Genomic DNA, 57,671 nt, shown 5'->3' with positions numbered 1-57,671 from the left:
ACGCGGCGAACCGGCTGGTCGAGGAGGTGCCGGAGGACGCCACGGCCGCCGACGTGCTCAGGCACTGGCTGGACACGGCCCGGCGCACCGACGCCGAGCGCGGGGTGAGCTGGCCGACCGTGGAACCCGCGCACGTCGCGAAGAGCGGCACCGCCTGGCAGATCTTCCCGAACTTCCAGATCGGGCACGCGCTGAACAACATGCTCTGCTACAGCGCCCGGCCCCATGGCCACGACCCCGACAAGTGCGTCTTCGAGGTCGCCGTGTACGAGCTGTACCCGCCCGGCGAGGAGCCGGAGACCGAGTGGGTGTACACCCCGGAGGACGACCCGGACTGGCGCACGGTCCTGCCGCAGGACTTCACCAACATGGCGGCCGTCCAGAAGGGCATGAAGGCCCGCGGCTTCTCGGGCCCGAAGCCCAACCCGTACCGCGAACGCAGCATCGTGAACCTGCACCACAACCTGGCGACCTACATGGGTACCGGCGAACCCCGCGACCTCGCCTGAATCCCGCCCTCCCCGTACGCCCTGAGGACGAACGACCCGAGTGACCGCCCGAGCCGAGGACTTCGCATGCCGAAATGCGCACCGACACAGACGCCCGAGACAGACCACGCGGCCCTCAGGGCGAAGTACCTGCTGGAGCGCGACAAGCGGCTGCGCGGCGAGGGGCAGAAGCAGTACCTGGAGGCCGAGGGCGAGTTCGAGGAGTACTACGAGGCCGATCCGTACACGCCCGTCGTGCCCCGGCCCCCGATCTCCCAGGACATCGACGTGGCGATCCTCGGCGGCGGCCTCTCGGGCCTGATCACCGCGGCGCGGGTCAAACAGGCCGGCGTCACCGGCTTCCGGGTCATCGAACTCGGCGGCGACTTCGGCGGCGCCTGGTACTGGAACCGCTACCCGGGCATCCAGTGCGACACGGACTGCTACTGCTATCTGCCGATGCTCGAAGAGGTCGGCTACATCCCGAAGCAGAAGTACTCCTTCGGGGACGAGGTCTTCGAGCACTGTCAGCGCATCGGGAAGCACTTCGGGCTCTACGAACACGCCATCTTCAGCACCCTGATCCGCTCGATGGAGTGGGACGAGTCGATCCGACGCTGGCGGATCGGCACCAACCGGGGCGACGACATCCGCGCCCGGTTCGTCGTCATGTGCCAAGGCCCGTTCAACCGGCCGAAGCTTCCCGGGATCCCCGGCATCAGAGACTTCCGGGGGCACACCTTCCACACGGCGCGCTGGGACTACGCGTACACCGGCGGCGACATGAGCGGCGGGCTCGACAAGCTCGCCGACAAGCGGGTCGCCGTCATCGGCACGGGAGCCAGCGGCGTCCAGGTGGTCCCGCACCTCGCCCGCTCCGCCCGGCACCTCTACGTGTTCCAGCGCACGCCCTCGTACATCGACGAGCGCGGCGACGTACCGACCGACCCGGAATGGGTGAAGACGCTGGAGCCGGGCTGGCAGAAGGAGCGGCAACGCAACTTCCACACCGCGGCGTTCGAGGCCTTCGCGCCGGGCCAGCCGGACCTCGTCTGCGACGGCTGGACCGAGGTCAGCCGCAATCTGGCCGCTCACCTGGACGCCACCGACGGCTGGGCCGCGCTGGCGGATCCGGAGAAGTTCATGGAACTCAGGGAGATCCAGGACTACCGGGCGATGCAACGCCTGCGCGACCGCGTCGACACCGTCGTCGAGGACGAGAGGACGGCCCGGGCGCTGAAGCCCTACTACCGCTTCCTGTGCAAGCGGCCCTGCTTCAACGACGCGTACCTGCCCACCTTCAACCGCCCGAACGTCACCCTCGTCGACGTGTCGGACACCAAGGGCGTCGAACGCATCACCGAGAACGGCATCATCGCCCACGGCGTCGAGCACGAGGTGGACTGCGTCATCTTCGCCAGCGGCTTCGAGATCACCACCGACCTCGACCGCCGCCTCGGCATCCGGCCGTTCGCCGGGCGGGACGGGCTGTCGCTCTACGACCACTGGGCCAAGGGCTACCGAACCCTGCACGGCGTCATGAGCCACGGCTTCCCCAACCAGTTCTTCACCGGCTTCCTCCAGGGCGGCGTGACCGCGAGCACGACGGCGATGTTCGAACAACAGGCCCAGCACATCGCCTACATCATCAAGGAGACCCTGGCGCGCGGCGCCTCGACCGTGGAGCCCACCGAGGAAGCGCAGGACCAGTGGTGCGCGACCGTGAGGGAGACCGCGGTCGACAACACCAACTTCCAGAGGGAATGCACGCCCGGCTACTACAACAACGAGGGCGAGCAGCAGATCCGCTCGCACCTGGGCGAGCCCTACTGGCCCGGCTTCTACGCCCTGGAGGACCTGCTCCAGGCATGGCGCGACACGGGCGAGATGCGGGGCCTCGTCCTGAACGACTGACTCGCCCCGTCCCGCACCGCGCGCCCCGCGAGAGGAACACCTCATGCCCGAACTCAGATTCGACGATCGCGTAGCCGTGATCACCGGCGCCGGCCGGGGGCTGGGGCGCGCCTACGCCCTGCTGCTCGCCGCGAAGGGAGCGAAGGTCGTCGTCAACGACCCGGGCGGGAGCCTGACCGGGGACGGCGGCGACACCGGTCCCGCGGACGAGGTGGTCCGGGAGATCACGGCGGCCGGTGGTGAGGCCGTCGCGTGCACCGAGTCGGTGGCGACGGCCGAGGGCGGCCGGGCCGTCGTCGAGTCGGCGCTCGACCACTACGGCCGGATCGACGTCCTCGTCCACAACGCCGGCATCGTCCGTTCGGCGCCGCTGACCGAGATGACGTACGAGGACTTCGACGCCGTCCTCGACGTCCATCTGCGGGGCGCCTTCCATGTCGTACGGCCCGCGTTCCCGCTGATGCGCGAGGCGGGCTACGGCCGTGTCGTGCTGACCTCGTCGATCGGGGGCCTGTACGGCAACCACCGCGTCGCCAACTACGGCACGGCCAAGGCGGGGATGATCGGGCTGTCCAACGTGGTCGCCCTGGAGGGCGCCGCCGCGGGCGTGAAGTGCAACGTCATCGTCCCCGGCGCCGTGACGAGGATGGCCGAGGGCATCGACACCTCTGCCTATCCGCCGATGGGACCGGAGTTGACGGCTCCGGTCGTGGGCTGGCTGGCGCATGAGTCCTGCTCGATCACCGGGGAGATGCTGGTGTCGATCGCCGGCCGGGTGGCGCGGGCCTTCGTCGCCGAGACCCCAGGCGTGTACCGGCCCGCGTGGTCGATCGAGGGAGTCGGCGAGGAACTCGCCGCCATCCGCGACACGAAGGAGCCCTGGATCCTCCCCGTCGTCCCCTCGGCCCACGTCGACCACATCCGCAACAGCTTCGCGATGGCCAGGCACAGTGAAGGGGTAACACGTTGACGAAAGTCTTCGCACGCATCCTCGAGCTCTTCGAGGCCGAGGGCATCAACACCATCTTCGGCATACCCGACCCGAACTTCGTCCACATGTTCCACCTTGCCGAGGAGCGCGGCTGGAACGTGGTCGCCCCGCACCACGAGGAGTCCGCCGGCTTCATGGCGGAGGCGGTCTCGCGCATGACCGGCAAGGCCGCGGTGTGCATCGGCACGCTGGGCCCGGGGGTCGCCAACCTGGCCGGCGCCATGATGTGCGCCAAGGTCGAGAACTCACCGGTCGTCTTCCTGGGCGGCCAGCGCGCCCGGATCACGGAACAACGGGTGCGCCGCGGTCGCATCCAGTTCGTCAAGCAGGCCGCCCTGTTCGAACCCTCGGTCAAGTACTCCGCGAGCATCGAGTACGCCGACCAGACCGACGAGGTGATCCGCGAGGGCCTGCGCAAGGCACTGTCGGGGACACCGGGCCCCGTCTACATCGAGTACCCCTCCCATGTGATCCAGGAAGACCTCGACGTACCCCCGGCGTTGCCGCCCGAGGCCTATCGCCTGGTGGGCCAGACGGCCGGCCCGGACAAGGTCGCCGAGGCCGTCGCGTTCATCCGCGCGGCCAAGCAGCCGATTCTGCTCGTGGGGCACGGAGTTCACACCGCCCGTGCGGGGGAATCGGTCAGGGCCCTCGCCGAGGCGATGGCCTGCCCCGTCATCCAGACGTCGGGCGGCACCTCGTACATCGCGGGACTCGAGGACCGTACGTTCCCCTACGGCTTCTCGGCGGCGGCGATCGACGCGGTGGTCAAGTCCGACCTGTGTCTGGCCATCGGCACCGAACTCGGCGAGCCGGTCCACTACGGACGCGGGCGCCACTGGGTCGCGAACGAGGCGAACCGCAGGTGGATCCTCGTCGAGCAGGATCCCCAGGCCATCGGCGTGAACCGCGCGGTCGACGTCCCGCTGGTGGGTGACCTGCGGGCGGTCGTCCCGCAGCTCGTCGACGCGCTCGAGGCCACACCGCGTACCGCGTCCCCGGAGCTCGCGGGCTGGATCACACAGGACGCGGCCCGGTTGGCGGAGCTCGCGGAGACGGCACCTTCCGGCATGTCCCCCGTGCATCCCGCACGACTGATCGTCGAGGCGACCAAGGTCTTCCCGAAGGACGGCATCATGGTCCGCGACGGCGGCGCCACGACCATTTTCGGCTGGACGTACTCGCAGGCCAAGCCCCATGACGTGATGTGGAACCAGAATTTCGGCCATCTGGGCACGGGACTTCCCTACGCGATCGGCGCCTCGGTGGCGGAGGGCGGCAAGCGGCCCCTGATGCTGATCACCGGGGACTCGTCGTTCCAGTTCCACATCGCCGAACTGGAGACGGCCGCACGTCTGAACCTGCCGCTCGTGTGCGTCGTCGGCGTCGACTACGCCTGGGGCCTCGAAGTGGGCGTCTACAAGCGCACCTTCGGCCAGGGGTCGCTGGAGACGGGCGTGCACTGGAGCAAGAACACGCGCCTGGACAAGGTCGCCGAAGGCTTCGGCTGCCACGGCGAGTACGTCGAGCGCGACGAGGACATCGCCCCCGCCGTCAAGCGCGCCTACGCCAGTGGCAGGCCGGGAGTCGTGCACGTCGCGGTCGACCCCAAGGCGAATTCGGAAGAGATGCCGAGCTACGACGAGTTCCGGACCTGGTACGCGGAAGGGACGCAGTGACCATGCGGGAGTATGTGAAGTTCTACATCGGCGGCCAGTGGACCGATCCGGCCGGGGCAGGGACCTTCGAGGTCGTGAATCCCGCGACCGAGGAGGTCTGCGGCAAGGTGGCCCTCGGTTCGGCGGCCGACGTCGACCGGGCGGTCGCGGCGGCCCGGCGGGCCTTCCCCGGCTGGTCGACGACCACGCGCGCGGAGCGGGTCGAGGTACTCCAGAACATCCTCGACGAGTACCAGAAGCGGGCCGGTGACCTCGCCGCGGCGCTGACCGAGGAGATGGGAGCGCCGGCCGCACTCGCGGGAGGCTTCCAAGTGGGCCTCGGATCCGGGCACTTGAGCACGGCGATCGCGGTACTGAAGGACTTCGTGTTCGAGGAGCAACGCGGCGCCACACTGGTCGTCAAGGAGCCGATCGGCGTCTGCGGTCTGATCACCCCGTGGAACTGGCCCATGAACCAGATGGCGGTGAAGGTGTTCCCGGCGCTGGCGACCGGCTGCACCATGGTGCTCAAGCCGTCGGAGAAGTCGCCCTTCACCGGGCAGGTCTTCGCCGAGATCCTGGATGCCGCGGGTGTTCCGGCCGGTGTGTTCAACCTCGTCCAGGGCGACGGCCCCGGCGTGGGGGTGCCGCTCGCCGGTCACGCGGACGTCGACATGATCTCCTTCACCGGTTCGACGCGCGCGGGCATCGACATCGCGAGGAACGCCGCGCCCACGGTGAAGAGGGTGACCCAGGAACTCGGCGGCAAGAGCCCGAACATCGTGCTCGACGACGAGGCCTTCGCCGAGAACGTCGGCAAGGGCGTGGCCACCATGATGGGCAACTCCGGGCAGACGTGCAGCGCGCCCTCACGGATGCTCGTCCCCGCCGCCCGGATGGACGAAGCCATCGCCATCGCCCGGCGGACTGCGTCCGGGATCACCGTGGGCGACCCCCAGGGCGACTTCGTGATGGGACCGGTGGTCTCGGGGGCCCAGTTCGAGAGGATCCAGGCGCTGATCCGGAAGGGCATCGACGAGGGCGCCACCCTGGTGGCCGGCGGCCCGGGACGCCCGGACGGGCTGGAGAGGGGCTACTACGTGAAGCCCACCGTCTTCGCCCGGGTCACCAACGACATGACCGTCGCCCGCGAGGAGATCTTCGGGCCGGTGGTGACGATCCTCGGCTACGACAGCGTCGACCACGCCGTCGAGATCGCGAACGACACCGAGTACGGTCTCGCCGGCTATGTGGCGGGCGCGGACCTGGAGAAGGCGCGTGCCGTGGCGCGTCGCATCCGGGCGGGATGGGTCGCGATCAACGACGCGTTCGACTTCGGCTGCCCGTTCGGCGGATACAAGAAGAGCGGCAACGGGCGGGAGTGGGGCGAGTTCGGCTTCCACGAGTACCTGGAGACCAAGGGCATTCTCGGCTAGGGGGTGATCCGAACGACACCCCGACACGCCTGAGGCGGCCTCGTCGGGCTGACGAGGCCGCCTCACGGAGCGGACATCCGGGTGCCGGCGGATGCGGGCGGGGATGCCGGACGGGTCAGGCGCCGCAGGAGCGCAGGAACTTGCGGGTGCGTACGGCGATCGGGAGCGGCTTGTCCGGCTCGCAGGGGTACATGTCCTGCTCGACGATGGCGAACAGGTCCACGCCCAGACGCTGGGCGGCCACCAGCACGGGCTCCAACTCCGGTACGCCGGAGGGGGGTTCGCACATCACGCCGCGCTGCACGGCGGGACCGAACGGCACCTCGTTCTTGACGACGTCGGCGAGGATCGCCGGGTCGACCTGCTTGAGGTGCAGATAGCCGATGCGCTCGCCGTACGTCTCGATGAGCTTGACGCTGTCGCCGCCGCAGTAGGCGTAGTGCCCGGTGTCCAGGCACAGGTTGACCAGGTCGGAGTCGGTGGAGTCGAGGAAGCGCTCGACGTGGTCCTCGGTGTCGATGTGCGTGTCCGCGTGCGGGTGGACGACGATGTCGAGGCCGTAGGTCTCCTTGACCTCGTGGCCCAGCCGTTCCATGCCCTTGGTCAGGTGGGCCCACTGCTCGGCGGTCAGCTCGGGCGGCTCGATGATCTCGGCGGTCTTGTCGTCCCGCCAGAAGGACGGGATGACCACCAGATGCTTCGCGCCCATGGCCTGGGTGAGCGCGGCGACCTCGCTGACGTGTTCCCAGGTGGCGTCCCAGACGGACGGTCCGCGGTGCAGCCCGGTGAAGACCGTACCGGCCGACACCTTCAGGTCGCGCTTGTCGATCTCGGCGGTGAGCCGGGCCGGGTCGCTCGGCAGATAGCCGTAAGGGCCGAGTTCGATCCAGGAGTAGCCCGCCTCGGACACCTCGTCCAGGAAGCGTTCCCAGGGCACCTGCTGGGGGTCGTCGGGGAACCAGACGCCCCAGGAGTCCGGCGCGGAGCCGACCCGGATGCGGTCCAGGGGAGCGGTCATGTCAGGAGGTCCCTTCGGGAGTGGCCGCCACGGGCGCTTTGAGGTCCTCCGCCTCGGGGAGTTCCTCGACGTCGACGCCTCGGACCTGGGCCAGTTCGTGCTTGAGCGCGGCGAGTTCGGCGCCGCCGGCCATGTGGTTGGTCAGCTCTTCCAGGCTGACCTCGCTGCGGGCGGCGCTGAGTTCCATGGTGCCGAGGCGCAGCACGCTGAAGTGGTCGCCGACCATGTACGCGTGGTGCGGGTTGTGGGTGATGAAGATGACGCCCAGGCCGCGGTCGCGGGCGGCGGCGATGTACTTCAGGACCACGCCGGACTGCTTGACGCCGAGGGCGGCGGTCGGCTCGTCCAGGATCAGCACGCGGGCGCCGAAGTAGACGGCGCGGGCGATGGCCACCGACTGGCGCTGGCCGCCGGAGAGGGTGCCGATGGGCTGGTCGAGGTCGTCGAGGACGATGCCCATGTTGCGCAGTTCCTCGTCCGCGGTCTTCTTCATGCGGTCGATGTCGAGGCGCTGGATCGGCCAGGGGCCCTTGGTCATCTCGGAGCCGAGGAAGAAGTTGCGCCAGACCGGCATGAGGGGGACGGTGGCGAGGTCCTGGTAGACGGTGGCGATGCCCTTGTCGAGGGCCTCGCGCGGGGTGGAGAAGCGTACCGGGACGCCGTCGACGAGGAACTCGCCCTCGGTGTGCTGGTGCAGGCCGGAGATGATTTTGATGAGGGTGGACTTGCCGGCGCCGTTGTCGCCGAGGACGCAGGTCACCTGGCCGGGGTGGACGGCGAGGGAGACTCCGTGCAGGGCACGGATGTTGCCGTAGGCCTTCCCGGCGCCGCGCAGTTCGACGATCGGGGCGGTGCCGTCCTCGGGCGGGGCGTCCGGGAGGATGGCGCCGGCGGGTCCGGATCCGTTGGTTGTCATGGGTCGGTTCACCTCCGGGTCGCCGCGCGGCGGACCCACAGATTGATGAGCGTGGCGCCGAGCAGCATCACGCCGAGGAAGGCCTTGAACCAGTCGGGGTTCCAACCGGCGTACACGATGCCCTGGTTGACCATGCCGAACATGAAGGCACCGAAGACCGGTCCGATCGCGGAGCCGTAGCCGCCGGTCAGCAGACAGCCGCCGATCACCGCCGCGGCGATGTAGATGAGTTCCTGGCCGACGCCCTCGCCGGACTGCACGGTGTTGAAGGAGAACAGCTGGTGCATGCCGATGAACCACGCGCCGAAGCCGACCATCATGAAGAGCGTGATCTTGGTGAAGGTGACCGGTACGCCGACCGCCCGGGCGCTGTCCTGGTTGCCGCCGACGGCGAAGATCCAGTTGCCGTACTTGGTGCGGAGCAGGACCCAGGTGGCGATGGCGGCGAAGACCAGCCACCACACGACGGTGATCTTCACCTGGACGCCGCCGACGTCGAAGGAGGAGGCGAAGACCTTCTTCGCCTGGTCGAACCCGTCCATGGTGCTGATGTCGTCGGTCGCCACGTTCCCGGTGATCAGCTTGGTCACCGCGAGGTTGACGCCTTGCAGGATCAGGAACGTGCCGAGAGTGACCAGGAAGCTCGGTAGCCCGGTGCGGACCATCATCCAGCCGTTGAACGCGCCGACCGCCAGCGAGACGATGAGCGCGACGATCACGCCCACCCAGACGTTCATGGTCAGTTGGTAGCTGATCATGCTCGCGGTGAGAGCCGAGGTGATCACGGCGACACCGGCCGACAGGTCGAACTCGCCGCCGATCATCAGCAGGGCCACGGGCAGTGCCATGATCCCGATCGTCGACGACTGGTAGAGGACGGTCGCCATCGAGCTGCCCGAGCGCACCGACGGCGCCGCGATCAGGAAGAAGACGAACACCGCGACGGCGCCGAGGAAGACGCCGACCTCGGGCCGGGCGAGCAGCCGCAGCGTCAGGGAGCGCTGCGCGGTCCGCCCGTCGGTCTCCTTGGGGCCGGGGGCCGGCGGTGTGGTCACCGCCGGCTCAGCCTGCTGGGCCATGCGCATCACCGGGTGCCCTTCGCGGCGAACTGGGCGACGGCGTCGACGTTGGACTTGTCGACGAAGGCCGGGCCGGTCAGGATCGGCTGCTCGCCGCCGCCGCTGTAGTTGCCGTTCGTCTTGTAGAGCCACAGCGAGTCGACCGCCAGGTAGCCCTGGAGGTAGGGCTGCTGGTCGACCGCGAACTGGATCGTGCCCTTGCTGATGGCGCCGGTCAGGTCCTTGTTGAGGTCGAACGTGGCGATCTTCGCCTTGCTGCCGGCGTCGCCCGCCGACTGCACCGCGGTCAGGGCGTACGGGGCGCCGAGGGTGACGACGTAGTCGATGGCGCTGTCCTGCTTGAGCTTGGCGGTGATCGTCGACTTCACGGACGGCATGTCGGTGCCGTTGACGTACAGGGTCTCCGTCTTGCCGCTGAAGGTCTTCTTCACTCCGTCGCAGCGCTGGGTGAGTCCGATGTTGCCCTGCTCCTGGATCACACAGACGGCGTTCTTCGCGCCTTCCGAGTTCAGCCTCTTGCCCAGCGCCTCACCCGCCACCGTCTCGTCCTGGCCGAAGAACTCCATCAGACCCAGCTTCTGCCAGTCGCTGACGCCCGAGTTGAGGCCGACCACGGGGATCTTGGCCGACGTCGCCTTGCTCACGACGTCCTTCATGGCGTCCGGCTTGGCCAGGGTGATCGCGATGCCGTCGACCTTCTGGTCGATGGCGTTCTGGACCAGGTTGGCCTGGTTGCCCGCGTTCGGGTCGGCGGAGTAGATCAGCTTGACGTTGTCCTTGGCCGCGGCTGCCTCGGCGCCCTTGCGGACGATGTCCCAGAACGTGTCGCCGGGTGCCTGGTGGGTGACCAGCGCGACTGTCATGCGGGGCGTGCTGGCCTTGCCGGCCGACACCGCCGCCCCGCTCTCCTCCGCCTTCTTTCCGCCGGAGCTGCTGGAACAGCCGGCTATCAGCAGCATGGATGCTGCCGCGGTCGCGACGAAGGGGGCGATTCTGCGGGTACGGGGGTGAAACGTGCGGTCCATCTTTCCAGCACCTCACTGTGCGACAGGGGAAAGGGAACGGGACGGCGCCGGGGCGCTGGGCCCGTGCGGAGCTCGGACAGGACGTCCGGGTCGATGCGGGTGACTCGGCTGCTTCGTTGGGACGGGATACAAGTCCCTGACGCACCCCCCTGTCAATACTTTGTTAAGACATCATTTCCTGAGCAGGTCCGAATGTCAGTACAAAGTCTTGACAGGGAAGGGCCGTGGGTCCTACACCTAAGAGGCACCGGGCGCCCCGTTGCCCGCATCCCACGCATCAGGAGCGTCACGCATGCCTGAGTCCGCTGAATCCTTCGACGCCGAGTCCCTGGACGTCATCACCATGGGACGCATCGGCGTCGATCTGTATCCCCTGCAGACGGGTGTGCCGCTCGCGCAGGTCGAGTCCTTCGGGAAGTTCCTCGGCGGCTCGGCGGCCAACGTCGCGGTGGCCGCCGCACGCCTGGGCCGGTCCACCGCGGTGATCACCCGCACCGGACAGGACCCCTTCGGCACCTATCTCCACCAGGCGCTCAAGGAGTTCGGCGTCGACGACCGCTGGGTCACACCCGTCGACGCCTATCCCACGCCGATCACGTTCTGCGAGATCTTCCCGCCGGACGACTTCCCGCTCTACTTCTACCGGCTGCCCAAGGCGCCCGACCTGGAGATCCGGACCGACGAGCTGGACTTCTTCGCGATCCGCGCGGCCCGCATCTTCTGGATCACCGGCACCGGCCTGAGCGAGGAGCCCAGCCGCTCCGCCACGCTCGCCGCACTGAAGGCGCGCGCCAAGTCCGGCACCACCGTCTTCGACCTCGACTGGCGGCCCATGTTCTGGTCCGACCCGGACGAGGCACGCCCGTACTACGCCGAGGCGCTGCGGCACTCCACCGTCGCCGTCGGCAACCTCGACGAGTGCGAGATCGCCACCGGCGTACGCGAACCCCGCGCCTGCGCCGAAGCCCTGCTGGCGGCCGGTGTGGAACTCGCCGTCGTCAAACAGGGCCCCAAGGGAGTCCTGGCCGTCCACCGCGACGGCACCGTCGCCGAGGTCCCGCCGGTCCCGGTGGAGGTCGTCAACGGCCTCGGCGCCGGAGACGCGTTCGGCGGCTCGCTCTGCCACGGTCTGCTGTCCGGCTGGGAGCTGGAGAAGAGCATCAGGTACGCCAACGCGGCCGGCGCGCTCGTCGCCTCCCGTCTCGCCTGCTCCTCCGCGATGCCCACCGAGTCCGAGGTCGAGGGCCTCCTCGCGCGCGGCTGACCGCCGCCACCCCCTGAACGGAGCCTGTCTTGAGCATCAGCATCCCCGACCTCGCCACGGTACGCGCCCGGCATCCGGAGGCCATCGCCGAAGCGGCCGCCCGCCGGGTCCGCCGCCCGCTGATCGGCGACAGCGGCCGCCTGATGATCGTGGCCGCGGACCACCCCGCGCGCGGCGCGCTCGGCGTCGGCGAGCACCGCCTGGCCATGGCCAACCGCGCCGACCTCCTCGAACGACTCTGCGTCGCGCTGGCCCGGCCCGGGGTGGACGGGGTGCTCGCCACCGCCGACATCCTGGAGGACCTGCTGCTCCTGGGCGTTCTGGAGAACAAGGTCGTGATGGGCTCCATGAACCGCGGCGGCCTGTCCGGCGCGTCCTTCGAGATGGACGACCGCTTCACCGGCCACCGCGCCCAGGACATCGAGCGGCTGCGCTTCGACGCCGGAAAGCTGCTGGTGCGCATCGACTACGACGACCCGGGCTCCCTGGAGACCCTGCAGACCACCGCGCGCGCCATCGACGACATGGCCGCCCGCCGACTGCCGCTGTTCGTCGAGCCGTTCATATCCCGCCGGGTGGACGGCAAGGTCCGCAACGACCTGAGCGCCGAGGCCGTCACCCGGTCCATCGCCATCGCCTCCGGCCTCGGTGGCACCTCGGCCTACACCTGGCTCAAGCTCCCGGTCACCGACGACCCCGACGACATGGCCGGGGTGCTGGAGGCCTCCACCCTGCCCGCCGTGCTGCTCGGCGGCGAGGTCGGCGGCGACCAGGAGGGCGCGTACGAGAGATGGCGCAAGGCCCTGCGGCTGCCCACCGTCCAGGGCATGGTCGTGGGCCGCTCGCTGCTCTACCCCGCCGAGGGCAGCGTGGAGACCGCGGTGGACACCGCGGTCGGCCTGCTCTGACTCCCACCCGCCCGCGCCGACTCGCCGCCTCCCGAAGGCCCGCTCTGATTCCCGTAGAGGAGCCCCTCCCGATGACCACCACGCACCATCTGCCCGCGGGCAAGGCCGCCGCCGACGTCTACGCGGTGGACGTCACTCCCGAGTCGGCCGGCTGGGGCCACTCCAGCCTGCGGGTGCTCGAACTGCCCGCCGGCGGCTGGCACGCCTTCGACACCGGCGACAGCGAGTGGATCGTGCTCCCGCTCTCGGGTGGCTGCACCGTCGCGGTCGGCGGCGACACGTTCCGGCTCGCCGGGCGCGAGAGCGTCTTCAGCGGGGTGAGCGACTTCGCGTACGTGCCCCGCGACGCCCAGGTCTCGATCGCCTCGCGCGACGGCGGCCGGTTCGCGCTCACCGGCGCCCGTTGCACCCGCCGGCTGCCCGCCCGCTACGGGCCCGCCTCCGCCGTCCCCGTCGAACTGCGCGGCACCGGCTCCTGCTCCCGCCAGGTCAACAACTTCGGCGCCGCAGGGGTCTTCGAGTGCGACAAGCTGATCGCCGTCGAGGTGATCACCCCAGGTGGCAACTGGTCTTCCTTCCCGCCGCACAAGCACGATGAGCACCGGCCCGGCGAGGAGTCCGAACTCGAGGAGATCTACTACTTCGAGTTCGCCCCCCACGAGGGCACACCCGGCCTCGGCTACCAGCGCGTCTCGCCCTCGGGCAACGGCGCCCACACCGATGTGCTGGCCGAGGTGCGCGACGGCGACGTCGTCCTCATCCCCGACGGCTGGCACGGGCCGTCCATGGCCGTGCCCGGCCACGACATGTACTACCTCAACGTCATGGCGGGCCCCGGCACCGACCGCGCCTGGCTGATCTGCGACCACCCCGACCACGCCTGGATCCGTGACACCTGGCCGGAGCGGCCGGTCGACCCCCGCCTGCCCCTCTACACCGCCCCCGAGAGGTCCTGATGAGCACCACCACCCGTCGCCTGACGGCAGCCCAGGCGCTGGTGCGCTTCCTGTCCGCGCAGTACAGCGAGCGCGACGGCGTACGCCACCGGCTGATCGCCGGCACCTGGGGCATCTTCGGCCACGGCAATGTGGCGGGCATCGGCCAGGCACTCCTGGAGGCCGGCGAGGACACCATGCCCTTCCACCAGGGCCGCAACGAGCAGTCCATGGTGCACGCGGCGGTCGGCTACGCCCGCCAGCTCAACCGCCTCTCCGCGCAGGCCGTGACCACGTCCATCGGTCCCGGCGCCACCAACCTCGTCACCGGCGCCGCCCTCGCGACGATCAACCGCCTGCCGGTGCTGCTGCTGCCCGGCGACTACTTCGCGACGCGCTCCGCCGACCCGCTGCTCCAGCAGCTGGAACACCCCGTCGAGGCCGATGTCTCCGTCAACGACACACTGCGCCCCGTCTCCCGCTACTTCGACCGGATCACCCGCCCGGAGATGCTGATCCCGGCCGCGCTGAACGCGATGCGGGTGCTGGCGGACCCGGCCGACACCGGTGCCGTCACCCTCGCCCTGCCGCAGGACGTGCAGGCGGAGGCGTACGACTGGCCGGAGGAGTTCTTCGCCGAGCGCGTCTGGCACGTACGCCGTCCCGTCGCCGATCCATGCGAACTCGCCGAAGCCGTACAGGCGATCCGCGCCGCCGGGCGCCCCCTGATCGTCGCCGGCGGGGGAGTGCACCACAGCGAGGCCGAGGCAGCGCTCAAGGCCCTGGTCGACGCCACCGGCATCCCGGTCGCCTCCACCCAGGCGGGCAAGGGCTCCCTGCGTCACGACCACCCCGCCGACCTCGGCGGCATCGGCCACACCGGCACCGCGGTCAGCGACGACATCGCCCGCACCGCCGACCTGATCATCGGGGTCGGCACCCGCTACACCGATTTCACCACCGCCTCGAACACGCTGTTCCAGCAGCCGGGCGTGCGGTTCGTCAACCTCAACATCACCGCCTTCGACGCCCACAAGCTCGCCGCCCGGCCGCTGGTCGCGGACGCGCGGACGGGGCTCGAGGCGCTGACGGAGGGGCTGTCCGGCCACCGGGTCGACGCGGCGTACGAGGCCGAGTACCGCGCGGGCAAGGCGCGTTGGGAGGAGGTCGTCCAGGCCGCCTACCGGGCGGAGGACTCCGCCGTTCCCACCCAGACACAGGTCCTCGGCGCCCTGGACGCCGTCGTCGGCGACGACGACGTGGTCATCAACGCGGCCGGCTCGCTCCCCGGTGACCTGCACAAGCTGTGGCGGGCGCGCGGCCCGCGCCAGTACCACCTGGAGTACGGCTACTCCTGCATGGGCTACGAGATCCCGGCCGGCATCGGCGTCCAGCAGGCGGCCCCCGGCACACCCGTCTGGTCGCTGGTCGGCGACGGCACCTATCTGATGATGCCCACCGAGATCGTCACCGCCGTCCAGGAGGGCCTGCCCGTCAACCTGGTCCTGATCCAGAACCACGGCTACGCCTCCATCGGCGGTCTCTCCGAGGAGGTCGGAGGCGAACGCTTCGGCACCGCCTACCGCTACCGCGCCGCCGACGGCACGTTCTCCGGAGCCCCGCTCCCGGTGGACCTCGCCGCCAACGCCGCGAGCCTCGGCATGGACGTCATCCGCGCCAAGACCGTACGGGAACTGCGCGACGCCCTGGCCGCGGCACGCGCCTCGGACCGGCCGACCTGCGTGTACGTCGAGACCGACCCGACGCCCACCGCTCCACCCGCCGAGGCCTGGTGGGACGTACCCGTCGCCGAAGTCGCCTCCCGCGACGCCGCGTCGAGTGCCCGTGAACGGTACGACGGCCACGTCGCCGACCGCCGCCGCCACCTCTGATCCCGACCTCTTCGCCTGCCCCGCCACCGAAAGGCCCCCGCACCATGAAGACCATCACCCACTGGATCGGCGGCAAGCCCGTCGAGTCCGCCTCCGGACGCTTCGGCCCCGTCTACAACCCGGCCACCGGCGCCCAGGAGAAGCAGGTCGGCTTCGCCTCGGTCGACGAGGTGGACGCCGCCGTCGCCAACGCCAAGGCGGCGTACGAGAGCTGGGGCAGCGCCTCGCTCGCCAAGCGCACGGCGATCCTCTTCAAGTACCGCGAACTGCTCGACGCGCACCGCGACGAGATCGCCGAGCTGATCACCGCCGAGCACGGCAAGGTGCACTCGGACGCGCTCGGCGAGGTCGCCCGCGGCATGGAGATCGTCGAGCTGGCCTGCGGCATCGCGGACAAGCTCAAGGGCGAGCTGTCCACCCAGGTCTCGACCCGGGTCGACGTCGCCTCGATCCGCCAGCCGCTGGGTGTCGTCGCCGGCATCACGCCGTTCAACTTCCCGGCCATGGTGCCGATGTGGATGTTCCCGCTCGCCATCGCCTGCGGCAACGCCTTCGTGCTCAAGCCGAGCGAGAAGGACCCGTCGGCCTCCTTCCGGCTCGCCGAGCTGGCCTCCGAGGCAGGGCTGCCGGACGGTGTGCTGAACATCGTGCAGGGCGACAAGGTCGCGGTGGACCGTCTCCTGGAGCACCCGGACGTCGTCGCGGTCTCCTTCGTCGGCTCCACGCCCATCGCCAAGTACATCCAGCTCAAGGGCGTCGAGCACGACAAGCGCGTACAGGCGCTGGGCGGCGCCAAGAACCACATGCTCGTCCTGCCCGACGCCGACCTGGACTTCGCCGCCGACCAGGCGATCAACGCCGCCTACGGCTCGGCCGGCGAGCGCTGCATGGCGGTCTCGGTCGTGGTCGCGGTCGGCGACACCGGCGACGAGCTGGTCGGCAAGATCGCCGAGCGGGCGAAGAACCTGCGCATCGGCCCCGGCGACGACCCCGCCTCCGAGATGGGCCCGCTGATCACGCGCGAGCACCGCGACAAGGTGGCGTCGTACGTCGCTGGCGCGGCGGCCCAGGGCGCCGAGGTCGTCGTCGACGGCACCGGCTACTCCGTCGACGGACACCCCGAGTGCGCGGACGGCTTCTTCCTCGGTGTCTCGCTGCTCGACAAGGTCCCGGTGACGGCGGACGCGTACAAGGACGAGATCTTCGGCCCGGTGCTGTGCGTGGTGCGCGCCGACACCTACGACGACGCCATCAAGCTCATCAACGCCTCCCGCTGGGGCAACGGCACCGCGATCTTCACCCGGGACGGCGGCGCCGCCCGCCGCTTCCAGCTGGAGGTCCAGGCGGGCATGGTCGGCATCAACGTGCCGATCCCGGTGCCGGTCGGCTACCACTCCTTCGGCGGCTGGAAGGACTCCCTCTTCGGCGACCTGCACATCTACGGCAACGACGGCATCGCCTTCTACACCCAGGGCAAGGTGATCACCACGCGGTGGCCCGACCCGGCCGACGCGGGCATCAACCTCGGCTTCCCCAGCCACTCCTGACTCGCAGTGGCGGCCGGTGCGGGGACGGATCTCCTCGACTCCCGCACCGGCCGCCCTCAGGACCGACCGTCAGGACGATGCGATGGCAAGGGTTCCTGTCCGCCGGACCGCCCGGACCCCACGAGCAGCGGCCGTGATGCCCGTGGGCCTGGACTTCGCGCTGGACCGCAACAGCCCCGTACCGCTCTACTACCAGCTCGCGCAACAGCTGGAGGCCGCGATCGAGCGCGGTGTGCTGAGCCCGGGCAGCCTGCTGGGCAACGAGGTCGAGCTCGCGGGCCGCCTCGGCCTGTCCCGCCCCACCGTCCGTCAGGGCATCCAGACCCTGGTCGACAAGGGCTTCCTGGTCCGCCGCCGGGGCGTGGGCACCCAGGTGGTGCACAGCCAGGTCAAACGCCCGCTGGAACTCAGCAGCCTCTACGACGACCTGGAGAACGCCGGACAGCGTCCCACGACCCAGGTGCTGCACAACGCGGTCGAGCCCGCGTCCGCCGAGGTCGCGGCGGCCCTGGGCATCGCGGAGGGCGGCGCGGTGCACCGTGTGGAGCGGCTGCGCCTCACCCACGACCGGCCCGTGGCGGCCCTGTGCAACTACATCCCGGAAGGGCTGCTGGACGTCGACACCGCCCGGCTGGAGTCGACCGGCCTGTACCGCATGATGCGTGCCGTCGGGATCACCCTGCACAGCGCCCGCCAGTCCGTGGGCGCCCGCTCCGCCTCGCCGGAGGAGGCCGAGCGGCTGGACGAACCGGCGGGCGCCGCCCTGCTCACCATGCAGCGCACGGCCTACGACGACACCGGCCGCGCGGTCGAGTACGGCACCCACATCTACCGCTCCTCGCGGTACGCCTTCGAGTTCCAGCTGCTGCTCCGTACCTGAGCGCGCCGCGACCGACGGGCGCCCGCCCGCCCGTCACTCACCCGCCCGTCACTTCCCTGTCCGTCACTCCCCGGTGTCGCGGCGGGCCCGGTCGCGGCGGCGCAGCAGGAGGAAGCCCCCCGCGAGGGCGGCGACGCCGGTGGCGGCGGTCCAGGCCGGCAGGTCGGAGGAACCGGTGGCGGCCAGGTCGCCGCCCTTCCCGCCGAGGGGGCTCGCGGAGGAGGAGGGCGTGGCGGACGCGCCGCCGGAGGGTGACGCGCCGGACGCGGCGCCGGAGGGCGACGTGCCGGACCCACCGGCAGTGGGCGTCGGCGACGCCGTCGCCTCTGCGGCGGTGGCCCGGGGCCGGGTGAACGCCAGGGTGCCGAAGCCGAGTTGGTCGTAGCCGCCGCTGTTGGGGCCGTAGTCCCCGCCGCCGCCCTCGGGCGCGAACCGGGCCGCGATCTTCGTGAGGTGCGGCGCGTCCAGCCCCCGGCGCTTGGTGTAGTGGTTGGCGATCATGGCCCAGATCGGCCGGGCCATGGCCGGGTCGACGGCCGCCGCCGTGGACGCCGTCTCCGAACCCGACCAGATGCCGGGCGCGCCCTTCTTCCGGGTGTTCGAGGTGTAGGGCACGTCTCCGCCGAGGCTCCACTTGGCGACGTACTGGGCGCCCTTGAGGAAGCGGCTGTCGTCGTAGCCGTACAGGTCGATGCCCTGGTTCCAGGCCATCTCGCAGATGGTGCCCATCAGGCCGACGCCCAGCAGGGCGTGACCCTGGTCGCGGCCGGCCTCGACCCATTCGGCGAGGCCGTCGGCGTACACGACCGGGATGGCGTTCTTGACGGAGCCCATCCCCGCGCCGTGCTTGAAGTACTCGACGGCGCGGTCGACCTTCGCGTGGTCGTCGCACAGGATGCCGATGGCGAGGACGGAGGCGATGTTCGTCAGGTCCCAGTTGGCCCAGTAGTTGGTGATGTAGGAGCCGTTGTGGTGCGCGAGGAAGTCCTCGCTCAACGGGTGGAAGACGTCGAGCATCATCTTCTGGAACCGGGCCAGTTCGAAGCCGTCGTGACCGCGGACGAGCTCGGCGGCGTTGGCGAACTGGTAGCCGTAGAGCCCCGAGGCGAGGAACCGGTCGGCGCTGCCGTCGAGCCTCGTCAGCCTGGCCGACCAGGCGTTGAGGATGTCGCGGGCGGTGTCGGCGTGCGCGGTGATGCCCGTGACGTGCCAGCGCAGGGCGTTCTGGTAGGCGGCGTGGATGTCGTTGTAGAGCGTGACGTAGTTCTCGGGCGTGCCCGAGCCGCGGTAGACGGTCGCCTGGGGGTTGGCCGTCCAGGTGCTCTGGGCGTGCCGGTTGGCCGTCAGCCTGGCGAAGCCGGCCGTGTAGGGCTCCGCGCCGGCCTTCACCCGGGTCGCCATGCGCTGCAGATCGGCCCGGGTGTGCAGCATCCCGGGGTGCGCGAAGGCACCGTCCGCCGCCATGGCCGGGGGCGCCGCGAGGGCGGTGCCGGCCACGGTGGCGCCCGCGGCGGCACCGGCGATCTTCAGCATGTTCCGGCGACTGATCTGTGCTGTCACTGACGTGGTTCCTTAACGCTCGGTGCCCGGGGATGCCTACGCACAGGAGACGCCGTGGAACGCGGCCGATAACAGAAAGTCGCCCAGAGGCCTTCCCGCATGGTCGCGATGACCGATCCGGCCGTCGCGACCGCCCCGTCATGCCAGCGGCACCCACGTGCCCTGCTCGGCGGAGCGGGACATCGCGTCCAGCGCGGCCGCGCTGTGCACCGCGTCGGCCAGCGTCGCGCCGTACGGGGTGTTCTCGGCGATCGACCGCAGGAAGTGGTGGGCCTCGATGACCTTGAGGTCGTCGTAGCCCATGCTGTTCGCGGAACCCGGCTGGAAGGCCGCGTACTCGCCGTCCCCGGGGCCTACGTACACCGTGCTGACGGGCTGGTCCTGGTACGACGTACCCCTGCTGACGCCCAGTTCGCCCATGCGCCGGAAGTCCCAGAAGACCGCGCCCTTGGTGCCGTGCACCTCGAAGCCGTAGTTGTTCTGCTCGCCGACCGAGACCCGGCAGGCCTCCAGCACGCCCCGCGCACCGGAGGCGAAGCGCAGCAGACAGTTGACGTAGTCCTCGTTCTCCACCGGGCCCAGTTCGCCGCCCGTCGCGCGGGTGTGACCGGCGGTGGCGCCGGTCGGGCGGGCCCGGCGAGGCAGGAAGATCGCGGTGTCGGCGGTCAGCGCCTCGATCTCGCCGAGCAGGAAGCGCGCCAGGTCGACGCCGTGCGAGGCCAGGTCGCCGAGGACGCCGCTGCCGCCGCGCTCCCGCTCGTAGCGCCAGGTCAGAGCGCCCTCGGGATGGGCCGCGTAGTCGCTGAACAGCCGGATGCGGACATGGGTGACGGTGCCGATCTCGCCGGAGGCGATCAGTTCGCGGGCGGCGGCGACGGCGGGCGCGCCCCGGTAGTTGAAGCCGACCGTGCCCTGGACCCCGGCCTTGGTGACCGCGTCCGACACGGCTCGGGCGTCCTCGGCGGTCAGTCCCACCGGCTTCTCGATCCAGATGTGCTTGCCCGCCTCGGCCATGGCGAGGCCGATCTCGCGGTGCAGGAAGTTCGGCGCGGCGATGCTCACCGCCCGGACCCGGGGATCGGCGGCCACCTCGCGCCAGTCGCGGTGGGCGGCGGCGAAGCCGTACTGGGCCGCGGCCTCCTCCGCCCGGCCCGGTACCTCGTCGGCGACGGCGACCAGTTCGGGTCGCAGGGACAGCCCGGGGAAGTGGTGGGGCACGCGGGCGTACGCCTGGGTGTGCACCCGTCCCATCCAGCCGAACCCCACGACGGCAACGCCGAGCGTCTGCACCATGACTGCCCCTCTTTGGACCGGTCCAACAATTTCCCGGCTCACATTGAAGGCCCCTGCAGTGCGTGTCAAGCCCTTTGACAAGCTCGCCCGTCGTATGGAACGGTCCAGGAATGGAGCCACGCAGACCATGAGAGCACCGACGATTCGCGATGTCGCCGAGCGGGCCGGAGTGTCGAAGTCGCTGGTCTCCCTCGTGCTGCGCGGCTCCGACCAGGTCCGTGACGAGAAGCGGCAGGCCGTGCTGGCCGCCGTCGAGGAGCTCGGCTACCGGCCCAACGCGGCGGCGCGCAGTCTCAGCGAGCGGCGCACCCGTACGGTCGGGGTGCTCCTCAACGACATGCGCAACCCCTGGTTCGTGGAGCTGCTGGACGGTCTGAACTCCCGGCTGCACGACTCGGGCCTGCACATGCTGCTCGCCGACGGCCATCTCAACCGGCGCCTGGGCGAGGACCTCACCCGTACCTTCGTGGACCTGCGTGTCGACGGTCTGATCGCCGTCGGCACCCTGCCGGCCGCCGAGGCGCTGCGGACGGCGGCCGGGCAGATTCCCACCGTGGTCGCGGGCGCCCGGGAGCCCGAGCTGCCCGGTGTCGACGTCGTCGCCAACGACGACGAGCGCGGCGCCCGCCTGGCCACCGAGCATCTCATCGGCCTCGGCCACCGCCGGATCGCGCACATCGCTGGGCGGGGGACGGTCGGTGAGCTGCGCCGCCGCAGCTTCGAGGCGGTCATGCGCGAGCACGGACTGGCCGCGGAGGCGGTCGTGGAACAGGGCGACCTGACCGAGGAGGGCGGCTACCGTGCCACGGTCCGGCTGCTCAGCGCCCGCGAACGGCCCACCGCCGTCTTCGCGTTCAACGACATCGCCTGCGTCGGCGCCCTCTCGGCCGCCGAGGAACTCGGTCTCCAGGTGCCGCGCGACCTCTCCCTCGTCGGCTACGACAACACCTACCTCTCCCGGCTGCGGCACCTGTGGCTCACCACCGTGGACAGCGCCGGCCATGACGTCGGCCGCCGTGCCGCGCAGTGTCTGCTCGACCGGATCGCCGACCCCTCCCGCCCGGGCGAGGTCGTCCTCACCACCCCTGCCCTCGAGGTCCGCGGCACGACGGCACCCCCACTCGGTCAGGCGGGAGCCGGCGCCGGAGCGACGGCGGTGCGGGCGGTGAGGGACGCCGAGTAGCGGCGCAGCAGGAGTACGGCGGTGGTGGCGAGGCCGGTGAGCAGACCGAGCCAGATGCCGACGGTGTCGAGGCCGAGCGGGTAGGCCCCCAGCCAGGCGGCGGGCAGCCCGACGGCCCAGTAGCCGATCAGCGTGATCCGGAAACCGCTCTTGGTGTCGTCGAGGCCGCGCAGCAGTCCGACACCGATGTTCTGCGCGCAGTCGAAGAACTGGAGGAACGCGGTGACCATGAGCAGGTGCGTGGCGATGTCGAGTGCCCGGTCGGAGCCCGAGTCCAGGAACGGGGCCAGCACCAGACCCGGGAGCGTGACGTAGACGACGCCGACCACCGTCATCACGGCCGCCGCACAGGCCAGCGCGGTGTTCTTGATGCGCCGGGCGTCGTCGACGCGCCCGAGGGCGAGTTCGCGGCTGACGTTGATGGACGCGGCGTGGGAGAGACCGACCGCCACCTGGAAGACGATGTAGACGAGCTGGTTGACGGCCGTGTGCGCGGCCAGCGCGGCCGGCCCGAAGGAGCCGGCCATCAGCGCGGTGAGCGAGAAGAACCCGGCCTCCGAGCCGTAGGTGGCCGCGATCGGGACACCGAGGCCCACCAGACGCCCGACCGTCGCCGGGTCGGCCTTGGCGATGTTCAGGCTGAGCAGCGGTGCCAGTTCGGCGTCCCGCCGCGCCGAGACGTACAGGGCGAGGAAGGACAGCAGGTACACGGTGGACGTGGCGACGCCGATGCCCGTGAGGCCGAGCTTCGGCAGGCCCCAAGTTCCGTGGATCAGCACCCAGTTGAGGCCGGCGTTCACGGCGATGGACGCCACGGTGATCTGGAGCAGTGCCTGCGGGCGCCGCATCCCGACGGTGAACTGGCGGATGGCCTGGAACCACAGACAGGGCAGCAGTCCGGGCGCCAGCGCGAACAGCATCGTCCGGGCGCTGTCGACGACCGCCGCGTCCTGCCCGAGCAGGCCCAGGCACCGGCCGACGAGGATCATGAGGACGGCCCCGGCGACACCGGCCAGTGTGGCCACGGCCAGACTCGCCCGGACGATCCCGCGGACGTCCTCGCGTGCCTTCCCCTGCGCGGCCTCGGTGGCGTTCTCCGCGCGGGCCGCCGCGGCGGCGATCTGGTTGCCCACGGAGGTGACCAGGCCGACGCCCATGGTCCGCAACTGGTTGAAGATCACGATGGCCAGGCCGCCGGCGGCGAGCTCCCGGGTGCCGAGCAGGCCCATCATCACGGTGTCGGTGGTGGTCAGCGCGACCTGGGCGAGCTGGGTGAGGACGAGCGGCACGGCGAGGGTGGCGAGCGCGCGGCTGTCACGGAGGAGAGTGGTCGGCATGAGGGTCATCGGTTCCTGCGGAGTTTGGTGAGGAGCTCGTCGATTTCCCGTTCGGTCGCGGGAGCGAGCAGTTCGCGGGCATGCATCCAGTCGTCGTTGAACACCGTGTCCAGGTACTTCTCCCCGCCGTCGTTGACGAGCGCGACCATAGTCGTGCCCGGCGGCAGCGCGGCGAGCCGGGTCAGCGCCTCGTGCACGACACCGCCCGCCGAGCCGCCGATGAGCAGTCCGGTCCGGGCCACGGCACGACAGGTGGCGAACGCCTCGACGTCGCCGACCTTGACGCCCTCGTCGATGAGCCCGAAGTCGACGAGCGCACCGATCTCGGCGCCCTCGGGGGTGCCGGTACCGGACTGGTAGTAGTCGTGCGCGGGGCCGCCGAACGCGATCGATCCCTTGGGCTCGACGCCTATCGTCGTGAAGTCGGGTATGAGCGTACGCAGTTCACGTGCCGTGCCGCAGAGGCCGCCGCCGGTGCCGACCGCGCCGACGAGCACGTCGAGCCTGCCGTCGAGCGCCTCGTGGAGCTCGTGAGCGACGGGGAAGTAGCCGACGCCGTTGCTGGGGTTGTTGTGCTGCTCGGTGAAGATCGTGTTGTCCTGGCCGCGTGCCATCTCCTCGGCGAGTTCCTCGCGCGCGGCGGTGGCCAGCTCCTCGGAGCCGCCGTCGTCGACGTACACGAGTTCCGTGCCCATGGCCTTCATGGCGCGCAGTTTGTCGGCGCTGGCGTGGTGGTCGACGACGGCGGTGAAGGTGTAGCCGCGCTCGGCGGCGACGACGGCGAGTCCGAGGCCCGTGTTGCCGGAGGTCGACTCGATGATCCGGCCGCCGGGGCGCAGTTCGCCGCGCTCCTCGGCGTCGGTGATCATCTGCCGGGCCATCCGGATCTTGGCGGTGCCGGTCGGGTTGAACATCTCCAGCTTCAGCAGCAGTCGGCTGCCGGTCTCGGTGGCGGCGAGTTCGAGGAGAGGGGTGTATCCGATGAGGTCGGAGACGCGGGAGACCACGGCGGGGCGCTGAAGTGCTCCGGGCATGCGAAGGCTCCTGGAGGAGTCGGGCGACGTGGGGTGTCGGGCGACGTGGGGTGTCGGGCGTGTGGGGAGGGTCAGGCAGGTGAGGTCGGGTCAGGCAGGTGAGGTCGGGTCAGGCATGTGGGGAGGGTCAGGCGAAGTGGCGGTCGAGGCGCCAGCGCGGACGGGGGCGCTCGGTGTGGTCGATGACGACCTTGGGCGGCAGGGGCAGGTCGTGGAAGGGCGACTCGTTGGAGTCCATCTGGTAGCCGGCCGTGTTCGGGTAGACGAGCAGGTCGCCGGCGCGTGGCCGCCGGGGGAAGGGGATCTTCCGCCAGGTGAGCATGTCCGACTCCAGACAGGTGGCCGCGCCCACGGCCGCCGGGTAGGTGCCCACGGGGGCGACCGCGCCGAGCGAGAGCAGGTGCGGCTCGGGCAGGTACTCGCTGTTGAACCACTGCTCGGACAGGCTCAGGCTCGTGCCGTCCACGGTCAGCAGCCGGTACCCGTCGCGTTCCTTGACGCCCTGGATCCGGAACACGCTCGCGCCCGCCTTGTCGAGCAGCGCCCGTCCGGGCTCCAGCAGCAGGACCACTCCGGAGTCGTTCAGCATGGCGGCGAGGCTCTGGTCGTACCCCTCGGGGCGGGCGGCGAGCAGGGCGCGCAGCGCGTCCGCTCCGGCGACGGGGGAGTGGTACGGGTAGAAGTCCGCGGGGTCGAAGGTCCGGCCCGCGTGGTACTGCTCGCCGTGCTGCTCGCCCAGGAAGGTGTGCCAGCTGTCGGCGTCGGTGTAAGCGACCGGCAGCCCGCCGCCGATGCTGATCCGGCTCGCCTCGAGGCCCAGCACGCGGGCCTTGAGGCACAGTTCGAGCAGCCGCCCGGCGAGATCGGCCCGCGCCTGGACGGCGTATCCGGACAGATGGAAGCTGAAGCCCTCCATGCGTACCGCCTCGCCCGCCTGGACGCACCGGTTGAGGGCGGTGGCCAACTCGGCGTCGTCCATGCCGAACCGGCTGTGCGGCTGGGTGCCCGGCAGGCACCGCAGCAGCACCCGGGCCGGCCGGACCCGCCCGCTCACCACGGTGGTGACGAGCGCGTCGAGTTCGTCCAGCGAGTCCACGGCGATCAACGCGCCCTGCTGGACCGCGAGGCGCAGCAGCAGGTCGTCCTTGGCGGGTCCGGTGACGACGAGGTGCTCGCCGCGCATCCCGTGCCCGAGCGCCTCCCGCAGCTCGCCGAGGGAGGCCACGTCGACCCCGGCGCCCCCGGCCGCGGCGCGCTCCACCCACACCGCGGCCTTGTTCGCCTTCTTCGCGAAGTACACGAACCCGTCCACGCCCGCCTCGTCGAGGGCCGCGCGCATCGCCCGCAGGTTCGCGTCGAAGGCGTCGGGCAGCAGGAAGTGGAACGGCCCCCCGAACGCGTAGGAGAGTTCTTCGAGCAGCCCGCTGCCCAGCACCGCGTCGGTCGCGGGATCGGGCAGCGCGGGCAGCGAGGGACCGGCGGAGGGGGCATCGCTCACCGCCACAGCGCCACCTCCGTACCGAGCCCCTGTGCCAGTGCGAGCTGTGCGAACCGGTGGCCGAGGGCGATGTCGGTGACGACCAGACCGCTGTTGTACGCGAAGATCCGCTCCGTCGCCGAGCCGCGTCCCGCCGTCACGCCCGCCAGCACCGACGGGAACTCCGCGTCGACCGCGGGGAGTTTGCCGTCGGCGTCCGCCATGTCGGTGCCGGTGACGTTCATCTGGGCCTCGCTGGTGGCGATGACCCGGTCGGCGCGGTGCAGGGTGGACGGCGCGAGACCGTGACCGACGAGGACGGACAGCGCGCCGGGCTTCAGCCAGTCCGCCTCGACGGCGGCCGGGGTGTGCCCGCCCGCCGTCGCCACGATGACGTCGGCGTCCCCCGCGGCGGCCCTTAGATCGGTGACGACCTCCACCTCACGGTCGGGGAAGTACGACCGCACCTGCTCGCGCACCGCGGCGATGCCCTCGGGGTGGGTGCCGGACAGCATCAGCCGGTCGAGGTCCGGCAGGGTGGTGAGCAGGAACGGCAGCGCGAGCCGCCCCTGCGTCCCGGTGCCGATGACCAGGGCGCTGCGCGCGCCGGGCGCCGCGCACTCACGGGCGAGCAGCGCGGAGACCGCGGGGGTGCGCAGCGAGCCGATGCGCGAGCAGTCCATCATCGCCAACGGCAGTCCCGTGACGTCGTCGTAGACGGTCAGGGAGGTGTAGTAGTGCTGCTCGTCGCGGCCCTTGTCCAGGCCGTGCTTGTACGAGGTCTTGATCGCGACGACGTCGCGGGAGCCGTCCCGGCCGAGCATCGCGTAGGCGACCGAGTGCCCGTCCGCGGGCTTGACCGTCAGTTTGCGGGGGTTGTCGGACTGTCCGGCGTGCAGGGTGCGGTAGGCGCCCTCGACGGTCTCGACGACATCGGCCAGGGATATGTCGATTCCGGCCAGGTCGCCGGTGGACAGGATGCGCAGGCTCCGGTCGTCGGCGGAGGCGGTGGTGAGGTCGGTCATGGTGGTGTTCCTCCAGGGCGTGGGGGTCCGGGCGGTGGCCGGGTGCTCAGCTCGCGTGCGCTCGACGGGCGGCACGGTCGCCGTGCGCTTCCAGGGCCGCCTGGCCGTATCCGTGTTCGTGGACCTCGGCCGGCGGGCGGGAACGGCGCCCGGGAACCCGTACGGAGGCACGCTTGAGCCAGCGGTCGGTGCCGTCGTAACGGGCCCGGAAGGGGACCCGGCCGTGCACCACCAGGTCGTTGTCGACGACGAGGACCTCGCCGGGGTTCAGGCTCACCGCGCGGGAGACGCGGGAGAGTTCGTCCGCCAGGCGCGCGTAGGCGGCCCGGTGCGCGGGGGAGGCGTCCTCCAGCGGGGTGTACGCCGGGTCGAAACGCAGCGTCAGCCCGTCCCGGGCGTGGAAGAGGGTGGGTACGCGGGGCGGGGTGCCGCCGTCGAAGTCCTGGGCCTCGGCGTAGGCGTCGTCCGGCAGGATCGGCAGCGACGGCCGGGTCAGCAGGCCGATGTCGGCCTCGTCCAGCTCGACCTGGCGGATGCTGGCGGCGGTGGTCGCGATGTTGTCCGGATTGCGCATGCAGCTGAGCATCAGCAGATGCGCGCGGCCGGGGTGGAAGGCGTCCTCGGTGTGCGGGCTGAGCAGCACCGTGCTGCTGGCGCCGGTCTGTTCGTCCTCGTGCCCGGGGGAGGGCACGATGTTGTGGACGTAACGGCCGTCCTGCTGCCCCTCCCAGGCGATGGGGTTGCCCATCACGGTGGCCAGCAGGAGCAGGGTGATGTCGTGCAGGGCGCCGCTGTCGCCCGCGCCGGCCCAACTGGTGGGCGTGGGGCCGAGGTCGTGGTCGTCGACGTCGAGTCCCGCGAGGACGTACAGGCCGTCGGCCGTGTCGACGGGGCGGCAGTGGTGGCGGAGTGTGTCGCCGAAGGCGTCGGCGGCCTGGGCGACGCGCTCCAACAGAGCTTCGGACGTGGTGGATGTCCCGAATTCGGCCAGTATTTTCTCCGCTGCCCGGCGGAGTTCGCCCACGGAGTGGGCGTCGAGCGTGCGGACAGGTGCGGCTGCCGTGCTCATGGCAAAGAGATCCCGTTCTCTGGGGGTGCGTGGGGGGTTGGCTGTGCCTGCGCTGTGAACGGGCGGAACGCTAGCACTTAACTTAGGATAGGCAAACCTTACTAGATTTTCCCTGACCGAAACACCGTCATCACCCCATCGATCAGGGCCGGTTGTCTACGACCGACCTGCGGTTTGCCTGGTGGGTCGGCGCCATGCCATCTTGCGGAAACGGTTGTCGTTAGGGTAGGCAACCCTAAGAACTTTTCGTTTTCTGTGAGACCGGATCGAGGACGTACGTGAACATCACCAGGCGCCAAGTGCTGTGGGCCGGCGGAGCGATAGGCGCGACAGCACTGCTGGCCGCTTGTTCGGGGGGCGACGACACCTCGGCCCAACCGGCCGCCGCGGACGACAAGCCCAAGAAGGGCGGCACCCTGCGCATCGGAGCCCTGGGACGGGCCGGTGCCCTCACCCGCGACCCGCACGGAACGCAGGGCAACGAGAGCGACTACCTGATCCTCGCCCTGGTGTACGACACGCTCACCGTGCCCGGCGCGGGGCCCAACACCAAGCCCCGCCTGGCCGCTTCCTGGGAGCACTCCGAGGACCTGAAGACCTGGCGCTTCAAGATCGCCAAGGGTGCGGCCTTCCACGACGGCACCCCGGTCACCGCCGCCGATGTCGTCTGGTCGCTCCAGCGGCTGCGCAACACCCCCTCCGGCGCCGCCCGGCTGCCCGGCATCGAGGCGAAGAACATCAAGGCCGACGGCGACGACACCGTCGTCCTCGTGTCCGACTACGCCAACGCCGAACTGCCCCTGCTGACCCGCCTGACGACGTTCGTCCTGAAGAAGGACACCTCCGACAAGGAGCTGGAGAAGGCGCCGGGCACCGGCCCGTTCAAGCTCGACTGGTATCGCGGCGGCAACGCCCGCCTCGTCCGCAACGACCAGTGGTACGGCGGCACGGTCCACCTCGACGCCATCGAGGTGACCATGTTCGAGACCCCGCAGGCGATGTCCAGCGCGCTGCTCGCCGGCCAGATCGACGTCGCCTCGAACGTCGGCGCCGTCGCCGCCCGTACCGCCGAGTCCCGCAAGGACGTCCAGGTCGTCCGCCGCCCCAACGACATGTCGATGCCCCTCGTCATGCGCACCAAGAGCGGCCCCTTCGCCGACGTGCGCGTGCGCGAGGCGCTGCGCCTGGCCGTCGACCGCGACGCCATGGTCAAGCAGGTCCTGTCCGGATACGGCACCGTCGCCAACGACATCATGGGCACCGGCGACCCGCACTACGCCAAGGACATCCCGCAGCGAAAGCGCGATCTCGCCAAGGCCAGGCAGCTGCTCGCCGACGCGAATTTCGACCTCACCAAGACCTACGACCTGGTGACCACCGAGGACATCTCGGGCCTCGCGGAGTCCGCCACGCTGCTCGCCTCCCAGGCGCGCGAGGCCGGCATCAAGCTCAAGGTCGTCAAGCAGGAGTCCGGCGCGTTCTACGAGAAGACCTGGCTCAAGGGCGACCTGTACACCACGTACTGGGGCACCAACGACTCCGTGGTCTTCTTCGCCTCCAAGACCCTGGTCAGCGAGGCCGGACAGAACGAGGCCGGCTTCGACGACAAGGCCTTCGACACCTCGTACCGCAAGGTCATCGGCACCGCCGACGAGACGGCACGCGCCACGGCCCTGCACGAGCTGCAGCAGATCGAGTTCGACAAGTCCGGCTATCTGCTGTGGGGCATGGCCGACGGCATCGACCTCGCCGTCGCCAAGGTGCGCAACCTGCCCAAGCTCCCGGGCTACGGCCGGGTCCAGCTCGAGAACGTGTGGCTGGGTTGAGCCGCACGGTCGAGGGCGACACGGTGGCCGCCCCCGCCCGCTCGGGGGCGGCCACCGCGCCACGTCGCGGGGGCCCGCTCGCCGTGCGCGTCGCCGTGCGGATCGCGACGGCCGTGGCACGGCGGGCCCTGATGCTCGCGGTACTCCTCGCCGTGGTGTTCGTCGCGGTGGAGGCACTGCCCGGCGACGCGGCCACGGCGACCTCGGAACGCGGGGACAGCGCCGCCGACGTGGCGGCCAGACGCCATCTCCTCGGCCTCGACCGGCCGTTGTGGGAGCGCTTCTGGGACTGGATGACGGCCCTGCCCACCGGCGACCTGGGCACCTCCGCGCGCGGCCAGAAGGTCACCGACCTGCTCGCCGACCCGTTCCCCAACACACTGCTGCTCGGCTCGGTCGCCTTCGTCCTCACCGTCGCCGCCGCGCTCGCGCTGGGCTGCTGGGCGGCCTGTCGCCCCGGCCGGCCGGTCGACCGGATCATCGGCCACGCGGCCACCGCCGCGTTCGCCGTGCCCGAATTCGTCGTCTCCGTCGGCCTGTTGCTCGTCCTCTCGCTGTGGACGGGATGGTTGCCGGCCGTCACACTCACCGGCGCCGACGGCGCCCCCGCCACCTGGACCATGCTGATCATGCCGGTACTGGCCCTGGCCATCCCGCAGACCGGATGGAACACCCGGATCGTGCGCGGCGCGCTCGCCGACCAGGCCGCGACGCCACACGTCGAAGCCGCGCACCTCGACGGTCTGCCCGTCCACCGGGTCGTGCTGCGGCACGCGCTGCCCGGCGCGCTCCCCGCGATCGCCATCGGCATCGCCACCTCCACCGGCATGCTGCTGGGCGGCGCGGTGGCCGTAGAGACACTGTTCAACTACCCGGGCGTCGGAACCGTACTGGCGGGCGCCGTCGCCGGTCGCGACACCCCGCTGATCGCCGGGGTCGTGATCTGCGCGGGCACCGCGATCAGTGTCGTCCTGCTGGCCGCCGACCTCGTCCGCGCCCGGATGCTGGGAGCACGCCCATGAGCACTCCTGCCACCGCGGCACCCCGCCGCGTCCCCTCTTACGTCCTGCGGCGCGTCGCACCGGGCCTGCTGCTCGTCCTGGTGGCCCTCACCGGCCCGTTCCTCGCTCCGCACGCGATCGACAAACCCGTGACCGCCCCCTACGCCCCGGCCAGGGACGGCGCGCCGCTCGGTGGCGACCAGCTGGGACGCGACGTCCTGAGCCGGCTCCTGCAGGGCGGTACGGCGCTGATCGGCAGCGCCCTCCTGGTCGCCGTGGTCGTGACCGGCCTCGCCACCCTGATCGGCTGCGTCGCCGTGCTGCGTCCCGCGCTCGGCCGGGCGGTGGAAAGGACGGCCGACGTGGCGATCCTGCTGCCACCGGTCCTCGGCATCATGCTCATCGCGCTGGCCTGGCCGGACGGCGGACGCCTGGCCGTCAACACCGCGGCCATCGTCCTCGGAGTCCCCTACGCCGTACGGCTCGTCGCGGGCGCGGCGGCCCCCCTCGCACAGTCCGGCTACATCGAGGCCGCCACCGCCCGCGGCGAGAGGCTCTGGTATCTCACCCTGCGCGAACTCCTGCCCAACCTGCGCGCCACCGTGCTCGCCCTGTTCGGCCTGCGGTTCGTGGAGGCGGTCTACGTCATCTCCATGGCCGGGTTCCTCCAGATAGGTCCCCAACCCCCGGCATCCGACTGGGCGTTGATGGTCCGGGAGAACGCCCCGGGCATCCTCCTCAACCCTTGGGCCGTGGTAGCCCCCGGCCTGGCCATCGCCCTGCTCGCGATCAGCGTCAACCTCGCCTCCTCCTCGCTCGCCCCACGCCCCGTACGGAAGACGGTGACCACCTCGTGAGCCGGCCGGCCACCACCCGAGACGTCCCCGACGACGAGCCCGCCCCGGCACCGACCGCCGAGCCCCCGGCTCCCCTGGTGAGGGTCACCGACCTCGAAGTACGCGTCCCCGAGGGCCCGTTCCTCCTCCGTCCCACCAGCCTGGTCGTACACTCCCGGGAGATCACCGCCCTCACCGGCGCCTCGGGTTCCGGCAAGACGACGCTGCTGCGCGCCCTCGTCGGCCACCTCCCGCCGGGCGCCACCGTGTCCGCCGGAACCCTGGACGTCCTGGGCCACGACCCGTCGGCGCTGCCGGGCCCGGCACTGCGCGAACTGCGCCGCACCCGGATCGCCTACGTCGGACAGGACCCCGGCTCCGCACTCAACCCGCGGATGAAGGTGCGCCGTCTGGTGGCCGAGACCGCCACGGACCGCGGTGACGAGGCGGTGCTCGCGCTGTTGCGCGAATGCCGGCTGTCCACCGACGACGGGCTGCCCGACCGGCGCCCCACCGCGCTCTCGGGCGGCCAGCAGCGCCGCGTCGCCCTCGCCCGCGCGCTGGCCCGCACCCCGGACGTCCTCCTTCTGGACGAGCCGACCGCCGGACTCGACTCCGCCCTGCGCGACGACATCGCCGAGCTGCTGCGCGACCTCGCCACCAGGCGCGGCCTCGCCGTGGTGATGGCCTGCCACGACCCCGAACTCGTCGCGGCCTGCGCCGACCAGGTCGTCCATCTGTCGACTCCGGCGCAGCCCCGGGCACCCCGGGCGAGGACAGAGCCACCGCCCACCGAACGGGCACCTGCCCCGATCGAACGGTCGCCGGCTCCCACCGAACGGGCGCCTGCCCTCGCCGAGGGCATCACGGCGCGCGGGATCAGCGTCGCCTTCCGGCACCGGGGACAGGTCCAGCACGCCCTGGACGCCGTGGACTTCACGGCCGTGCCCGGCCGCGCCACCGGAATCGTCGGGCCGTCCGGTTCCGGCAAGACCACGCTGCTGCGCGTGCTGGCCGGCCTGCACCGGCCCGACGCGGGCGACGTCACCCTGGACGGGCAGCCGGTCGGGGCCGCGGCACGCCGTCGCAGCCGTACGCACCATCGGCGCATCCAACTCGTTCCGCAGAACCCGCTGGGTACGCTCAACCCCTCCCACACCGTCGGTGCCGCGCTGGCCCGCCCGCTGCGACTGCACCGGGCCCTCGCCAAGAGCCAGGTGTCCGACCGGGTGGCGGAACTCCTCGAACAGGTCGAGCTGCCCGCCGACTTCGCCCGCCGCCATCCCGCGGAGCTGTCGGGAGGCCAGCGGCAACGCGTCTCCATCGCCCGCGCGCTGGCCGCCGAGCCCGACTTCCTGCTGTGCGACGAGATCACCTCGGCCCTCGACCCGGACACGGCCACCGCCGTCATGGAACTCCTGCGACGTCTGCGCACCGAAAGGGGCCTGGCGGTCGCGCTGGTCAGCCACGAACTGCACCTGGTGGCCGCCTACACGGACACCGTGCACCTGCTGGAGTCGGGTCGCCTGATCCGCCACGGCCCCACCGCCGAGTTGCTGTCCGTCTGACTCGGCGGCCTGCCCGTGGAGGAGTTACGCCGTGTGCGTGCCACACCCGGCGTCTGCCGCGTGATCCGCCGGACAGGCCCTGGCCCCGTGAGGGTCAGGGCAGCCGCTTCAGCAGTTCGGCGGCGAGGGGGGCGGAGGACGCCGGGTTCTGGCCGGTGACCAGGTTGCGGTCGACGACCACCTTGGGGGCCCACGGCTCGCCCTCCTGGAAGTCGACGCCCGCCTCGACGAGCCGGTCCTGGAGCAGCCACTTCGCCTTGTCGGCGAGACCGGCCTGCGTCTCCTCGGCGTTGGTGAACCCGGAGACCCGGTAGCCCGCGAAGGCGTTGGTGCCGTCCTCCTTCGTCGCGGCGAGCAGCGCGGCCGGACCGTGGCAGACCACACCGAGCGGCTTGCCCGACTCCAGCGCGAGGGTGAGCAGCCGGCCGGAGTCCGCGTCGACCGCCAGGTCCTCCATCGGGCCGTGGCCGCCGGGGTAGAAGACGGCCGCGTAGTCGGCGAGGTCGACCTCCGCCAGCTTGAGCGGCCGCTGGAGCGCGGTCATCGACGCGAGGGCGTGCGCGATGCGGTCGGCGGCCTCCTGACCACCGTTGACCTCGGGAGCCAGGCTCCCCTTGTCCACGGTCGGCACGACGCCGCCCGGCGTGGCGACGACGACCTCGTGGCCCGCGGCCTCGAACGCCTCGTACGGGGCGACGGCCTCCTCGGCCCAGAAGCCGCTCGGGTGGCGGGTGCCGTCGGCGAGCGTCCAGTGGTCGACGCCGGTGATCACGAAGAGAATCTTCGACATGGTGCGTTTCTCCGAGGGTGCGGGGGGCGTTGCCGGTCGTTCCTGTCGTACGCCCCGACGCTTTGGATCCAGTTCGTCGGGGCGGCGATGTCCTCGACCGTATGCGGCTCTGGCATAGGTGACCAATAGGGAGCGCCGTCGCAGCCATAGGAAAGCCAATGCCTGGACGCCGGCCGCCACCCCCACTACTCTTCTCGTAACCTAATCAATTAGTTGAGTGTGAGAGGCGGGGCTCGGATGCACCCCTTCCGGAAGGCCGTAGAGGCGGGCGACCTCACCGCGATCGAGGAGATGCTGGCCGACGACGTCGTGTTCACCAGCCCCGTCGCCTTCAAGCCGTACCCGGGGAAGGCCATCACCGCGGCCATCCTGCGCGGCGTCTCCCGTGTCTTCACCGACTTCCGCTACGTACGCGAGATCGCCGGTGCCGACGGTCGCGACCACGCGCTCGTCTTCACCGCGAAGGTGGGCGACAAGGAGCTCAACGGCTGCGACTTCCTGCACTTCGACGAGGACGGCAGGATCGACGACCTGATGGTGATGGTCCGCCCGCTCTCGGCGGCCCATGCCCTCTCGGAGGCGATGGGTGCCCAGTTCGAGCGGATCTCACGCGAGGCGGCGGAGGCGATGGGCGGCTAGGAGCCGTTCGTTCGTTTCAGCTCGTGGGGGGTCAGTCGGTGCTCGCTCGGGGGCAGTTCGTTGGGCTCGCGGTGCTCCCTGACCTCGTGGACCGGGCCACTGTCGGGCAGGCGGGGCTGTTCCTCCGGGCGGGGCGGGGGCGGTTGCTGTTGCCGCTTGCGGCGGCCCCACCACACGACACCGACCAGCACCGCCACCAGCACGACGCCCACCGCGAGCGGCCCGATGATCAGCAGACCCTGGGCCGCGGCGAGCACTGTCCCTTCCGTATCCATGGCACTCATGCGTCCCCGAGTACCCGGAGTCATGTGCGCGAACCGGGTGAGCTCGCCCCGGAGGGCGGCCGCCAGGCCCTGAGGCGCGGGGTTTGACGGGCCCTCTCGCGGCTACCCGCCCGCGGTGACGACAATGACATCCCAGCGAGAACTCATCCGATTCCTGGAGGACCGCTTCGAGTGTGCGCAGGCCTGCGCCGAGGCCGCCCGTGCCTGTGCGCTGCGGGCGAGCACGGTGGATCCGGACGGGCCGAGGGAGCAGGAACTCGTACGGCGCAAAGGCCTTCTGTGTGTGGAGGTGTGCGACGCGACCTGTCGTGTGCTGGCGGAGGAGGCCCGCCGGGACACGGCCGGCATCCGCGTCCAGGTCGAGTGGTGCCGTACCGTCTGCCGCGAGAGCGCGGACGTCTTCGACGAGCACCCGGGCGGGCAGGACAGCGCCAAGTCCTGCCGGGAGTGCGCCGAGGCCTGCACGGACTTCCTCGCCACACTGAGCCGCGACTGAATCCCTGAAGCTCCGCCCCGGAGTTCGGGTACGGCCGTCGTTGACGGACCGGCGCCGCGGTGCGGACGATGGCCCGCATGCGATTTCTGCGGCGCGTTCGGCACGATCTCTCCTCCGGCGAGAACCTGGAAATCTACGTCACGGCGCTGCTCTCGCTGACCCTGGCCGTGCTCGGTGCACTCGATGTGGCCGGCGGCAAGGTACTGGCCGCGGCCACCCTCGCGACCCTCGCCCTGCTGGCCGGAGGGCTGCTGGGCAGCCGTCGGCAGGTCGCCGAGCTGGCGACGGAGGTGCGTGCCCGCGCCGCCGGCGACATTTCGGCGGAGGACTTCTTCAGCGGCGACAAGCCGGAACTCGTCCAACAGATACGTGGGGCACGGGACATCGGCATCGTCGGAGTGACCCTCGCCCGCACCCTCCGCAACTCGATCGACGAGCTGGAGCGTCGAGCCGTATCCGGATCCGTGATCAGGATCGCGCTCATCGACCCCTCCGGCATCGCGCCCGCCGAGGCCGCGCGCCGCAGCACCATCCCCCACCGGCCCGAGGTGTACCAGAACCGACTGCGCACCTCGATCGACCTCCTGCGAGAACTGCTCGAGAAGCCAGAGGTGAGGGACAGGGTCGAGGTGAGGTTCCTGCCGTTCGTGCCGGCCTTCGGGCTGGTACTGCTGGACCCGCGGCGGCCGGGCGGCATCATCCACGTGGACGTCTACTCCCACAGCTCGGCCAGCGGGGACGCCGTGTTCACCCTGCGCCCCGACCGCGACGGGCACTGGTACCAGCACTTCCAGGCCGAGTTCGACCGTGTCTGGGAGCACGGCCGCCCGGCCGACGCCTCGGACGGGTTCCCGGGATGAGGGGCCCCCGGGAGGGGCGCGGTCGGGACGCCGCTGTCTTCGGCATTCACAATTTCTGAAACACGTTCTACGGTGTGCGCCGTCAGGTCCGGCCTTGGGGAGCCAGGAGGCGCCGTGCATCTCGAATACACGCCAGAACAGCAGCGGCTGCGGACCGAACTGCGCGGCTACTTCGCCGAGTTGGTGCCCGACCACGCCTACGCCCGATACGACGACCCGGCCGCCCAGAAACGGTTCTACCGCGAGACGATCCGGCGGCTCGGCAGGGACGGCTGGCTCGGGGTGGGCTGGCCCACGGAGTACGGCGGGCGCGGGCTGACCCCGATGGAGCAGTTCATCTTCTTCGACGAGGCCGCCCAGGCGGGCGTACCGCTGCCCCTGATGGCGCTGAACACCGTCGGCCCGACGATCATGCGGTTCGGCACCGCGGAGCAGAAGGAGTACTTCCTGCCCAGGATCCTCTCCGGCGAGATCGACTTCGCGATCGGCTACAGCGAGCCCGACGCGGGGACGGACCTGGCGGCGCTCAAGACCAGGGCCGTAAGGGACGGCGACGAGGCCACCGGCCACTACACCGTCAACGGGCAGAAGATCTGGACGACCAACGGCGACACCGCCGACTGGGTCTGGCTCGCCGTGCGCACCGACCCGGACGCCCCACCCCACAAGGGCATCACCATGCTCCTCGTGCCGACCTCCGACCCCGGCTACTCCTGCACCCTCATCAACACCCTCGCCTCGCACGACACCACCGCCAGCTACTACGAGGACATCCGCGTCCCCGTCTCGCGCCGGGTCGGCGAGGAGAACAAGGGCTGGCGGCTGATCACCAACCAGCTCAACCACGAACGCGTCACCCTCGCCGCACACGGCACCATGGCGATCCGCGCCCTGCACGACGTCCAGCGCTGGGCCATGGACACCAAGCTCGCCGACGGCCGCCGTGTCGCCGACCTCCCCTGGGTGCGCCGCCGCCTCGCCCAGACCCACACCAGACTCGACGCGATGAAGCTCCTCAACTGGCAGATGGTGAACGCCGTCCAGGAGGGCACCCTCACCCCGCAGGACGCCTCCGCGGTCAAGGTGTACGGCTCCGAGGCCCGCCGGGACGCGTACGCCTGGCTCATGGAGATCGTCGCCGCGCCCGGCGTCCTCAAGGAGGGCTCCACGGGCGCCGTCCTGCACGGCGAGCTGGAACGCGGCTACCGCTCGGCGGTGATCTTCACCTTCGGCGGCGGGAACAACGAGATCCAGCGCGAAATCATCTCGTGGATCGGACTGGGGATGCCGCGGGTCCGGCGTTAGCCTGACGGGGTGGACGCGCTTCGCACGGGTGACCAGGGACTGTTCGGTCCCTCCTCGGTGACCTGGCAGATGCACGGTGATCCCATGATGTGGGTCGCCGGCATCCGCGCGCTCTACCTCCAGGCCCTGCACCCCCGCGCCGTCCGGGGCGTCCTGCAGAATTCCGACTTCCGGCGCGACGCCTGGGGCCGCCTGATGCGCACCGCGAACTTCGTCGGCACGGCGACGTACGGCACCACCGAGGCCGCCGAGCAGGCCGGCGCCCGGGTCCGGAAGATCCACACCCTGCTCAAGGCCACCGACCCGGACACGGGGGAGCGGTACCGGATCGACGAGCCGGAGCTGCTGCTGTGGGTGCACTGCGCCGAGATCGACTCCTATCTGCACGTCCTGCGCCGCTCGGGGTTCCCGTTGACGGACGCGCACGCCGACCGGTACATCGACGAACACCGGGTCAGCGCACGCCTGGTGGGCCTCGACCCCACCGACGTACCGGCGAGTCGGGCGGAGCTGGCCGCCTACTTCGAGAAGGTGCTGCCGGAGCTCGCCGCCGGGCCCGAGGCACGGGACGTGGACGACTTCCTGTCGCGCCCGCCGACCCACCCGCTGCTCGTCCCGGCGCGCGCCCTGGTGTGGCGGCGCGTGGCGCGGCTGGCGTACGCCGCTCTGCCGCCGTACGCCCACGAGCTGTACGGCAGACCCGCGCCGGCCCCCTCGACGGTGACCCGGCGCCTGCGTGTCACGGGCACCTTGCTGCGCTGCGTTCCCGCACGTCTTCGCTGGCAACTCCCGCCCAAACACATTCTGCGGGCCATGGCGCGGCTCGGCCCCGGCTCCCGACCGGCGCCGTACAAAGTCGGCAGATAACTCGCCATACTGGACGGGCCAGGGGAGGGCGCGGCGAGCAGCGACGGGGGCGATCGCACGAGATGGCGGAGACCAGGCTGATCCAGAGCCGGTACCGACTGCTCGATCTGATCGGGCGGGGAGGTATGGGTGAGGTGTGGCGCGCCCGCGACGAGTCGCTGGGGCGGCAGGTGGCCGTGAAGTGCCTCAAACCGCTCGGCCCGCACCACGATCAGTCGTTCACCCGTGTGCTGCGGGAGAGATTCCGGCGCGAGGCCCGGGTGGCCGCCGCGCTGCAACACCGCGGGGTGACCGTGGTGCACGACTTCGGCGAGTCGGAGGGCGTGCTGTACCTGGTGATGGAGCTGCTGGAGGGCCGCAACCTCAGCCAGCTCCTGGAGGACAACAAGCAGCATCCGCTCCCCGTCGCCGACGTCGTCGACATCGCCGACCAGGTGTCCGGGGCCCTCGCCTACACCCACCAACAGGGCATCGTGCACCGCGACCTGAAGCCCGCCAACATCATGCGGCTGGCCGACGGCACGGTGAAGATCTGCGACTTCGGCATCGCGCGCCTCGGCCACGACATCGGCTTCACGGCCCGGCTGACCGGCACCGGCATCGCCATGGGCACCCCGCACTACATGTCGCCGGAGCAGATCAGCGGTGCCCAGGTCGACCAGCGCAGTGATCTGTACTCCTTCGGATGTGTGCTCTACGAAATCGCCACCGGGGCACCGCCGTTCGACCTGGACGACGCGTGGGCGATCCTCGTCGGCCACCGTGACACGCCTCCCGAGCCGCCGCGCCACCACCGCGCGGAGCTCCCCGAGTACTTCGAGCGGATCATTCTGGATCTGCTGGCCAAGGAGCCGGAGAGGCGCCCGCAGGACGCGCGCGAGCTCGGCCGGCGGATCGGCACGGGGCGTACGACTCCGGTGTACGTGCCGACGGTCGTGTCCCCCGCGATCGGGCGTCCCGCCGACGAGCGGCGCATGTTGGAGCCGTCGACGAGGGCTCCCGCGCCCTCTTCCTCGCGTGAACCCCGGCTGCCCTCCTGGACCCGGGGCATGACCACCGGCCACAAGGCGACCGGTGCCGGACTGGACGGCGCCCCGCCGGACGCGGCGGCGGGCCTGACCGGCGCATGGACGGCGCGCCCGGCCACGTCCGCACCGGAGGTGCTGGAGCGTGTCGAACGCCCCACTCCCGCACCGGAGTTGCTCATCACCCTGACGGGCCGGCACAACGCCGGACTGAGCCTCGGGCGGCTCGGCCGGTGGACCGAGGCGGGCGAGGTGCACCGCGCGGTCGCCGCCGAACGCGAGCACGTCCTCGGCCCCGACCACCCCGACACTCTCGCCAGCCGCTACGAGGTCGGCTTCACCCTCAGCCGCACCGGACGCGCCGCCGAAGCGCTGCGCGAGTACGCGCGGGTCGCCCGGGGCAGGGAGCGGGCGCTCGGCCCCGACCATCCCGACACCCTGGCCGCGCGTCAGGAGATGGCGTACGTACTGGGCCAGTTGGGCCGTCACTTCGAGGCGCACCAGGCGTACACCGCGGTGCTCGCCGCCCGGGAGCGTGCCATGGGCCCCGACCATCCCGACACCCTGCGCTGCCGCCACAACCTGGCCTTCAACCTGAGCAGGCTGGGCCGCCTGGAGGACTCGTACCGGATGGCGAGCGAGGTCGCCGCCGCGCGGGCCCGGGTGCTCGGTGCGAACCACCCCGACACACTCGTGACACGGTACGAAGTCGCGTACGCGCTCGGTCAGTTGGGCCACTGGCCCGAGGCGTTGCAGACCTACCGGGAAGTGGCCGAGGCACGGGCCCAGGCCCTCGGCCCCGACCACCCGGACACCCTCTCCGCCCGCTACGAGGTGGGCATCAGCCTCGGCCGGCTCGGTCGCAGCGCGCAGGCCCTGGAGCTGTACCGGGACCTGATCGACGACCGCACCCGGGTGCACGGCCCCGCCCACCCCGAGACCCTGCGCGCCCGGCACGGCCTCGGCGTCAACCTGGGCCGCATGGCGCGCTGGGAGGAGGCGCTCGCCGAGTCCCGTGACGTGTGGGCCATCCGCGAGCGTGTGCTCGGCCCCGACCACCCGGACACCCTCGTCAGCCGCCGCGAGGTCGCGGTCGGCCTCGGCTGGCTGGGCCGCTGGTCCGACGCCCTCACCGAGTACCGGGGCGTCGCCACCGCCCGCGAACGCGTGCTCGGCGCCGACCACCCCGACGCCCTGGCCAGCCGCAACGACGAGGCACACTGCCTGGAGCAACTGGGCCGGGGCCAGGAAGCGGTGGAGCTGTACCGCCGAGTGGCCGCGTTGCGTCAGCAGAGGGCGGCACGGGGAGGCTGAGGGACTCCCGTGCGAGGGCTGTGCTCGCCCTGTTCGAGGGACGGCGCCGGCCGTACGGCGGTGTCGTGGTCGGCGGTGGCGAAGGCCACGCCGGGGCGGCCGCCCGCGCTCGTGCCCTGTCCTGATGCCCGCGCTCGTGCCCCGTCCGGACGCCCGCCGGGTGCCGCGTACCTCTGGCCGTTCTGGATCATCGCGTGCTACGAAGAACCATGCCTGCACACGAGGGATACGACGTCGTGATCGTCGGCGGGGGTCACAACGGACTCGTCGCCGCCGCCTACCTGGCCCGGGCCGGCCGGTCCGTGCTGGTGCTCGAGCGCCTGGGGAGCACCGGCGGCGCCGCCGTGTCCACCCGGCCGTTCGCCGGAGTCGACGCCCGGCTGTCGCGCTACTCCTACCTGGTCAGCCTGCTGCCCCGGAAGATCGTGCGGGATCTGAGCCTCGACTTCCGCGTGCGTGGCCGCACCGTGTCCTCGTACACGCCCGTCGAACGCGGCGGACGGCCCACCGGCCTGCTCGTCGGCGGCGGCGAGCGCCGCACCCGCGAGGCCTTCGCGCGTCTGACCGGCTCGGACCGCGAGTACGAGTCCTGGCAGCGTTTCTACGGCATGACCGGCCGCGTCGCCCAGCAGGTCTTCCCGACGCTCACCGAACCGCTCCCCACCCGCGAGGAACTCCGCGCCCGCATCGACGACGAGGAGGCCTGGCGGGTCCTCTTCGAGGAGCCGGTCGGTGTCGCCGTGGAGGAGAACTTCGCCGACGACCTCGTACGCGGTGTCGTCCTCACCGACGCGCTCATCGGGACCTTCGCGGACGCCCACGACCCGTCCCTGCGCCAGAACCGCTGCTTCCTGTACCACGTGATCGGCGGCGGCACCGGCGCCTGGGACGTGCCGGTCGGCGGCATGGGCGCCCTCACCGACGCGATCGCCGCGGCGGCGCGCACCGCGGGCGCGGTGGTCGCCACCGGCCACGAGGCGGTGCGCATCGAGACCGACGGGCGGGCCGCCGAGGTCACCTACCGCACCGCGGACGGCGAGGGCGTCGTCCCGGCCCGGCACGTCCTCGTGAACGCCTCGCCGCAGGAACTCGCGCACCTCACGGGCGACGAACCGCCCACCCCCGCCGAGGGCGCCCAGCTGAAGGTCAACATGCTGCTCAAGCGGCTGCCGAGGCTGCGCGACACCTCGGTCGACGCGCGCGAGGCGTTCTCCGGCACCTTCCACATCGCCGAGGGCTACGAGCAGTTGGCGACCGCCCACGCGCAGGCCGCGTCCGGCGAGCTGCCCACCGCACCGCCCTCCGAGATCTACTGCCACTCCCTCACCGACCCGAGCATCCTCGGCCAGGACCTGGTCGACCAGGGCTATCAGACCCTCACCCTCTTCGGCCTCCACACACCCGCCCGGCTGTTCGAGCGGGACAACGACGCCGTGCGGGCGGAGCTGCTGAAGTCGACCCTGGCACAGCTGGAGGCGCACCTCGCCGAACCGCTCGCCGACTGCCTGGCCACCGACGCGGACGGCCGCCCCTGCATCGAGGCGAAGACCCCGCTCGACCTGGAGCACGACCTGCGGCTGCCCGGCGGCAACATCTTCCACCGCGACCTCGCCTTCCCGTACGCCCAGGAGGGCACGGGCCGCTGGGGCGTCGAAACCCGGCACGCGAACGTCCTGCTGTGCGGGGCGGGCGCGGTGCGCGGCGGCGGCGTGAGCGGGGTGCCCGGGCACAACGCGGCCATGGCCGTACTGGAGGGCGCGAACGACTAGCTCCGCCGTTCGGCCGTGTGCCGCCGGCGCGGCGCGAGGCCCGGAACTCCTTCGAGGGACTGGCCAGAAATCTGACGGAGCATCAGAAAAGGCCTTCCCTCGTCCGGAGGACTGCGGCATTCTGCGCCCATGCAGACGGAGCTGAGCAAGAAACTGGGAGTCGAGCACGCCATTTTCGGCTTCACGCCGTTTCCCGCCGTCGCCGCGGCCATCAGTCGCGCGGGCGGATTCGGTGTGCTCGGCGCGGTCCGCTACACCGCCCCCGACGACCTCAAACGCGACCTCGACTGGATCGAGGCGAACGTCGACGGCAAACCGTACGGCCTGGACGTCGTCATGCCCGCGAAGAAGGTCGAGGGGGTGACGGAGGCCGACGTCGAGGCGATGATCCCGGAGGGGCACCGGCAGTACGTCAAGGACACCCTCGCCAAGTACGGCGTGCCCGAACTCGCCGAGGGCGAGGCGTCCGGCTGGCGCATCACCGGCTGGATGGAACAGGTCGCCCGCACCCAGCTCGACGTCGCCTTCGACTACCCGATCAAACTGCTCGCCAACGCGCTGGGCTCACCGCCCGCCGACGTCGTCGCACGCGCCCACGAGCGGGGGGTGCTCGTCGCGGCCCTCGCGGGCAGCGCCCGGCACGCGCGCAAACACGCCGAGGCGGGCATCGACGTCGTCGTCGCGCAGGGCTACGAGGCGGGCGGCCACACCGGCGAGATCGCCTCGATGGTGCTCACCCCCGAAGTCGTCGACGCCGTCGACCCGCTGCCCGTACTGGCGGCGGGCGGCATCGGCAGCGGACAGCAGGTGGCCGCCGCCTTCAGCCTCGGCGCCCAGGGGGTGTGGCTCGGCTCCCTGTGGCTGACCGTCACGGAAGCGGACATGCACGCGCCCGCCGTGACCCGCAAGCTGCTCGCCGCCGGGTCCGGCGACACCGTCCGCTCGCGCGCGCTGACCGGCAAGCCCGCGCGCCAGCTGCGCACCGAGTGGACCGACGCCTGGGACGACCCGAACGGCCCGGGCACACTCCCCATGCCGCTCCAGGGGCTGCTGGTGGCCGAGGCGGTCTCCCGGATCCAGAAGTACGAGGTGGAACCGCTGCTCGGGACGCCGGTCGGGCAGATAGTCGGCCGGATGAACAGCGAGCGCAGTGTCCAGGCCGTCTTCGACGACCTGACGACCGGCTTCGAGCGGGCCGTCGAGCGCGTCAACCGGATCGCGGGAAGGGGCGAACAGTCATGAGCACCGCACCCAACGGCTTCTGGGCCCAGGCCACCGCCGACCCCGGACGGACGGTCCTGATCACCCCGGACGGGGACGAGTGGACCGCGGGCCGGCTGCACGCCGCGGCCAATCGACTCGTCCACGGTCTGCGCGCCGCGGGACTCGAACGCGGCGACGCCTTCGCGGTCGTCCTGCCCAACGGCGTCGAGTTCTTCGTCGCCTACCTCGCCGCCTCCCAGGCGGGCCTCTACCTGGTGCCGGTCAACCACCACCTCGTCGGCCCCGAGATCGCCTGGATCGTCTCCGACTCGGGCGCCAAGGTGCTGATCGCCCACGAACGGTTCGCCGACGCCGCCCGCCATGCCGCGGACGAGGCGAAGCTTCCGGCCGCGCAGCGGTACGCGGTGGGCACGGTGGCGGGCTTCCGGCCGTACGCCGAACTCCTCGACGCTCAGCCCGACTCGGCGCCAGCCGACCGCACCCTCGGCTGGGTCATGAACTACACCTCGGGCACCACGGGCCGCCCCCGCGGCATCCGGCGCCCGCTGCCCGGCAAGCTCCCCGAGGAGTCGTACCTCGGCGGCTTCCTCGGCATCTTCGGCATCAGTCCGTTCGACGACAACGTGCACCTGGTCTGCTCACCGCTCTACCACACCGCCGTACTCCAGTTCGCGGGCGCCTCCCTGCACATCGGGCACCGCCTGGTGCTGATGGACAAGTGGACGCCCGAGGAGATGCTCCGCGTCATCGACGCCCACGCCTGCACCCACACCCACATGGTCCCGACCCAGTTCCACCGGCTGCTGGCCCTCCCCGACGAGGTGAAGGCGCGCTACGACGTCTCCTCGATGCGGCACGCCATTCACGGCGCCGCCCCGTGCCCGGACCATGTGAAACGGGCCATGATCGAGTGGTGGGGCCACAGCGTCGAGGAGTACTACGCGGCCAGTGAGGGCGGCGGCGCCTTCGCGACCACCGAGGACTGGCTGAAGAAGCCCGGCACGGTCGGCAAGGCCTGGCCCATCAGCGAACTCGCCGTCTTCGACGACGACGGCAACCGGCTGCCGCCCGGTGAACTCGGCACCGTCTACATGAAGATGAGTACCGGCGGATTCTCGTACCACAAGGACGAGAGCAAGACGAAGAAGAACCGCATCGGCGACTTCTTCACCGTGGGTGACCTGGGCTGTCTCGACGAGGACGGCTATCTCTTCCTCCGTGACCGCAAGATCGACATGATCATCTCGGGTGGGGTCAACATCTACCCGGCCGAGATCGAGGCCGCGCTGCTGTCCCACCCCGCCGTCGCCGACGCGGCCGCCTTCGGCATCCCGCACGACGACTGGGGCGAGGAGGTCAAGGCCGTCGTCGAGCCCGCCCCGGGCCATGAAGGGGGCCCGGCCCTCGCCGCCGACATCCTCGGCCACTGCGAGCGCCTGCTCGCCGGGTACAAGCGCCCCAAGAGCGTCGACTTCATCGAGTCGATGCCGCGCGACCCGAACGGGAAGCTGTACAAGCGGCGCCTGCGGGACCCCTACTGGGAGGGCCGTACACGAGCGATGTGACAGCGGAGCGGGGTGTGACCGGGGTGGTCCCCGCCCGCGTGGGCAGGGACCACCCCGCCGCCGTCAGCGGTGCTCGCCCACGCGGATCACCCGCAGCCCGGGCGAGGACAGGATGTCCTTCTCGCAGAACCGGGAGGTGACCCACTTCCCCTCGGAGAACAGCCGCGTCTGGTCGCTGAAGTGCGGCGAGTTCGGGTTCGAGGACTGGGAGTAGGTCAGCAGCGTACGGGCGACCGGGCAGCGGCCGCCGTCCCACCCGACGGCCTGGATGTACGAGGACCCCGTGGTGACCTCGGTGTAGCCGCCGGCCGCCGCGTCCCACACCGGCTCGACCTTGTTCCACACGCCGAGCGACTCCGTGCCGCCCGGCACGGGGATGCGCCGATCGCCGCGGACGACGACCTGGTGCGCGCCGAGCGTCGTATCCAGCGCGATGCCCGCCGCCCGCATCTCGCTCACCGCGTCGGCGAGGGCCGTGGCCACGCCGGGCGCTCGCGTGTTGAGCGTGTTCGGCGTGTGGACGGGGTCCGTCGCCGAGAACGGCACCTTCCAGAGCTGCGCGGGCGCGGTCACGGCGGTCAGTCGCCGCCAGAACCGGTCGAAGAGCAGTGCGCCGCGGCTGCCGGTCTTCATCGAGTGGTCCCACGCCTTCAGCACACCGCACGCCTCGCTCACGTCGACGGCCTTGCCGTCGCTGCCCGTCGCCGTCCCACCGGGCAGCGCGGCACAGGCACGGGCCGAGTCGTCGGCGATGAGGTCACCCGAGGTCGCCCGGTTCGCGAACTGCTGCGCCTGTAGGTCCCGTACGGTCAGCTCGCCCTTCGCGGCCATCGCGGACACGTCCGCCTTCGCGCCGCGCGCACGGCTCGACAGCGGCGAGCCGATCGGCCCGAAGACCCGTTCGTACCCGGTGAGCGGCCGGTCCGTATTGGCCAGCCAGGCGCTGTCGTTGGAGTTCTCCGCGTACGGCGCGTCCTTGAGGACCGGCATGTGCGCGGGCCCGAAGATCCCGGGCTGTACGGCGTCGGGGTCGCTGCCCGGCGCGCAGTCGCCGCGGGAGCCGTCGAGGACCGCGATACCGGACGACGGATAGAGGGCCTTGCCGAGCGCCGTCGAGCAGCGCTGGGCCAACTCGTCGGTGATGCGCGGGAGGACCTGCGACTGCGTGAACAGCGAGTGTCCGCCCGAGTCGGCGGCGATCGTGTTGATCCAGGGCAGCCCCTGCGTGCGCCTCAGCGTCGTGAGGACGTCGGCCGTGCCGCGGGCCCGGCCGAAGCCGAGGGCGGTGTCGGGGGCGCGCAGGTTCTCGGCGTTGGGGTCGTTGAGGGCGTACGCCGTCGTGGACGTCCAGGGCAGCGGGAGTCCCGCGCCGAGCGAGGTGACGACCGGACCGTAGCGGGTCCACCACTGGGTGCGGGTGACGGGCGGGCCGCCCCGCGCCTCGACGGTCACGGTTCGCCTCGTCATCCGCTCCGGCTTCCCGTCCACCAGGTACGTCGTCGGGTCGGCCGGATCCAGCGTCAGCTGATGGAGGTTGAGCGTGACACCGGTGGCGACGGTATGGCTCCAGGCCATCCGTGCGTTGTGCCCGATGGAGACCGTGGTGGAGCCGAGCAGCGCGCCGCCCGCCACGTTCAGCTCTCCGGGGATCGTCTGCTGCGACTGCCAGAAACGACGGCCGCCCTGCCACGGATAGTGCGGGTTGCCGAGCAGCAGCCCGCGGCCGTTGGCCGTGGTGGCACCGCTGAAGGCGACCGCGTTGGACCCCATGTCGGCGGTGTCGAAGAGTCTTCGGGCGGCGCGCGCGGCACTCTGTGCGTCGGGTATGCCGACGGCCGTACGCGCGGCGGTCGTCGCGGGCGGCCGCGCGGCCGTGATGCCGTCGACCGCGCGGCCCTGACCGCCGAGCACCGCCAGCGCGAAGGTACGCGCGGCCACGTCCACGGCGGTCACGGGCCGGACCCAGGAGGCGCCCCGGCAGGCCGGATCGGTGATCCGGTTCTGGGCGAGCCAGGCGTTGTAGCCGGCCGCCCAGCCCCGCATCAGATCCTTGGAATCGCGGCTCGGGCCCCGTGGCGCGGGCTCCGCGAGCAGTTTCTCCACGGTGCCCGTCGCCCGCACGCCGCGGAAGTAGAGGTCGCTGGAGAGGTTCTCGGCCGCCGAGGACAGCGAACCGTCCGGCGCCGCGTCGGGACCGAAGAAGCGGGAGCGTTCGCCGCGCAAGGTCACGAACCCGTCGGCGAGGGTGCACACCTGGTCGGCGGCCTGCGCCCAGCCGGTGCCGAAGCCGAGGTCCGGGTAGTTCTTCGCAAGGATGTGCGGAATGCCGTACTCGGTGTAGCGGATCACGGCGGACAGACCGCCGGAGGACGGGTGGGACGGAGAGTGCTGACGCTCCTGGCCGTTCGCGGCGGTCGCGGGCAGCGCGGCCGAGGCGGTGAGCAGGGCGACGGCCAGGACGGCGAACCGTCCGGGGCGGATGCGCATCGTGCCTCCCGACATCATTGAGGGAAGGGGCGGTTGAGCGTAACAACAGCCACAGACGTGTGACCTGGTGTCAGTAGGTTCCACGGCGGGGTTGATCCTCTTCGCGCCAAGTGCGCGGGACGCTTGACCCCGTTCGCGGGCCGGAACGAGGATCACGGCACAGCAGCCGGACGAAGGAGCAGGTCATGACGGCGGGTCAGAACCCCACGGTGGCGGCGGGCCGGAGCGCCACGGTCGACGGGGTGCTGCGGCGCAGCGCCCGGCGGACCCCCGAACGCGTCGCGATCCACTACCGCGACCGGTCCTGGACCTATGCCGAACTCGACGAGGCCGTCTCCCGCGCGGCCCAGGTGCTGCGTTCCTCGGGACTGGCTCCGGGCGACCGTGTCGGTGCCTACGGCCACAACTCGGACGCGTACCTGATCGGCTTCCTCGCGTGTGCGCGCGGCGGGCTGGTGCACGTGCCGGTCAACCAGAACCTGACCGGTGACGACCTCGCGTACATCGTCGGACAGGCCGGCTGCGGACTGGTCCTGGCCGACCCGGACCTGGCCGGGAACCTCCCCGAGGGAACCCGCGTTCTCGCCCTGCGCGACAGCGACGACTCGTTGCTCGCGCGACTCGACACGACCACGCCGTACGACGGACCGGAGCCCCGCGGCGAGGACCTGACGCAACTCCTCTACACCTCCGGCACCACCGCGCAGCCCAAGGGCGCCATGCTGACCCACCGTGCGCTGGTGCACGAGTACCTCAGCGCGATCACCGCCCTCGATCTGCAGGCCGGTGATCTGCCCGTGCACTCGCTGCCGCTCTACCACTCGGCGCAGATGCACGTGTTCCTGCTGCCCTATCTCGCGGTCGGCGCCGTGAACGTCATCCTCGACGCGCCCGACGCCGGGCAGATCCTCGACCTGGTCGAGGCCGGTCACGCGGACAGCCTGTTCGCGCCGCCCACCGTCTGGATCGGACTGTCCCAACGCCCCGACTTCGCCACCCGTGACCTGAGCGGACTGCGCAAGGCGTACTACGGGGCGTCGATCATGCCGGTGCCGGTTCTGGAACGGCTCCGGGAGCGGCTGCCGAAGCTGGCGTTCTACAACTGCTTCGGCCAGAGCGAGATCGGACCGCTGGCCATGGTCCTCGGACCCCACGAGCACAAGGGGCGGATGGACTCGTGCGGGCGGCCGGTGCTGTTCGTCGAGGCGCGGGTCGTCGACGAGTCCGGCAAGGACGTGCCCGACGGGGAGCGGGGCGAAATCGTCTACCGCTCACCGCAGTTGTGCGAGGGCTACTGGGACAAGCCGGAGGAGACCGCGGAGGCCTTCCGCGACGGCTGGTTCCACTCGGGGGACCTCGCCGTGCGCGACGAGGAGGGCTACTTCACCGTCGTCGACCGGGTGAAGGACGTCATCAACTCCGGTGGCGTGCTGGTCGCCTCGCGCCAGGTCGAGGACGCGCTCTACACACACGACGCCGTCGCCGAGGTGGCCGTGGTCGGGCTCCCCGACGAGCGGTGGATCGAGGCGGTCACGGCGGTCGTCGTCGCCCGTACCGAGGTCACCGAGGCCGAACTCCTCGCCCACGCACGCGAGAAGCTCGCCACCTTCAAGGCGCCCAAGCGGGTCATCTTCGTGGACGAACTGCCCCGCAACGCCAGCGGAAAGATCCTCAAACGCGAGCTGAGGGACCGCTTCGCGGACGCACGGGCCGAAAGCGCCCAGGGGTAGGGCGCCCTGGCGGAGACGGCCGACAACCGTCGCGTTCGACCGTCACCGGTCGCCCCGGGACGGGCTCGGCGCGGGCGCACTCCTCGACCTGGGCTTCCACGGACCGCTGTTTCCCGCCCCGCCCCGCTTCGAGCGCGTCCGCACGTCGATCGCGGGCCACTTGGTGTCGGGGCTGCGGCCGTCGGTCGCGGTGGCCGCCGCGGGTTGCGGCGCATGCGTCAGTGGGCCGCAACCCGCCGGCCTATGCGTCAGTGGGTCGCCTGCGTCGCCACCGAGCGTGCCCACCGGTAGTCCGCCTTGCCGCTGGGCGAGCGCTGGATGGTGTCGGTGATGACGAGCTGGCGGGGGATCTTGTAGCCGGCCAGGTGGCCCCGGCAGTGGGTCTGGATGTCCTCCAGCGAGGGACTGCCCGCGCCCTCGCGCAGCTGGACGACCGCCGCCACGTGGTTGCCCCACTTCTCGTCCGGCACCCCGGCGACCAGTGCGTCGTACACGTCCGGATGGGACTTCAGGGCCTGTTCGACCTCCTCCGGATAGACCTTCTCGCCACCGGTGTTGATGCACTGGGAGCCGCGGCCGAGGACGGTGACGATGCCCTCTTCGTCGACTGTCGCCATGTCGCCGAGCAGCACCCACCGCTCGCCGTCCTTCTGGAAGAAGGTCTCGGCGGTCTTCTTCGGGTCGTTGTAGTAGCCGAGGGGCACATGGCCGCGCTGTGCGACCCGGCCGGGCTCACCGACGGCGACCGGTTCGTACGTGGCCGGATCCACCACCTGCGTACGGGAGTTGACCCGTAGCCGGAAACCCTGTCCGGCCCCCGAGTCCGCGGTCGCGGTGCCGTTGAAGCCGGACTCCGAGGAGCCGTAGTTGTTGAGCAGCATCACGTTCGGGACCAGTGACTGGAACTGCTCACGCACCGTCTCCGACATGATCGCGCCTGACGAGGACACGCTGAACATCGAGGAGCAGTCCGTGCCCTTCATCGGCCCCCGCAGGGCGTCGATCAGCGGGCGCAGCATCGCGTCGCCGACCAGTGACATGCTGGTGACCTTCTCCCTCTCCACCGTCCGCAGGACCTCTTCGGGCACGAACTTGCGGTGGATCACGACCCGTTGGCCGAAGTTGAACCCGATGAACGCCGTCAGTGTCGAGGTGCCGTGCATCAGCGGGGGAGTGGGGAAGAAGGTGATGCCCTCGCCGCCGGCCGCCACCCGCTCGGCGAGCTCCTCCGGCTTCGTGACCGGCTCGCCCGTCGGGGCCCCGCCGCCCAGCCCGGAGAAGAACAGGTCCTCCTGGCGCCACATCACACCCTTGGGCATGCCGGTGGTGCCGCCGGTGTAGATGATGAACTGGTCGTCCGCCGAGCGCGGCGGGAAACCCCGCTCGGGGGATCCGGCGGCCTCGGCCTCGGCGAAGTCCAGGGCGGGCAAGGAGGCCGCGTCGGCCGCCGCGTCCCCCACCCGCAGGAGATGCCGCAGCGCCGAGGCCCGCGGCAGTGCCGCCGCCACCCGGTCGGTGAACTCCGTGTCGAAGACCAGCGCCACCAGATCCGCGTCCCGGTAGAGGTAGACCAACTCCTCCTCCACGTAACGGTAGTTGACGTTGACCGGCACGATCCGTGCCTTCAGGCAGCCCAGCACGGTCTGCACGTACTCGACGCCGTTGTAGAGGTGCAGTCCGAGGTGCTCGCCGGGGCGGATGCCGCTGTCGATCAGGTGATGGGCGACGCGATTCGCCGCCGCGTCGAGTTGCGCGTACGTCAGACGGCGCTCCGCGCCCGTGCCCGGATGGTCGATGTACACGAGCGCCTCGCGGCCCGGAACCACGTCGACGACCGACTCGAACAGGTCGGCAAGGTTGTACTCCACCGCTCCTCCTGACGTCGTGCGTCCGGTCCCGCCCCTCGGCTCGACGGCCATCAGAGCAAAGCCCGCCACAACTGGGAAGGGCCCGCGCAGAAGAAATCTGACTGTCTGTCAGAAAACTCTTGTACTGGTCCCGCGCCTACTGCAACCTGTTCTCGTTCCAGAGAGCCTGTCTGACGGGAGGACGACAATGGGTGGTACGGAACACCTCACCGTGCAGCGCGAAGGCGCCACACTGGTGCTCACGCTCAACAGGCCCGAGGCCAAGAACGCGCTCTCGCTGCCGATGCTCGTCGGTCTGTACGACGGCTGGATCGAGGCCGACGAGGACGACGCGATCCGCTCGATCGTGCTCACCGGTGCCGGGGACGCCTTCTGCGCCGGCATGGACCTCAAGGCGCTGGCCGGGCGGGGCATGGAGGGGCAGCAATACCGGGACCGGCTGAAGGCCGACCCCGATCTGCACTGGAAGGCGATGCTGCGCCACCACCGCCCCCGCAAACCGGTGATCGCCGCCGTCGAGGGTCACTGTGTCGCGGGCGGTACCGAGATCCTCCAGGGCACCGACATCCGGGTCGCGGCGGAGTCGGCGACCTTCGGGCTCTTCGAGGTCAAGCGCGGGCTGTTCCCCATCGGCGGCTCCACGGTCCGCCTGCAACGCCAGATCCCACGCACGCACGCCCTGGAGATGCTCCTCACAGGGCGTCCGTACTCGGCCCGGGAGGCCGCCGGGATCGGTCTGGTCGGACACGTCGTGCCCGACGGGACGGCGCGGCAGAAGGCTCTTGAGATCGCCGAACTGATCAACGCCTGCGGTCCGCTGGCCGTCGAGGCGGTGAAGGCGTCCGTGTACGAGACCGCCGAGATGACGGAGACGGAGGGCCTCGCGGCCGAGCTGACCCGCGGCTGGCAGATCTTCGACACGGCCGACGCGAAGGAAGGCTCCCGAGCCTTCACCGAGAAACGCCCACCCGTCTATCGGCGCGCGTGACGTCCGGGGTCGTGACGGTGCGCGGGGCCGACGGGCGTGACAGCGGCCTTCTGCGGCCGGGAGGGGAGACCCGAGGTCCTGGGTTCTGCCTCCGGGGGAGCGCTCGATCCTCTCCTCCCCCCCCCCGGTACGGAGTCACCACGTGCTTGACCCTCCGCCTCCCCCCGACGGAGTCACCACGTGCTCGAAACTCCCCCTCCCCCCGACGGAGTCGTGACGCGCACGATCCCCCTCCCCTAAGGAGACAACCGGGATGCCCGAAGTCCTCAAAGCCCCCCTCGTCGTCGAGTTCCCCTTCACCCGATCGCTCGGCCCCGTCCAGAGCGCGTTTCTCACCGGGCTGCGTGAGCGTGTCGTCCTGGGCGTGAAGACCGCCGACGGCCGGACGCTCGTCCCGCCCGTCGAGTACGACCCCGTCACCGCGGAGGACCTGGGCGAGCTCGTCGAGGTCGCCCCCACCGGCACCGTCACCACCTGGGCCTGGAACCACGAACCCCGTCGGGGCCAACCCCTCGACACCCCCTTCGCCTGGGTCCTGGTCCGGCTCGACGGCGCGGACACCGCCCTGCTGCACGCCCTGGACGCGCCGGGCCCCGAGGCCGTACGCACCGGGATGCGCGTGCGTGTCCGCTGGGCGGCGCAGCGCACCGGCGCCATCACCGACATCGCCTGCTTCGAGCCGTACGACGGAGACCGCCCGCAGCTCGCGGGTCACGACGGGCGGTTCGAGGACATGGTCACCGGCATCGTCGCTCCCGCGCGCCTCGACTACGTCTACTCGCCCGGCCGCGCCCAGTCCGCCTACATCAACAGCCTCTCCTCGCGGCGCACCGTGGGCGAGCGCTGCCCGTCCTGCCGCAAGGTGTACGTCCCGCCGAGGGGCGCGTGCCCCACCTGCGGTGTCGTCACGTCGGAGCAGGTGGAGGTGGGCCCGCGCGGCACCGTGACCACGTACTGCATCGTCAACATCAAGGCCAGGAACCTCGACATCGAAGTGCCGTACGTGTACGCGCACATCGCCCTCGACGGCGCCGACCTCGCGCTGCACGGCCGGATCGGCGGCATCCCCTACGACCAGGTGCGCATGGGGCTGCGGGTGGAGCCGGTGTGGACGGAGGGCGGCCGCTATCCCGACCACTACCGGCCCACCGGCGAACCGGACGCCGCGTACGACACGTACAAGGAGCTGTTGTAGATGCCGCCCATCAGGGACGTCGCCGTCGTCGCCTTCGCGCAGAGCGACCATCTGCGCACCACCGACGAGCTCTCCGAGGTGGAGATGCTCATCCCGGTCCTGCACGCCGTCCTCGACCAGACCGGGCTGAAGACCAGCGACATCGGTTTCACCTGCTCCGGTTCGAGCGACTACCTGGCGGGCCGCGCCTTCTCCTTCACCATGGCCCTCGACGGGGTGGGCGCCTGGCCGCCGATCTCCGAGTCGCACGTGGAGATGGACGGGGCCTGGGCGCTGTACGAGGCGTGGACGAAACTGCTCACCGGGGACGCCGACACCGCTCTGGTGTACGGGTACGGGAAGTCGTCACCCGGATCCGTACGGGACGTGCTGACCCGTCAGCTCGACCCGTACTACGTCGCGCCCCTGTGGCCCGACTCCGTCGCCCTCGCGGCCCTCCAGGCGCAGGCGCTCATCGACGCAGGCGAGACCGACGAGCCCGCGCTGGCGGGGGTGGCGTCCCGCAGCCGCACTTCGGCCGCCACCAACTCCCACGCGCAGCTGCGGGGTTCGGTGGCCCAGGGCGAGTACCTCGTACGGCCCCTGCGCGTCGGCGACTGCCCGCCCGTCGGCGACGGCGGCGCCGCCGTGATCCTCGCGGCGGGGGAGCGGGCCCGCGAGCTGTGCGAGCGGCCCGCCTGGATCCGGGGCATCGACCACCGCATCGAGGCGCACGGCCTCGGCGTGCGCGACCTGACGGACTCACCGTCGACCCGCCTCGCCGCCGAGCGGGCCGGAGCCTTCGAACGGCCCGTCGACACCGCCGAGTTGCACGCGCCGTTCACCTCCCAGGAGGTGGTCCTGCGCAAGGCGCTGCGGCTCGGCCAGGAGGTGCGCGTCAACCCGTCCGGCGGCGCCCTCGCCGCCAACCCGATCATGGCCGCCGGGCTCATCCGCATCGGTGAGGCCGCCGCCCGCGTCCACCGGGGCGAGTCCGACCGGGCGCTCGCCCACGCCACCTCCGGGCCCTGCCTCCAACAGAACCTGGTCGCCGTACTCGAAGGGGATCCCCGATGAGCAAGGAGCCCGTGGCCGTCGTAGGCATCGGCCAGACCAAGCACGTGGCGGCCCGACGGGACGTGTCCCTCGCGGGACTCGTCCGCGAGGCCGCCGGGCGGGCGCTCGCCGACGCCGAGTTGACGTGGGCCGACATCGACGCCGTGGTCATCGGCAAGGCGCCCGACTTCTTCGAGGGCGTCATGATGCCGGAGCTGTACCTCGCCGACGCGCTCGGCGCGGTCGGCAAGCCCATGCTGCGGGTGCACACGGCGGGTTCCGTCGGCGGATCCACGGCCCTGGTCGCCACCAACCTGATCGCGGGCCGCGTCCACGGCACCGTCCTGACCCTGGCCTACGAGAAGCAGTCCGAGTCGAACGCCATGTGGGGCCTGTCCCTGCCGATCCCCTTCCAGCAGCCGCTGCTGGCCGGGGCGGGCGGCTTCTTCGCGCCGCACGTACGGGCGTACATGCGGCGCACCGGCGCGCCCGACACCGTCGGCTCGCTGGTCGCGTACAAGGACCGGCGCAACGCGCTGAAGAACCCGTACGCCCATCTCCACGAGCACGACATCACGCTGGAGAAGGTGCAGGCCTCGCCCATGCTGTGGGACCCGATCCGCTACTCGGAGACCTGCCCGTCCTCGGACGGCGCCTGCGCGATGGTCCTCACCGACCGGGCGGGGGCGGCCCGCGCGCCGAGGCCGCCCGCGTGGCTGCACGGCGGCGCGATGCGCAGCGAGCCGACCCTGTTCGCGGGCAAGGACTGTGTGTCGCCGCAGGCGGGCAAGGACTGCGCGGCCGACGTGTACCGGCAGGCGGGCGTCGCGGACCCGCGCCGTGACATCGACGCCGTGGAGATGTACGTGCCCTTCTCCTGGTACGAGCCCATGTGGCTGGAGAACCTCGGTTTCGCCGAGGAGGGCGAGGGCTGGAAGCTCACCGAATCCGGTGTGACCGAGCTTGACGGGGACCTGCCCGTCAACATGTCGGGCGGTGTCCTCTCCACCAATCCGATCGGCGCCTCCGGCATGATCCGCTTCGCCGAAGCGGCACTTCAGGTGCGCGGTCAGGCGGGAGAACACCAGGTGGAAGGGGCTCGCAGGGTGCTGGGACACGCCTATGGAGGGGGATCCCAGTTCTTCTCGATGTGGCTGGTCGGGGCCGAGCCGCCCACCTCCTGAAAGCGTCCCCCTCACGTGGCCTGTCCGCCGCCGGAACCGATCGCTAGGCTGGCGGCGGACGACGAACCGGGAGGAGCACGGACGTGGCCGAGAGCACCATCGAGCAGCACCCGCTGGCGGGATGGGACAAGCCTGAGCTGGACCTCAGCAACGCCGAATGGCAGTCCAGCAGCCGAGGGCGGGGAGACGTCCAGATCGCTTTTGTCGAGGGCTTCATCGCGATGCGCAACAGTGGCCGTCCCGCGAGCCCTTCCTTGATCTTCACACCGGCCGAGTGGGGCGCGTTCGTGTCGGGCGCCCGCGAGGGAGAGTTCGACCTGACCTGAGCCGACCTGACCGACCCGACGTCGAGACTGCGAGCCGACGCCCGGTACGAGGAGGCGATACGCGACGTGGGTCCCGTCCCGGGGCCGGTGCCCGAGCCGGGGTCCGGTCCCAGGACGAGGCTTCCTCTTCGGGACGGGCGATCCGTGAACGGCACGGCGGCCCCGATCGACTGAATGGCACGGTGACCCCGAGGGATTGAACGGCACGGTGGCCTCGTACGACTGAACGGCATGGCGCCCCGTACGGCTGAACGGCATGGCGGCCCCGCGCGGCTAATGGGTGCACGTGTACCTATCATTAGCGTCATGGCGGACTCGATCGACGCGGACACCCGGCTCGCCCTGGACCTCGCCCTCACCATCCGGCACGACGGACAGGGCGGAGTGGCCGACGACCTCGCGGAACCCGGTGGACTCACCACCTGGGTGCGCGGGCACGCCGACCTGCTGCCCGGAGCCGACGCCTTCGTCGCCGACGCCGCCGCGCTCGCCGCCGTACGCGACCTGCGCGCCGCGGTCCGCGCCCTGTTCGCCCGCGCCGTGCGCCCCGGCGACCCCAGCCCGGCCGACGCCGCACGGCTGCTTCCCGTACCCCAGGCCGTGCTGTGCCTGAACACCGCCGCCGCCCTCGCGCCGACCGTCCCCGTCCTCACCTGGGACGACGGCGCCGAACCCGTCGTACGCCGGCAAGCCGTGGGCGGCGCCGCTCCCCTCCCGGCACTGCTCGCCCGCGCCGCCCTCGCCTTCCTCGCGAGCCCGGACAGGTCGCGGCTGCACGCCTGCCACGCGCCGCGCTGCGTGCGCTACTTCATCAAGGAACACCCGCGACAGGAGTGGTGCAAACCCTCGTGCGGGAACCGTGCACGTGTCGCCCGCCATCACGAACGGCACAGGAAATCCGCGCAGGCCGTGGGGGATTGACCGAAGAATCCGGTCGGTCGGCAGAAGCCCGCGCCGGGTAGCGGCGGAAGGGCTCCCCACGAGGCGCTACGAGCGTACTCTGAGGTCCCTGGAGGTCACGGTACGCATCCGCTCCCCGCGTGGACCGCACCACCGTGGCCAGGGGGTGGATGATGGGACAACGCGCTGTACGCAGCAGAAGGACACTCTTCGAACGGGAGGGTGAACTCGCCGCCGCCGACGAGGCGTTGCACGAGCTCACCGGTCTGCGCGAGGACGGAACCGAAGCATCCGAGCGGCCCCGCGGCGCGCTCCTCGCCTTCGCCGGACGCGCCGGAATCGGCAAGACCACGCTCCTCGCCGAGGTACGGCGGCGCGCCGCGGCCCAGGGCTGCACGGTCCTGTCCGCGCGCGGCGGCGACCAGGAACAGGGCGTGGCCTTCCACGTCGCCCGCCAGCTCCTGCAACCCCAGCTCGCCGGGATCGCGGAGGCGGAACTCCGCGCCCAACTGGGGAGTTGGTACGCGATCGTCGGTCCCGCGCTCGGCCTGTGCGCCCCGTCCGAGGGTGCCCCGCCCGACCAGCAGGGCCTGCGCGACGGCCTCGACTGGGTGCTCACCCACCTCGCGGTGCAGCGCGCCCCGATGGTGCTCGTCCTCG

At 71.1% G+C, this 57,671-nt stretch carries 48 protein-coding genes (2 of these 48 cut by a window edge); 33 read left to right on the top strand and 15 right to left on the bottom strand.

Annotated elements, in window-relative coordinates:
• The 5 genes from FNV62_RS08630 to FNV62_RS08610 all read left to right on the top strand — a co-directional run.
• Positions 1-509, top strand: the final stretch of a protein-coding gene (locus FNV62_RS08630) for an aromatic ring-hydroxylating oxygenase subunit alpha (protein WP_143600544.1). The gene continues 847 nt to the left of window position 1, outside the view; only the last 509 of its 1,356 coding nucleotides appear in the window; the start codon falls outside the window, past its left edge; it ends in the stop codon at positions 507-509.
• 66 nt (positions 510-575) lie between these two features.
• A complete protein-coding gene (locus FNV62_RS08625) occupies positions 576-2,402 on the top strand; it encodes a flavin-containing monooxygenase (protein ID WP_144315005.1) in 1,827 nt (608 codons plus the stop codon).
• A 43-nt stretch (positions 2,403-2,445) separates the two neighbouring features.
• Positions 2,446-3,372, top strand: coding sequence for an SDR family NAD(P)-dependent oxidoreductase (locus FNV62_RS08620; RefSeq protein ID WP_143600542.1), 927 nt, complete (start codon positions 2,446-2,448; stop codon positions 3,370-3,372).
• Positions 3,369-5,072: a thiamine pyrophosphate-binding protein gene (locus tag FNV62_RS08615; RefSeq protein WP_143612590.1), complete on the top strand. Its 1,704-nt coding sequence runs from the start codon at positions 3,369-3,371 to the stop codon at positions 5,070-5,072. Before FNV62_RS08620 ends, FNV62_RS08615 begins: the two co-directional genes overlap by 4 nt.
• 2 nt (positions 5,073-5,074) lie before the next feature.
• Positions 5,075-6,487: an aldehyde dehydrogenase family protein gene (locus FNV62_RS08610; RefSeq protein ID WP_143653756.1), complete on the top strand. Its 1,413-nt coding sequence runs from the start codon at positions 5,075-5,077 to the stop codon at positions 6,485-6,487.
• Between the two features lie 115 nt (positions 6,488-6,602).
• On the opposite strand, the gene FNV62_RS08605 is transcribed toward FNV62_RS08610, so the two are convergent.
• Genes FNV62_RS08605 through FNV62_RS08590 form a run of 4 tightly spaced genes read right to left on the bottom strand, consistent with a single transcriptional unit; the run spans position 6,603 to position 10,525 of the window.
• Positions 6,603-7,505, bottom strand: coding sequence for a sugar phosphate isomerase/epimerase family protein (locus FNV62_RS08605; protein WP_060899598.1), 903 nt, complete (start codon positions 7,503-7,505; stop codon positions 6,603-6,605).
• 1 nt (position 7,506) lies between these two features.
• Positions 7,507-8,421: an ATP-binding cassette domain-containing protein gene (locus tag FNV62_RS08600; protein WP_097288771.1), complete on the bottom strand. Its 915-nt coding sequence runs from the start codon at positions 8,419-8,421 to the stop codon at positions 7,507-7,509.
• 8 nt (positions 8,422-8,429) lie between these two features.
• Entirely contained in the window at positions 8,430-9,506 is a 1,077-nt protein-coding gene (locus FNV62_RS08595) for an ABC transporter permease (RefSeq protein ID WP_164331640.1), read from the bottom strand.
• Complete coding sequence (locus tag FNV62_RS08590) at positions 9,506-10,525, bottom strand: sugar ABC transporter substrate-binding protein (protein WP_097283331.1); 1,020 nt, start codon at positions 10,523-10,525, stop codon at positions 9,506-9,508. The genes FNV62_RS08595 and FNV62_RS08590 overlap by 1 nt, the downstream gene beginning before the upstream one ends.
• A 292-nt stretch (positions 10,526-10,817) precedes the next feature.
• Between FNV62_RS08590 and iolC the strand changes: the two genes are divergently transcribed.
• The 6 genes from iolC (at position 10,818) to FNV62_RS08560 (ending at position 17,951) form a co-directional block, all read left to right on the top strand.
• Positions 10,818-11,789: a 5-dehydro-2-deoxygluconokinase gene (gene iolC, locus FNV62_RS08585; protein WP_143600539.1), complete on the top strand. Its 972-nt coding sequence runs from the start codon at positions 10,818-10,820 to the stop codon at positions 11,787-11,789.
• Between the two features lie 29 nt (positions 11,790-11,818).
• Positions 11,819-12,697 carry a deoxyribose-phosphate aldolase gene (locus tag FNV62_RS08580; protein WP_097283329.1) on the top strand — a complete coding sequence of 293 codons (879 nt, stop codon included), beginning with the start codon at positions 11,819-11,821 and terminating at the stop codon, positions 12,695-12,697.
• 71 nt (positions 12,698-12,768) lie between these two features.
• Positions 12,769-13,653 (top strand): 5-deoxy-glucuronate isomerase, encoded by an 885-nt coding sequence (gene iolB, locus FNV62_RS08575; protein WP_060901932.1) that lies wholly within the window; start codon positions 12,769-12,771, stop codon positions 13,651-13,653.
• Entirely contained in the window at positions 13,653-15,524 is a 1,872-nt protein-coding gene (gene iolD, locus FNV62_RS08570; RefSeq protein ID WP_144315003.1) for a 3D-(3,5/4)-trihydroxycyclohexane-1,2-dione acylhydrolase (decyclizing), read from the top strand. The genes iolB and iolD overlap by 1 nt, the downstream gene beginning before the upstream one ends.
• Before the next feature lie 44 nt (positions 15,525-15,568).
• A complete protein-coding gene (locus FNV62_RS08565) occupies positions 15,569-17,071 on the top strand; it encodes a CoA-acylating methylmalonate-semialdehyde dehydrogenase (RefSeq protein ID WP_143653754.1) in 1,503 nt (500 codons plus the stop codon).
• 136 nt (positions 17,072-17,207) lie between these two features.
• The gene (locus tag FNV62_RS08560; protein ID WP_248282599.1) at positions 17,208-17,951 is read left to right on the top strand and encodes a GntR family transcriptional regulator; all 744 of its coding nucleotides are present in this window, start codon (positions 17,208-17,210) and stop codon (positions 17,949-17,951) included.
• A gap of 63 nt (positions 17,952-18,014) precedes the next feature.
• Here FNV62_RS08560 and FNV62_RS08555 read toward each other — a convergent pair whose 3' ends face one another.
• Both FNV62_RS08555 and FNV62_RS08550 read right to left on the bottom strand, forming a co-directional pair.
• On the bottom strand, positions 18,015-19,484 hold the full coding sequence (locus tag FNV62_RS08555; RefSeq protein WP_144316439.1) for an alginate lyase family protein: 1,470 nt from the start codon (positions 19,482-19,484) through the stop codon (positions 18,015-18,017).
• A 165-nt stretch (positions 19,485-19,649) separates the two neighbouring features.
• Positions 19,650-20,804, bottom strand: coding sequence for a Gfo/Idh/MocA family protein (locus FNV62_RS08550; protein ID WP_097283323.1), 1,155 nt, complete (start codon positions 20,802-20,804; stop codon positions 19,650-19,652).
• A 127-nt stretch (positions 20,805-20,931) separates the two neighbouring features.
• On the opposite strand from FNV62_RS08550, the gene FNV62_RS08545 reads away from it, so the two are divergent.
• The gene (locus tag FNV62_RS08545) at positions 20,932-21,987 is read left to right on the top strand and encodes a LacI family DNA-binding transcriptional regulator (protein ID WP_143600535.1); all 1,056 of its coding nucleotides are present in this window, start codon (positions 20,932-20,934) and stop codon (positions 21,985-21,987) included.
• On the opposite strand, the gene FNV62_RS08540 is transcribed toward FNV62_RS08545, so the two are convergent.
• The 5 genes from FNV62_RS08540 to FNV62_RS08520 all read right to left on the bottom strand — a co-directional run bounded on the left by FNV62_RS08540 (position 21,930) and on the right by FNV62_RS08520 (position 27,929).
• Positions 21,930-23,324, bottom strand: coding sequence for an MATE family efflux transporter (locus FNV62_RS08540; RefSeq protein ID WP_143600534.1), 1,395 nt, complete (start codon positions 23,322-23,324; stop codon positions 21,930-21,932). The two genes, FNV62_RS08545 and FNV62_RS08540, sit on opposite strands and share 58 nt — an antisense overlap.
• Before the next feature lie 5 nt (positions 23,325-23,329).
• Entirely contained in the window at positions 23,330-24,358 is a 1,029-nt protein-coding gene (locus tag FNV62_RS08535) for a cysteine synthase family protein (RefSeq protein WP_143600533.1), read from the bottom strand.
• Between the two features lie 127 nt (positions 24,359-24,485).
• Positions 24,486-25,862, bottom strand: coding sequence for an alanine racemase (locus FNV62_RS08530; protein ID WP_143607285.1), 1,377 nt, complete (start codon positions 25,860-25,862; stop codon positions 24,486-24,488).
• Positions 25,853-26,860: an ornithine cyclodeaminase gene (locus FNV62_RS08525; protein ID WP_097283320.1), complete on the bottom strand. Its 1,008-nt coding sequence runs from the start codon at positions 26,858-26,860 to the stop codon at positions 25,853-25,855. Before FNV62_RS08525 ends, FNV62_RS08530 begins: the two co-directional genes overlap by 10 nt.
• 46 nt (positions 26,861-26,906) lie before the next feature.
• A complete protein-coding gene (locus FNV62_RS08520; protein WP_144315000.1) occupies positions 26,907-27,929 on the bottom strand; it encodes a TauD/TfdA family dioxygenase in 1,023 nt (340 codons plus the stop codon).
• Between the two features lie 278 nt (positions 27,930-28,207).
• Here FNV62_RS08520 and FNV62_RS08515 point away from each other — a divergent pair, with 278 nt between their 5' ends.
• From FNV62_RS08515 to FNV62_RS08500, 4 genes are read left to right on the top strand one after another with little or no spacing between them, the layout of a single operon-like run.
• The gene (locus FNV62_RS08515) at positions 28,208-29,755 is read left to right on the top strand and encodes an ABC transporter substrate-binding protein (RefSeq protein ID WP_144314998.1); all 1,548 of its coding nucleotides are present in this window, start codon (positions 28,208-28,210) and stop codon (positions 29,753-29,755) included.
• Positions 29,743-30,777 (top strand): ABC transporter permease, encoded by a 1,035-nt coding sequence (locus FNV62_RS08510; RefSeq protein ID WP_375336698.1) that lies wholly within the window; start codon positions 29,743-29,745, stop codon positions 30,775-30,777. The genes FNV62_RS08515 and FNV62_RS08510 overlap by 13 nt, the downstream gene beginning before the upstream one ends.
• On the top strand, positions 30,774-31,613 hold the full coding sequence (locus FNV62_RS08505; protein WP_143607282.1) for an ABC transporter permease: 840 nt from the start codon (positions 30,774-30,776) through the stop codon (positions 31,611-31,613). The genes FNV62_RS08510 and FNV62_RS08505 overlap by 4 nt, the downstream gene beginning before the upstream one ends.
• Positions 31,610-33,160 (top strand): ABC transporter ATP-binding protein, encoded by a 1,551-nt coding sequence (locus FNV62_RS08500; protein WP_225900203.1) that lies wholly within the window; start codon positions 31,610-31,612, stop codon positions 33,158-33,160. The genes FNV62_RS08505 and FNV62_RS08500 overlap by 4 nt, the downstream gene beginning before the upstream one ends.
• 94 nt (positions 33,161-33,254) lie before the next feature.
• Here FNV62_RS08500 and FNV62_RS08495 read toward each other — a convergent pair whose 3' ends face one another.
• The gene (locus FNV62_RS08495; protein WP_097283316.1) at positions 33,255-33,950 is read right to left on the bottom strand and encodes a type 1 glutamine amidotransferase domain-containing protein; all 696 of its coding nucleotides are present in this window, start codon (positions 33,948-33,950) and stop codon (positions 33,255-33,257) included.
• A 237-nt stretch (positions 33,951-34,187) separates the two neighbouring features.
• Between FNV62_RS08495 and FNV62_RS08490 the strand changes: the two genes are divergently transcribed.
• Positions 34,188-34,589: a nuclear transport factor 2 family protein gene (locus FNV62_RS08490; RefSeq protein WP_054232947.1), complete on the top strand. Its 402-nt coding sequence runs from the start codon at positions 34,188-34,190 to the stop codon at positions 34,587-34,589.
• On the opposite strand, the gene FNV62_RS08485 is transcribed toward FNV62_RS08490, so the two are convergent.
• Positions 34,586-34,873, bottom strand: coding sequence for a DUF6479 family protein (locus FNV62_RS08485; RefSeq protein ID WP_143607280.1), 288 nt, complete (start codon positions 34,871-34,873; stop codon positions 34,586-34,588). The genes FNV62_RS08490 and FNV62_RS08485 overlap by 4 nt on opposite strands.
• A gap of 124 nt (positions 34,874-34,997) precedes the next feature.
• Between FNV62_RS08485 and FNV62_RS08480 the strand changes: the two genes are divergently transcribed.
• The 8 genes from FNV62_RS08480 (at position 34,998) to FNV62_RS08445 (ending at position 45,298) form a co-directional block, all read left to right on the top strand.
• Entirely contained in the window at positions 34,998-35,369 is a 372-nt protein-coding gene (locus FNV62_RS08480; protein ID WP_143607279.1) for a four-helix bundle copper-binding protein, read from the top strand.
• A gap of 77 nt (positions 35,370-35,446) precedes the next feature.
• Positions 35,447-36,229 carry a hypothetical protein gene (locus FNV62_RS08475; RefSeq protein ID WP_225900202.1) on the top strand — a complete coding sequence of 261 codons (783 nt, stop codon included), beginning with the start codon at positions 35,447-35,449 and terminating at the stop codon, positions 36,227-36,229.
• A gap of 114 nt (positions 36,230-36,343) precedes the next feature.
• Complete coding sequence (locus FNV62_RS08470; RefSeq protein WP_143600525.1) at positions 36,344-37,534, top strand: acyl-CoA dehydrogenase family protein; 1,191 nt, start codon at positions 36,344-36,346, stop codon at positions 37,532-37,534.
• A 9-nt stretch (positions 37,535-37,543) separates the two neighbouring features.
• On the top strand, positions 37,544-38,401 hold the full coding sequence (locus tag FNV62_RS08465) for an oxygenase MpaB family protein (protein ID WP_143607271.1): 858 nt from the start codon (positions 37,544-37,546) through the stop codon (positions 38,399-38,401).
• A gap of 62 nt (positions 38,402-38,463) precedes the next feature.
• Positions 38,464-40,740: a serine/threonine-protein kinase gene (locus FNV62_RS08460; protein ID WP_144314995.1), complete on the top strand. Its 2,277-nt coding sequence runs from the start codon at positions 38,464-38,466 to the stop codon at positions 40,738-40,740.
• Between the two features lie 209 nt (positions 40,741-40,949).
• Complete coding sequence (locus FNV62_RS08455) at positions 40,950-42,509, top strand: phytoene desaturase family protein (RefSeq protein WP_054232940.1); 1,560 nt, start codon at positions 40,950-40,952, stop codon at positions 42,507-42,509.
• A gap of 129 nt (positions 42,510-42,638) precedes the next feature.
• Positions 42,639-43,751 (top strand): NAD(P)H-dependent flavin oxidoreductase, encoded by a 1,113-nt coding sequence (locus tag FNV62_RS08450; protein ID WP_144314993.1) that lies wholly within the window; start codon positions 42,639-42,641, stop codon positions 43,749-43,751.
• The gene (locus FNV62_RS08445; RefSeq protein WP_097283307.1) at positions 43,748-45,298 is read left to right on the top strand and encodes an acyl-CoA synthetase; all 1,551 of its coding nucleotides are present in this window, start codon (positions 43,748-43,750) and stop codon (positions 45,296-45,298) included. The genes FNV62_RS08450 and FNV62_RS08445 overlap by 4 nt, the downstream gene beginning before the upstream one ends.
• A gap of 63 nt (positions 45,299-45,361) precedes the next feature.
• Here FNV62_RS08445 and FNV62_RS08440 read toward each other — a convergent pair whose 3' ends face one another.
• Complete coding sequence (locus FNV62_RS08440) at positions 45,362-47,785, bottom strand: penicillin acylase family protein (protein WP_144314991.1); 2,424 nt, start codon at positions 47,783-47,785, stop codon at positions 45,362-45,364.
• Positions 47,786-47,970: 185 nt separating this feature from the next.
• On the opposite strand from FNV62_RS08440, the gene FNV62_RS08435 reads away from it, so the two are divergent.
• The gene (locus tag FNV62_RS08435) at positions 47,971-49,515 is read left to right on the top strand and encodes an acyl-CoA synthetase (RefSeq protein ID WP_143607266.1); all 1,545 of its coding nucleotides are present in this window, start codon (positions 47,971-47,973) and stop codon (positions 49,513-49,515) included.
• 248 nt (positions 49,516-49,763) lie between these two features.
• Here FNV62_RS08435 and FNV62_RS08430 read toward each other — a convergent pair whose 3' ends face one another.
• Positions 49,764-51,383, bottom strand: coding sequence for an acyl-CoA synthetase (locus FNV62_RS08430; RefSeq protein ID WP_144314990.1), 1,620 nt, complete (start codon positions 51,381-51,383; stop codon positions 49,764-49,766).
• Between the two features lie 187 nt (positions 51,384-51,570).
• Between FNV62_RS08430 and FNV62_RS08425 the strand changes: the two genes are divergently transcribed.
• The 7 genes from FNV62_RS08425 to FNV62_RS08395 all read left to right on the top strand — a co-directional run.
• The gene (locus tag FNV62_RS08425) at positions 51,571-52,371 is read left to right on the top strand and encodes a crotonase/enoyl-CoA hydratase family protein (RefSeq protein WP_144314989.1); all 801 of its coding nucleotides are present in this window, start codon (positions 51,571-51,573) and stop codon (positions 52,369-52,371) included.
• Positions 52,372-52,624: 253 nt separating this feature from the next.
• Complete coding sequence (locus FNV62_RS08420; protein WP_144314987.1) at positions 52,625-53,566, top strand: Zn-ribbon domain-containing OB-fold protein; 942 nt, start codon at positions 52,625-52,627, stop codon at positions 53,564-53,566.
• Entirely contained in the window at positions 53,567-54,622 is a 1,056-nt protein-coding gene (locus tag FNV62_RS08415) for a thiolase domain-containing protein (protein ID WP_097283302.1), read from the top strand.
• Positions 54,619-55,785 (top strand): thiolase domain-containing protein, encoded by a 1,167-nt coding sequence (locus FNV62_RS08410; RefSeq protein ID WP_143607263.1) that lies wholly within the window; start codon positions 54,619-54,621, stop codon positions 55,783-55,785. The genes FNV62_RS08415 and FNV62_RS08410 overlap by 4 nt, the downstream gene beginning before the upstream one ends.
• Positions 55,786-55,868: 83 nt before the next feature.
• Entirely contained in the window at positions 55,869-56,111 is a 243-nt protein-coding gene (locus FNV62_RS08405) for a DUF397 domain-containing protein (protein WP_054232930.1), read from the top strand.
• A gap of 306 nt (positions 56,112-56,417) precedes the next feature.
• A complete protein-coding gene (locus FNV62_RS08400) occupies positions 56,418-57,032 on the top strand; it encodes a CGNR zinc finger domain-containing protein (RefSeq protein ID WP_144314985.1) in 615 nt (204 codons plus the stop codon).
• 152 nt (positions 57,033-57,184) lie between these two features.
• A protein-coding gene (locus tag FNV62_RS08395) for a helix-turn-helix transcriptional regulator (protein ID WP_143611084.1) crosses the window boundary here: on the top strand, positions 57,185-57,671 show its 5' end (the start). The gene runs 2,405 nt beyond the window's last position; only the first 487 of its 2,892 coding nucleotides appear in the window; its start codon is at positions 57,185-57,187; the stop codon falls past the right edge of the window.

Origin of the sequence: Streptomyces sp. RLB3-17 (genome assembly GCF_007113425.2) — a bacterium.
Taxonomy (GTDB): Bacteria; Actinomycetota; Actinomycetes; order Streptomycetales; family Streptomycetaceae; genus Streptomyces; species Streptomyces mirabilis_D.
Note: the sequence above shows the minus strand (reverse complement) of the source record. Positions and strands in the feature narration are given on the sequence as shown.

Coding starts and splice junctions, on each gene's coding strand:
- FNV62_RS08440 (WP_144314991.1), bottom strand. CDS start 47,785: ATGCGCATCCGCCCCGGACGGTTCGCCGTCCTGGCCGTCGCCCTGCTC.
- FNV62_RS08460 (WP_144314995.1), top strand. CDS start 38,464: ATGGCGGAGACCAGGCTGATCCAGAGCCGGTACCGACTGCTCGATCTG.
- FNV62_RS08455 (WP_054232940.1), top strand. CDS start 40,950: ATGCCTGCACACGAGGGATACGACGTCGTGATCGTCGGCGGGGGTCAC.
- FNV62_RS08555 (WP_144316439.1), bottom strand. CDS start 19,484: ATGCTGAAGATCGCCGGTGCCGCCGCGGGCGCCACCGTGGCCGGCACC.
- FNV62_RS08450 (WP_144314993.1), top strand. CDS start 42,639: ATGCAGACGGAGCTGAGCAAGAAACTGGGAGTCGAGCACGCCATTTTC.
- FNV62_RS08445 (WP_097283307.1), top strand. CDS start 43,748: ATGAGCACCGCACCCAACGGCTTCTGGGCCCAGGCCACCGCCGACCCC.
- FNV62_RS08595 (WP_164331640.1), bottom strand. CDS start 9,506: ATGCGCATGGCCCAGCAGGCTGAGCCGGCGGTGACCACACCGCCGGCC.
- FNV62_RS08480 (WP_143607279.1), top strand. CDS start 34,998: ATGACATCCCAGCGAGAACTCATCCGATTCCTGGAGGACCGCTTCGAG.
- FNV62_RS08505 (WP_143607282.1), top strand. CDS start 30,774: ATGAGCACTCCTGCCACCGCGGCACCCCGCCGCGTCCCCTCTTACGTC.
- FNV62_RS08420 (WP_144314987.1), top strand. CDS start 52,625: ATGCCCGAAGTCCTCAAAGCCCCCCTCGTCGTCGAGTTCCCCTTCACC.
- FNV62_RS08415 (WP_097283302.1), top strand. CDS start 53,567: ATGCCGCCCATCAGGGACGTCGCCGTCGTCGCCTTCGCGCAGAGCGAC.
- iolD (WP_144315003.1), top strand. CDS start 13,653: ATGAGCACCACCACCCGTCGCCTGACGGCAGCCCAGGCGCTGGTGCGC.
- FNV62_RS08435 (WP_143607266.1), top strand. CDS start 47,971: ATGACGGCGGGTCAGAACCCCACGGTGGCGGCGGGCCGGAGCGCCACG.
- iolB (WP_060901932.1), top strand. CDS start 12,769: ATGACCACCACGCACCATCTGCCCGCGGGCAAGGCCGCCGCCGACGTC.
- FNV62_RS08490 (WP_054232947.1), top strand. CDS start 34,188: ATGCACCCCTTCCGGAAGGCCGTAGAGGCGGGCGACCTCACCGCGATC.
- FNV62_RS08605 (WP_060899598.1), bottom strand. CDS start 7,505: ATGACCGCTCCCCTGGACCGCATCCGGGTCGGCTCCGCGCCGGACTCC.
- FNV62_RS08550 (WP_097283323.1), bottom strand. CDS start 20,804: ATGGTGCAGACGCTCGGCGTTGCCGTCGTGGGGTTCGGCTGGATGGGA.
- FNV62_RS08565 (WP_143653754.1), top strand. CDS start 15,569: ATGAAGACCATCACCCACTGGATCGGCGGCAAGCCCGTCGAGTCCGCC.
- FNV62_RS08400 (WP_144314985.1), top strand. CDS start 56,418: ATGGCGGACTCGATCGACGCGGACACCCGGCTCGCCCTGGACCTCGCC.
- FNV62_RS08545 (WP_143600535.1), top strand. CDS start 20,932: ATGAGAGCACCGACGATTCGCGATGTCGCCGAGCGGGCCGGAGTGTCG.
- FNV62_RS08525 (WP_097283320.1), bottom strand. CDS start 26,860: ATGACCGACCTCACCACCGCCTCCGCCGACGACCGGAGCCTGCGCATC.
- FNV62_RS08560 (WP_248282599.1), top strand. CDS start 17,208: ATGCCCGTGGGCCTGGACTTCGCGCTGGACCGCAACAGCCCCGTACCG.
- FNV62_RS08540 (WP_143600534.1), bottom strand. CDS start 23,324: ATGCCGACCACTCTCCTCCGTGACAGCCGCGCGCTCGCCACCCTCGCC.
- FNV62_RS08600 (WP_097288771.1), bottom strand. CDS start 8,421: ATGACAACCAACGGATCCGGACCCGCCGGCGCCATCCTCCCGGACGCC.
- FNV62_RS08425 (WP_144314989.1), top strand. CDS start 51,571: ATGGGTGGTACGGAACACCTCACCGTGCAGCGCGAAGGCGCCACACTG.
- FNV62_RS08475 (WP_225900202.1), top strand. CDS start 35,447: ATGCGATTTCTGCGGCGCGTTCGGCACGATCTCTCCTCCGGCGAGAAC.
- FNV62_RS08485 (WP_143607280.1), bottom strand. CDS start 34,873: ATGAGTGCCATGGATACGGAAGGGACAGTGCTCGCCGCGGCCCAGGGT.
- FNV62_RS08535 (WP_143600533.1), bottom strand. CDS start 24,358: ATGCCCGGAGCACTTCAGCGCCCCGCCGTGGTCTCCCGCGTCTCCGAC.
- FNV62_RS08620 (WP_143600542.1), top strand. CDS start 2,446: ATGCCCGAACTCAGATTCGACGATCGCGTAGCCGTGATCACCGGCGCC.
- FNV62_RS08410 (WP_143607263.1), top strand. CDS start 54,619: ATGAGCAAGGAGCCCGTGGCCGTCGTAGGCATCGGCCAGACCAAGCAC.
- FNV62_RS08625 (WP_144315005.1), top strand. CDS start 576: ATGCCGAAATGCGCACCGACACAGACGCCCGAGACAGACCACGCGGCC.
- FNV62_RS08520 (WP_144315000.1), bottom strand. CDS start 27,929: ATGAGCACGGCAGCCGCACCTGTCCGCACGCTCGACGCCCACTCCGTG.
- FNV62_RS08590 (WP_097283331.1), bottom strand. CDS start 10,525: ATGGACCGCACGTTTCACCCCCGTACCCGCAGAATCGCCCCCTTCGTC.
- iolC (WP_143600539.1), top strand. CDS start 10,818: ATGCCTGAGTCCGCTGAATCCTTCGACGCCGAGTCCCTGGACGTCATC.
- FNV62_RS08610 (WP_143653756.1), top strand. CDS start 5,075: ATGCGGGAGTATGTGAAGTTCTACATCGGCGGCCAGTGGACCGATCCG.
- FNV62_RS08495 (WP_097283316.1), bottom strand. CDS start 33,950: ATGTCGAAGATTCTCTTCGTGATCACCGGCGTCGACCACTGGACGCTC.